Origin of the sequence: uncultured Pluralibacter sp. (assembly GCF_913775985.1) — a bacterium.
Lineage (GTDB): Bacteria > Pseudomonadota > Gammaproteobacteria > Enterobacterales > Enterobacteriaceae > Pluralibacter.
Genome location: NZ_CAJYMB010000085.1, coordinates 1 through 44,386 on the forward strand (window position 1 = coordinate 1; position 44,386 = coordinate 44,386).

The window sequence follows — 44,386 nt, forward strand, 5'->3', positions numbered from 1 at the left end:
AGGGGGCGGTGGAGCTCGGAGCGGCGGGAGGAGGGGGCAACAGAGTACAGAACTCCGAGCGGCGGAGGGAGCGCCCGTAGCCGGCAGCGCGTGGCTTGTCAAGGCAACAGAGGGGCCACCCACAACCAGTGACGCTCAGGGAAGTGGAGGGGGGCGGCGGAGCGAGCCGCGAGGACAGCTGCGGAGGAGGCACCCGCTGCCGCCGACGCGCGAGCCGCAGCCTCCGGCATCTAACGAGAGAGAGAGGGGGTGAGAGGGAAAGTGATAGATAGAAGAGATATCTGATAGGTGGGCCCTATCTTTTTTAATAAAAAAACTTGTTGACTGGCCTGCCACATAGACCAAAACCGCTTGCAAAGTTGCTTGGGGTTTTTTTATCTGGTATCGGTAGTTGAGGGTGGAAAATTACTAGTTTTCGGGTTTACGGGGTTAATTCGTACTCATCCAATAGTCCGGGGGGTAATTCGTACTTTTTCCAAGGTAAAACTCCATCGAATGCTTCGGGCACCGACCCTCCTCTGGTCTGCCAAGCTGAGTCCGGCCATTGTCACACCCTGTAGTTCTCCCCCTAAGCCTAAAATTGAATTTATAAATCACCCTAAGAAAATGCCGGTGCAAATCAAGAGAAAACCCTAAGACAGTAATACAAATAATACTCGAATCTGACATGTGGAATTTTTCTTGAGTTCTACATGTCGAAATTCACTAACAGGATTTTTAGTGGAATTTTCAGAGCCCTAGAAATAATTTTAATCAATTAAAATTGAGCACAGACAATATTTAAATCCCTAGAAATTCCTTTCTTTCTTTTTCTTTTTTCTTTTTCCTTTTCCCTTAGTGGACCGCCAGCCCATTTCCCCTCCTTTCTCCCCGTGCCTTGCTGGGCCGGCCGGAGGCCACGCCCCAGCTTGGCCCGCGCCCCCTCCTCTCTCCCGGGGTCACCGACAGGTGGGGCCCACTTGTCGGGTCCTCCCCCAACCTCCAGCCGCTCGCCGCCGCGCCCGCAACCGCCACCGTGCCTCGCGTTCGCGCCTCCCGGGCCACACCGTCCACGTCGCCCTCGCACCCGCTTCTCCCGCGCCCACTTCCCCCTCTCTCCCGCTCGCCTGCGCTCCCAAGACGGCCGGGATTCGATTTTCGAATCCCGCCTCTCTCTCCTTTCCCACTTCCCCCATGTTGGCCGGCGATTCCCGCCTCTCCCGGTCACGTCCGGCCCTCTCTCTCCCCATTTAAGCTCCGCCGCCACCCCCTCTCTCTTTTTCCCCATTTCGCCGAACTCTCCCGAGCTCTCCATCGCTCCCGCATTGTCATAGGCCTGAACACCCTATACCTGCTGCGCCAATGGAGAGACACCATGGCGCAAAACCACATTCAAAACATCCTACTCCTGACGCCGTCCGGCGCCAGCGGTTTATTCATGCCGAAATCCCAGCGGGGTGATGCATGAAGCGAACCTGGTTTCAGCATACCGACCTTACATCCGAGCAGATTGATGATCTCGAGAGACGGTACCGCAACAATAACGTTAAGACAGAGCGATCGCTTAGTAACGACTTCATTCACTGGACGCTGAGCGCATATCTGCCTGAGTCAGAAAAGGCACCGCGCCCAAACCGCCGTTTTGAGCAGAGGTTTTGGGGGTGATGATGGAAATGCTGACGCTATCACTACCATTTCCGCCAAGCGTAAACGCTTACTGGCGCGCGCCAAGCAGTGGCCGGTTGAAAGGCCGACATATGGTGAGCGCCAAAGGACGAGCTTATCAGACCGAAGCTTGCGCCGCTGTATTTAAGCAGTTGCATCAGCGACCACTAACTCTGATGGGGCCGGTTTCAGTAATCGTCACCCTGTACCCTCCTGACCGCCGACGTCGTGATCTGGATAATTTCAATAAGGCGCTATTTGACGCTCTTACCCGCGCCGGCATATGGCAGGACGACAGCCAGATTAAACGTCTGCTACTCGAATGGGGACCGGTTATTCCAAAAGGGCAGGTTACCGTCGCGGTATCAGAATTCGATCCGGAGGTCATATGCGTGCAATCCTGACGGCAGAGACCGTCCGCACTTTGGGGATTGTGCTGCTAAAGCCGGGGCGAGAACTGATGCCGCTGTTTTCTCGTGGACGCATTCTTGTTGAGTCGGTTCCCCAGAACATGACCTCTCTGACGCCGGGGCGGGTTCCGGACGCCCGCCAACCGCTGGCAGAGGATTCTGAAATTGCTGGTTTCTTTACTGACGAGCGAGTCATTCGTATCGCTGGCGGCATTTCCGGTCTTGAATACTGGCTGGAAAATCGGCGTCACGAATGTCAGTACCCACACTCTGAGTACCATCACGACGAGCTGGTCACGATGCGGCACCCGCCTGGCGCGATACGTGTTTGCTGGCACTGCGACAACAAGCTGCGCGACCAGTCGACTGAGCTTCTCACCAGAATTGCCAGGGAAAACTTAATCGAGTGGATTATTGAAATAGTTCTGCGCGATCTGGGATATAACCGGGAGCGTGTGCTATCTGTTGCGGAGCTGTGCTGGTGGGCATTAACTCACGGAGCGTCAGAGGCTATTACCGAGTCTCTGGCACGGCAGGCGCTGCGCTTAGCGAATGAGCCCATTCCTTCAGTCTGGCGTGAAAGTGACATTATTCCAACAGAGCTGGCCACCAGCATTCTGGAGCGACACATCGACAGCTATTCCCCCGCTCCCGCTCTGCAGGAACCTGTCCTGGATGCGCCCATAACACCACTTCTTGTTGATCCTGAGCCTCCAGCCTCATTTTTCAAAAAGCCAAAGCGGATCCGCTGGGAAAACCAAAGCTATCTGGCGTGGGTTAAATCGCAGCCATGCGAGTGCTGCCGTCAGCCAGCCGATGACCCTCATCACCTGATAGGTCACGGGCAAGGTGGCATGGGGACGAAGGCGCACGATGCGTTTGCGATCCCACTCTGCCGCCGTCACCACAACGAGCTACACAATGACCCGGTTAAATTTGAGCATAAATATGGCTCGCAACTCGAAATGTTAAAGAACGTACTGGACCGAGCCTTTGCGCTCGGCGTTCTCGCGTAATAAGGAGAAAAAATGACACCGCAGCAACGCCGAAAACATATTGCAGCACTTAATGAAGTGGCGAAGGCCACGCATAAGCGTTATTTGGGGAAATCCGTCTTACTGACAGGTATTCAGTCAGGATGGATTAGATCGCTGCTGACAATCTGGGGCGATAATGTCAGGGGCGGGACAGCACCGCGAATTCCAAAAGGCCATGCTTGCTGGCGAGGCATTAAAGGAGCCTCCTGGTCAGATACTGCTCTGGAACGTTTTACAGCTGCACTTTCTCAGGCTCGGGAGGAAGGATATCGAGGGCAGCAGGCGCTGAGCCGGGCGCACTCAATTTTATGGCCGAAGCCCACCATTAATATTATCGACAGCGCGCTCAATGATGATGATGCTGATTTCGTCGAGCAGTGCGTGCTGGAGTCATTCGAAACGACGGACCCGGTTTATGTCGTGGGAGTAGGGTTTTACACGACGCGCAAGAAAATCTCCGACATTAGCCGGGAACTGCAGCAGATGGCGCCGTGGCTGTCTTCAGATGAGGCGCGAAGGCGTGTTAAATGGTGTCTTGAGATATTCCAGGCAAAGGTTTTTCTGGTTGCAAGGCAAGAACTGAAAAAAGCGGAGTGAACAAAAAGTGCTTTTTTGTTTCAGCTATATTGAATTTGCGCTAAAAATTCTGATAATTAAGGCATGCTTAGCAGAGCTGCGCCACTCGGCAGCGACCAAAAGCGACAATTTGAATATAACGAGAACCCCGCTAGCGCGGGGTTTTTGCTTTCCGGCGATACGACAGGGGTATTCGCGAGGTGCATTGCATCAGTACCCCTGTCATATCGTCGTTAGATAAACCAAAAATTAATCATTGAGGCTCGCTTAGGCGGGCCTTTTTATTTCCCCTCATTCTGAGAGGATCCACAGCAACTGAGGGGGACTGATGTCCGATCCTTTATCCAGCACGGGTGTTGCTGGTGGCGCGCTAACTGGCGCTAGTGTCTACGGGCTGCTGACTGGCACAGATTATGGTGTGGTATTCGGGGCGTTCGCCGGGGCCATTTTCTATATAGCCACCGCGGCAGATTTGAGCGCGTTACGACGCCTGGGCTACTTTGTCGTTTCGTTTATCGCTGGCGTGCTCTGCGCCGGGCTCGTGGGAGCGAAGCTGGCTGACTGGACTGGCTATAACGATAAGCCACTCGACGCGTTGGGCGCAGTGTTCGTTTCCGCACTTGCAGTAAAGGTGCTGACATTCCTCAACAACCAGGACATTTCATCGCTGGTGGCAATAGTCACGCGTCGAGGAGGTTCTGATGGTCCTAAATGACCCTACTGCGACAATAAACGCGCTGCTCTGCGCTGGTGTTGTTGTTTCACTGATGTTCTATCGCCGGGGTGATGCCCGGCACAGGCCGTGGGTGTCACGGCTGGCATGGCTAATTACGGTCATATACAGCGCTGTGCCGCTGGCATACCTGTGCGGCATTTATCCCCATTCATCGTGGGCCACTATCGGGGCCAATATCATTTTTCTGTCTGTGCTGATGGTTGTCAGGGGCAACGTGGCGCGGATCGTTGACGTTCTGAGGCACTAATGAATCAACAACAATTTCAGCGGGCGGCTGGTATCAGCGCCGAGTTAGCTACGCGCTGGTTCCCGCACATTGATGCGGCAATAAGCAAGTTTGCTATTACTGCGGTAGACGATGTGGCGATGTTTATTGCTCAGGTAGGGCATGAGTCGGACGGATTTAAGTCGCTGGTGGAGAGCTTCAACTACAGCGTAGATGGCCTGAAAAAGACATTCGGCCATCGACTGACCGACTATCAGTGCGAAATGTTGGGCCGGGTGCCGGGTAAGCAGGTTGCCCACCAGCCCCAAATTGCCAACATTGTTTATGGCGGTCGCAATGGCAATAAATCCCCGGGTGATGGGTGGCGATATCGCGGGCGCGGTCTGCTGCAAATTACCGGTCGTGAAAATTACGCAAAATGTGGTGGGGCGATGGGTATCGAATTGCTCGACGCCCCTGAGTTGCTGGAGCAGGAACGTTATGCCGCCAGGTCGGCTGCATGGTTCTACACTACCCGCGGTTGCATGCTGTATTCCGGTGATATTGCCCGAGTGACCAAAATTATCAACGGCGGACTAAACGGGCTGGAGGACAGGAGAAGTCGTTATGCCGCTGCCCGAGCTGCTTTAGCGTGAGGTGATTATGAGTATTGAGACTATAGCCGGTGCTGTTGTCGCTCTCTTGGCAATGATTGTAGGCGCTTTTGGTCTTGGTCATGTTCGCGGCAGCGGCAAAGCAGATGAAAAGGCCGCCCGGCAGCGCACTGAAGAAAGCGCCGCCGCCAGAGTGGCAGTGGCAGAGCGTAGGACAGAGGTAATGAGGGGGGCAAGTGAAGTACAGCAAACTGTTAATCATATGCCTGACGGCGATGTTGATCGTGAGCTGCGCGAGCAGTGGATCCGCAAGGGTTGAGGTGACAGATACCGCATGCGATTGGGTCAAGCCTCTCTACCTCACCGACCATGATATTAGTGCGTTGGACCAGCAAACAAAGCGCGACATTCTGGCGCATAACCGAGCATGGCAGATGAATTGCCAATTACCTACATCAGGTGGGAAGTGATGGACAGTTTAAAAATTGAATATATTAATGGCGCGCTGATAGCCGTCGAACACAACGGCAGGTCATATATGGATTTGCCGCTCTCAGCGCTGCATTTTCGCCACGAAAAGAATCACAACCCCTATTTTAAAGTGGAGGTTGAAGAGGGCGGAGAACAGCACGAGCCAACATCTGCAGCTGATCCTAAAGCCACTGAGCACACTACGGAGGCAGTAGTTAAGGAGGGAGAGCTGATCCCGGCGCCGCAAAGCGAGCACCAGCCGGTGCCGCACAAACGCAAACGTAACCGCTACAGGAGCAACCGCAATGTTTAAACGCAATGATTTAACCCTGTCGATGTTCTATGCATCCAGCACCAACAACGATGGTAGTAAAACAGCCATCATCACGGTGCAGATCAACGCATCAAATGCTGATGCTGTTCAGACATCGCAGCTGCTCTGTATCACTGACACCTCGAAAAAGAAGTCCTATGCAGTCGGTGAGCAGAGCATAAAAGATGGATCAGACCCGCTGCTGGTGTCTATAGAAAGCTATTGGCGTCAGAACACCCAGGCCGTCGTAGGCCAGCTGATGAGTGATGTGCTGGAGTTTATCGCGGGCAACGTCAGTCAGGGTACCACATGGCTGGGATTCAATGGCCTGCGAGTGTTTGAGAACGAGCCGCTTGAGAACCGGATCCCGGAAGGTGTGCTCGATGCCGATGGTGGCAGCGTCGGCAGTGCTGACGTCCAGGCCGTGTGAGGGACGGGTCCTCCCGGCGGGGTGGCCTGCCACGGGGCGGCGCGCTCGCGGGAATCGGCTGGTTTTTCGGATCCATGGTCATCATCATCATGCTGGTAGGTCTTTGTTTTATATGAGGGCCATTTTTCAAAGATGTCGAATCGGTTAAAAAGCGTTCACCATCATGGACCAGGAAATTGCCTCTCTCAAGCTTAACATTAACCAGCTCGCGGCTATTACTGACGTCCACCGGCAGACGGTGGCTGCCAGGCTGAAAAATATCGAACCCGCAGCGGGCAGCAACAGCAAGCTTAAGCTCTACCTCATCACCGATATCCTCACCGAACTGATGATCCCAACGGTTTCTGCCAACATTGACGACATGCCGCCTTCCGACAGGCTGGCGCACTGGAAGGCCGAGAATGAGCGGATCAAGTTTGAGCAGGACACCGGCCAGCTTATCCCGGCTGATGAGGTGGCCAGAGAGTTTTCTGTAATGGCCAAGGCTGTTGTCATGGTGCTGGAAACGCTGCCTGATGTGCTGGAACGGGATTGCGCTCTGTCGCCGGCTGCGGTTGCCCGCGTGCAGAGCATCATTGATGATTTGCGCGACCAGATGGCAGAGAAGGTCATGGACGCCGAAGCAGAGGAGGATGAACCGGAGGAAGACTGATGGCAAAGCGGGCATCCGCCAAGGGGATCCGACAGGATGTCTCCGGAATATTACGCGCTCCACGGCGCATGCTGGTTGCCGATGCGGTAGCCGAGTATATGCGTGTGCCACTGGGCGCCGGTAACTCGGTCCGCTGGGATCCCGATCTCGCTCCGTATGTCATCGAGCCAATGAACTGCCTGGCATCACGCCAATATGATGCAGTTGTGTTTGTAGGGCCGGCGCGAACGGGTAAAACCATTGGTCTGATTGACGGCTGGATTGTTTACAGCATTGTATGTGACCCGGCAGATATGCTGGTCATTCAGGTATCAGAGGAAAAGGCGCGGGAGCACTCCAAAAAGCGTCTGGACAGAACTTTCAGATGCAGCCCGGAAGTTAAAACGAGGCTTAGCCCACGCCGTAATGACAATAACGTCCATGACCGCACTTTTCGCGCCGGAAACTACCTTAAGCTGGGCTGGCCATCGGTCAATATCATGTCCTCATCGGACTACAAATTTGTTGCACTCACCGACTATGACCGATTTCCGGAAGATATTGACGGAGAGGGGGACGGCTTCTCGCTGGCGTCCAAGCGAACCACGACATTTATGTCATCCGGCATGACGCTGGTTGAAAGCTCGCCGGGCCGCGACATTATCGACACCAAATGGCGACAAAGCTCGCCCCATGAGGCGCCGCCCACAACCGGCATTCTTTCGCTGTATAACCGCGGCGACCGGCGGCGGCTTTACTGGCCCTGTCCCCACTGCGGGGAATATTTTCAGCCTGAAGTTGCCAATATGACCGGTTACCGCGATACGACTGATCTGGTGGCCGCCAGCGAGGCGGCGTATCTGCAATGCCCTGCCTGTAAGGGAAAGGTTTTGGCGGATATGAAGCGCGAGCTGAACATGAAGGGCGTATGGCTGCGTGATGGACAGTCCATTGACCGGGACGGAAACATTACCGGCGACGGACGCCGCTCGCGCATTGCCTCCTTCTGGATGGAAGGGCCCGCAGCGGCTTATCAAACCTGGTCGCAGCTAATATACAAATATCTTGCTGCAGAGCAAGAGTACGAGAAGACCCTGAGCGAAGAGACGCTCAAAACGGTAGTAAACACCGACTTTGGGCGGCCCTATCTGCCGCGGGCAAGCACAGACCAGCGCAAAAGCGAATTACTCGAGCAGCGCGCCGAGGACGTACCCAGACGCTGCGTCCCCGATGGCGTGCGTTTCATGGTGGCCACCGTAGACGTGCAGGGAGGGCGCAATCGACGCTTCGTTGTTCAGGTTACCGGTTACGGCAGCATGGGGGAGCGCTGGCTGGTGGACCGTTACAATATTCGGCAATCCCTGCGGTGCGACGGAAACGGCGAGAGCCTGGCTATCGATCCAGCGAGCTATCCGGAGGACTGGGACCTGCTGCTGACCGACGTATACAACAAAACATGGCGAACTGCATCTGACCCTAAGCGCTGCATGCGCCTGATGGCAATGGCTGTTGACTCCGGTGGTGAGGATGGCGTCACCGATAACGCATATCGGTTCTGGCGAAAGTGCCGGCGTGAGGGAATAGGCCGCAACGTCTACCTGTTTAAGGGCGATGGCCACCGCAGGGAAAAATTAATTTCTCAGTCACTGCCCGACAATACCGGTCGCTCTACTCGTCGCGCAAAGGCCGCGGGCGACGTCCCGCTTTATCTCCTGCAAACCAACGATCTCAAGGACCGGATAAACAATGCCCTCTGGCGTGAAACTCCGGGGCCGAACTACATCCATTTCCCAAAATGGCTGGGGAGCTGGTTCTACGACGAACTTACCTATGAGGAGCGTGATATTGATGGCAAGTGGAAAAAGCCGGGACGCGGGGCCAACGAAGCTTTCGACCTGCTGGTTTACGCTGATGCGCTGGTTATCCTTCGCGGCTACGAAAAAATTAAATGGCCGGATGCGCCTGAGTGGGCGCGGCGGGAAACCTGGCTGGAGGAAGTGCCGGAGGAAGTTAGCGAAGAAGCACCCCCGACACCAGTCCAGGCCAAAAAGCGCAAACGAAAAAAGAACATAGCAGATGACGCTAACCCATGGGCTACCTCAGGAGGCTGGTTGTGAACAGAAGTAATGTAGAAGCCATGATCCAGCGTTACACGGACGCGGAAATGGCGGTGCTGGATGGGAAATCCATCAGGTTTAACGGTCAGGAAATGACGATGGAAAACCTGTCTGAAATTCGTAAGGGCCGTCAGGAATGGGAGCGGCGCCTTTCTTCCATCGATACCCAGCGCCGGGGGCGGACTGGATACAAGCTGGCGAGGTTTTCATGAGTCTGTTAGACGATGCGATCGGCGTGTTTTCTCCAGGCTGGAAGGCTGCACGCCTGAGGTCTCGCGCCATGATTCAGGCATTCGAGGCTGTTAAACCTACCCGCACACACAAGGCTCGCCGTGAGAACCGCTCGGCGGATCAGCTCAGTCAGATGGGGGCCGCCTCTCTGCGTGAGCAGGCGCGCTGGCTTGATAACAACCATGATTTGGTGATCGGCATCTTTGACAAGCTTGAGGAGCGTGTGGTTGGTAAGGGCGGGATCGTCGTCGAGCCTCATCCGAAGTTAAAGAGCGGCAAAATTGCCAAAAAGCTCGCGGCCGATATTCGTCAAAAGTGGGGGGAGTGGTCAATAAGGCCAGAGGTAACCCACCAGTTTACCCGCCCCATGCTGGAGCGTCTGATGCTGCGCAGCTGGCTGCGTGACGGTGAGGTCTTTGCACAGATTGTAAGCGGTACAGGTAATGGACTGGTCCCCACGGCCGGTATCCCTTTCTGGCTGGAAGCGCTGGAAGCCGATTTTGTTCCTCAGACCAGTGATGAGGCAAATAAGCTAAATCAGGGTGTGTATACCGATGACTGGGGTAAACCTAAGGGTTATCTGGTTTATAAGAGCCTGCCCGTTTCCGGGCGCCAGCTGGACACAAAGCGTATTGATGCAGAAAGCATGCTGCATCTGAAGTTTGTCCGCCGGCTGCACCAGATGCGCGGAACGTCCTTGTTATCCGGCGTTCTGATGCGTCTTAGCGCTCTGAAAGAGTATGAAGATTCTGAACTGACGGCAGCTCGTATCGCTGCCGCTCTCGGGATGTATATCAAGAAAGGGGATGGTCAAAGTTGGGAAGAAAGTTCAGGCAGGGATGACGACAGGGAGCTGAATATTCAGCCCGGCATTATCTACGACGACCTGCTGCCAGGCGAGGATATCGGCATGGTCAAATCCGATCGTCCGAACCCCAATCTGGAAAACTTTCGCAACGGCCAGCTGCGCGCTGTGTCCGCCGGTAGCCGGCTGAGTTTTTCCAGTACCGCTAGGAACTATAATGGCACCTACAGCGCCCAGCGGCAGGAGCTGGTGGAGTCAACTGACGGTTATCTAATCCTTCAGGACTGGTTTATTGGGCTGGTTACCCGGCCGATTTATCGTGCATGGCTGAAAATGGCCGTGGCAAGCGGGCAAATTGTTGTGCCACGCGGAATTGACATGGAGTCGCTATACAACGCGGTTTACTCCGGCCCGGTAATGCCTTGGATTGACCCGGTAAAAGAGGCCAATGCCTGGAAGGCGCAGATCCGCGGCGGTGCAGCGACCGAGTCCGACTGGGTACGGGCCAGCGGGCGACATCCGGACGATGTTAAGGCGCGCCGCAAGGCTGAAATTGATGAAAACCGAGAGCAGGGGCTGATATTTGACACGGACCCTGCCAATGATAAAGGAGGCACCAGTGCCGAAGCCAAAGATGCGGGCGCACCAGCGTCCGAAAGCCAGCGTAAAAAATAACTCATGGTTCCGCATGCGCGCCAGTGCCGGTAACGAAGCGGATATCTATATCTATGACGAAATCGGTTATTGGGGGGTAACAGCGAAGCAATTCGTAAGCGATCTCAAGGCGCTTGGCGATATCAGCCACATTAACCTTCACATTAACTCGCCCGGTGGCGATGTCTTCGATGGCATCGCCATTTTTAATGCCCTTAAGCATCACGGCGCCGCTATAACCGTACACATTGACGGTCTGGCTGCCTCAATGGCCTCTGTTATCGCAATGGTGGGAGATCCAGTGATTATGCCGGAAAACACCATGATGATGATCCATAAACCCTGGGGGTTTGCCGGCGGGGATGCCAACGACATGCGGGACTATGCTGATTTGCTGGATAAGGTCGAATCGGTGCTGATCCCTGCTTACGCCGCTAAAACTGGAAAAACTACTGATGAAATTGCGGCGATGCTCGACGATGAAACCTGGCTGGACGGCAATGACTGTCTTGCCATGGGGTTTGCTGATCAGGTAATCCCGTCCCTGCAGGCTATGGCCTGCATCCATTCGAAACGTATTGAGGAATTTGAAAAGATGCCAAACAGCATTCGCAACATGATTACCCCGCCGCGCAACACTGCCCAGCGTGAACCGCAGCAGCCCGTTCAGCAACCTCCGGTCCCGCAGCCCGTTGTTGCAGACGAAAACACTATTCGGGCGCAGGTTATTAACGAGCAGCGTGAGCGCGTAACCGGGATCAACGACCTTTTTGCCATGTTCGGCGGCAAACACCAGGATCTGCAAAATCAGTGCATCGCAGACCCTGATTGCACGGTTGATCAGGCAAAAGACGTACTCCTGGCAGCGCTGGGTAAAACGGCAACGCCGTCAAATAAAGCGCCACAGGCTCACGTTTATGCAGGCAACGGCAATTTTGTCGGTGATGGTATCCGCCAGGCGCTGATGGCCCGTGCAGGGTATGAAAGCCTGGAGCGGGAAAACGTCTATAACGGGATGACGCTGCGTGAATACGCGCGAATGGCTCTGACCGAGCGCGGCATTGGCGTTGCAAGCTATAACCCTATGCAGATGGTTGGCCTGGCGCTGACACACAGCACCTCTGATTTTGGCAATATCCTGCTCGACGTGGCGAACAAGTCGTTACTGCAGGGCTGGGATGAGGCAACTGAAACCTTTGACCTTTGGACTAAAAAAGGCCAGTTGTCAGATTTTAAAACAGCGCACCGCGTTGGGATGGGCGGTTTCAACTCGCTGCGTAAGGTCCGAGAGGGTGCCGAATATAAATACGTTACCACCGGGGACAAAGGTGAGACGATCGCACTGGCTACCTACGGCGAAATTTTCTCCATTACCCGTCAGGCTATTATCAACGACGATCTGAATGCGCTGACTGATGTTCCGGCAAAAATGGGGCGCGCTGCAAAGGCGACAATCGGCGATTTGGTGTATGCGGTGCTGGTTGATAATCCAAAGCTTTCTGACGGCAAACCCTTATTCCATGCCGATCACAAAAACATTTCTTCAGGCGCCATTTCTGTCAACAGCATCGATGATGCCCGCAAACTGATGCGCCTGCAGAAAGAAGGAGAGCGCTCTCTGAATATTCGCCCGGCATACATGCTGGTGCCGGTAGGCCTCGAAACGCTGGCTAATCAGACCATCAAATCTGCAAGCGTCAAGGGTGCCGATATCAATGCCGGGATTTTTAACCCCATCCAGAATTTCGCCGAAGTCATCGCAGAGCCCCGGCTTGATGATAAGGATCCATCAGCCTGGTATCTGGCCGCTGCAAAAGGCCGCGATACCATTGAGGTGGCTTATCTGAACGGTGTTGATACTCCCTATATCGACCAGCAGGAAGGCTTCAACACAGATGGTATTGCTACGAAGGTTCGCATTGATGCCGGCGTGGCACCGCTCGATTATCGCGGCCTGACAAAGTCAACCGGTAAATAACTTTTTACCTCTCGTTACCCATCAGCCCTTAAGGGCTTTTTTTATACCTGAAATCAGCCCTCCGGGGCTGATAGGAGATGTTATGGCTAAAAATTTTGTGCAGGAAGGTAAAACCATCCCTCTGGAGAATGCAGGAAAGGACACGCTAATCAGCGGTTCGGTGATTGTCATTGGCGATTTGGTTGCGATCGCAATTACCGATATTCAGGTTGGTGACACCGGCGATGGCTTCACTGAAGGCGTTTTCCAGCTGCCCAAGCTGGCGGCGGATGATATCAAAGCTGGTCAGAAGGTGTACCTAAAAGCGGGGCAGGTTCAGCTTGAAGCGACCGATGCGGTTCTGGCCGGTGTTGCCTGGGGCAGCGCTGGCGCGGGTATTGCTTCCGTTGACGTCAAAATCAATGCCTAACCCGTTTGACAAAATGGCGGCCCGCATGGACGCCGCGACCGTCCGGAAAATGGGCAGGCAGGCTGTCATAAACGGCACGATGTATGACGTTGTTCCTGCGGAGCTGCTTGAAGAAATGGGGCCGGTTTCCGGTAACGCCACCGTGCTGGTGGTTTTTGCAGACGGGTATCGGCCTGCCAGAAACGATGCTGTTGAGTATGACAACTCAGAATGGCAGGTCACCCGGCACCAGACGTTCAACGGAAAGCCAAAGATCTGGCTGGAGTAAATTATGTCTGTCAAAGGGCTTGAGCGCGTTATTCAGAACCTGAACAGCCTTAGCCGACTTATGGTGCCAAAGGCCGCCGCCCAGGCGTTAAACAGGGTAGCCGGGCGTGCGATAACTCAGGGAAGCAGAACCGTGGCCAAAGAGGCTGAGGTTGGTGACAACCGTAAAAAAGGGCTGCCCATAAAGCTGGTTCGGCAGCGCTCACGCCTTCGTCGTGCGAAGCCAGAGCGGCTTGTTGCGGGGATCCGAGTCAACAGGGGGAATCTCCCTGCGATTAAGCTGGGCGCGGCCCGCGCACAGCTATCAAGAAAGAAAGGGGATGCCCACGGTCGGGGGAGCGTGCTGCGTATTGGCCCGTATACCTTCAGGAATGCGTTCATCCAGCAGCTTGCAAATGGACGATGGCAGGTCATGCGGCGTTTAGGGAAAACCCGTTACCCGATAGATGTCGTGAAAGTTCCACTTGACGCTCCTTTAACCCAGGCATTTACGACCCTGTCGAAACAGCTCATCGACAGCGATATGCCGAAGGAGCTGTCTTCAGCGTTAAAAAATCAACTGAGGATATACCTGAAGCGATGAGTAAACACACTGCTATTCGTCTTGCGGTTCTGGACCAGCTGAAGGCGTCCATTCCGGATCGCGTAACCTGGTTTGACGGGAGACCGGTTTTTCTTGAAGAGCAGGATCTGCCGGCACTGGCGGTCTATTTATCCGATGCGGAATACACCGGAGATAGCCTCGACGAAGATACCTGGCAGTCAGTTCTGCATATCGAGGTATTCCTTAAATCCACTCACCCGGACAGCGCGCTGGATACCTGGATGGAAGAGAAAGTCTATCCGGCCCTGGTGACTATCCCCGCATTAGCTCCACTTATAGAAACGATGATACCCATGGGCTACGACTACCAGCGTGATGATGAAATGGCCACGTGGGGATCGGTCGATCTGACGTACAACCTCACCTATCAGAGATAAGGAATTATATGGCAACTCCAAACCCGCTGGCTCCCGTAAAGGGTGCTGGCACCACACTATGGCTGTACACCGGCACGGGTAATCCGTATGCAAATCCGCTGGCCGATTCGGACTGGCAGCGACTGGCAAAAATTAAAGAGCTGACGCCGGGCGAAATGACGGCGGAGTCCTACGATGATACCTATCTGGATGATGAAAACGCCGACTGGACGTCTACGGCTCAGGGCGCAAAATCGGCAGGAGATACGTCGCTGACGCTGGCATGGAAGCCTGGCGAGGAAGGGCAAAAATCGCTGGTTACATGGTTCAGCGATGGATCCGTTCGTGCCTACAAAATCAAATATCCCAACGGTGCCGTGGATGTATTCCGGGGCTGGTGCAGCAGCCTGGGCAAAGCCATTCCGGCGAAAGAGGTCATTACCCGTACCGCTAAAATCACAAATACCGGCAAGCCGGGCCTGGCTGAAGAAAGCGGCAATGCTGCAATCGCCGTAACAGGCGTAAAATTTGATAAAGCGACGGCGAGTGTTGCGGTCGGTGCCACCACAACGATTAACCTCTCGTTCCTGCCCGCCAGCGCATCGGATCAGTCGTTCCGTGCGGCCACATCTGATGGTAGCAAAGCGACGGTATCGCCTAGCGGGAAATCATTGATTATTACCGGCGTGGCTGCTGGCAGCGCTGACATCATCGGCATGAGCAATGACGGAAGCTTTGTAGCTACCTGCAAAATTACCGTCATAGCATCCTAAGGATAGCGAACATGTTTCTGAAAAAAGAGCAGTTTAAATTTAATGGCCAGACCACAACGCTCTCCGAGCTGTCAGCCCTGCAGCGCATCAATTACCTGGAATATCTGGCCGAAGAAGAAAAGGCGCTGGCGGCTGCCAGTGAGGAACAGAGCGAGCAGGCCATGACGACTCAGCTTATCGGCATGAGCATTCGTAACGGCGCCCGGCTGATTTCGTATTCCCTCTGGCACAATGATCCCGCAGGGCCATCGGAGGATGAGCTGTTCAGTCAGGTCATGAGTTCATGGCCCGCAGAGGCTATCGGACAGGCCGAAGTTGCCGTTAAAACCCTGTCGGGAATGATTACACCGATCGTTGATGAGCAGCAGGAGGGTGATAACGCCGGTGCCAGCGCAGCGTATGATGAGCCTGTTACGGTGGAAAAGCCCTAGCCAGCGAGCTTGATTTTGTCCTGAAGCTGGCGCGCGAGTTTGGGCGGCCCGACTGGCGCGCCATGCTGGCTGGCATGACGTCCTCCGAACTGGCGGACTGGCATCTGTTTTATCGAGAGCGTTTTTTTCAGGACGCGCAGCTCGATGCGCATTTTTCATCTCTCCTCTACACCATTTCTAACCTCATGTACCGGGATCCGGATATCACCCCTGCGGATTTCAGCCTGTTGTCACCGTCAGCCGGGGCCGGAGCGGATAATGAACAGGATGACGATGCCATGATGCTGGCTGCAGAGGGAATCACAGGAGGCACCCGGTATGGCCCAGCAGATTAGCGATCTGGTTATCAATCTTGACCTCGACAGCGCCACGTTCACTGAGCAGGTCGCCAGAATTAAAAACCAGTTCAGCGGCCTGGCTATCGAGACGGACAAGGTCCAGTCGCGCATGCGTCAGGTGGCAGATTCTCAGGCTGCAGCATTGTCAAAATCTGCGGCGAGCAGTGCTGCCGCTACGGAAAGTCAAAGCAGGCAGGCCGCAGCGGCGGCCGGATTGAGCGTACAGTTTCAGGCCGTCGGGCAGTCCGCCGATGAAACCTATCAGCGAGTTGCAGGGCTGAATAAACAGCTCAGAGAGAATGAAGCGCGGGCAGCCGCGCTGGCGCACCAGCAGGATGCGCTCGCCGAGTCTTTTTTTCGCGAAATCGATGGCGTCACCAGGCTCACCGGAGAAACATCGTCTCTGTCATCCGTTCAGGAGCGTTTCCGACTGGCGAGAGATAGGGGGAACATTTCACAGCAGGACTATCTGGCGCTGATATCCCAGACGACGGCCAGACAGAAAGATCTACAGCGGGCTGAGGAAAAAACCGCTCAGACCCGCGCTCGTTTTATTGAGCAGCTTAAATCTCAGGTTGATGCTCAGACGCTATCGCGTACTGAGTTGCTGAATTTGAAAGCCGCTCAGCTCGGCGTCTCAGAACAGGCGGCCCCTCTGATTGCTCAGCTAAAGGCGCAGGAAAACGCCTGGAAAAAAGGTGCGCTCAGCGCTGGCCAGTATCGGCAGGCTATGCGGATGTTGCCCGCTCAGTTCACGGATATTGCCACATCCATTGCCGGAGGTATGCCGCTGTGGATGGTTCTCATGCAGCAGGGCGGGCAAATCAGCGACTCGTTTGGCGGTGTGGGGAATCTCTTCCAGATCATAAAAGAAGAGCTGCTGGGTGTTAAATCTTCAGCCGATGAGTCCGAGGAATCACTGTCAGAGAATGCTAACGCGCTTTCTGAGAATGCTGAACATGCAAAGGGCCTGTTACGTTTTCTGACTCCCGGGCGGGTTATCGTTGGCGGTTTCGCCGCTGCATTGACCGCTGTTTCCGTTGCGGCGTGGCAAGCTGAGCAGGCAAACAGGGCACTGTTTCGTGCAATAACAATCACTGGTGGCACGTCAGCAACTACCACTGCCCAACTGTGGAAAATGGCTGACGAAATAGGGGAGAGCACAAACTCCAGCACGTCATCGGTGGCAGAGGTGCTGGCTCGCATTGCTGAAACCGGGAAATACAGCACAGAGCAGTTGCGCATAGCCGCCGGAGCCTCGCAGCAGTGGTCGCAGGTCATGGGGGATGACGCCTCCAAAATCGAGGCCGCGTTTGGCTCGATTGCACGGGATCCCGTCAAGGCGCTGGCAGAACTGAACACGCAGTACAACTTTCTCAGCGTCTCGCAGCTGCGACACATTGACGAGCTGGAGCGCACGAAGGGGAAGCAAGTCGCTGTTACTGAGGGAATGAAGCTGTTTGCGGACACCATGGGTGAGCGCATGCAGCAAATTGATGATGCCAGTACCCCTCTTGAGCAGATGTGGGATAACGTCAAAAAATGGTCGTCAGATGCCTGGCATTGGGTGGGCGATCACACAATTGGCGCGCTAAACCTCATCACGGATGTCGTTGCCGGGACCGTTGAACAGGTCAAGCTTTTACTTAATAACGGCGATATTGCCATTCGCGAATTTGTGCTGAGTGCTCAAAAGGCTGCACAAAAAATCCCGGGGATGGGCAATGTTGGTAAGGACGCTATTGCCCAAAACCAGGCGTTTATTGAAGCCAACAAGAAACAAAATGCGGAGTTGCTGAAGTCGATCGCGGAGCGAGATGCACGAATTCGCGCCGGCGAGATGGGGTATGTTGCGCGTGCCCGAGGTGCGCGTGTGGCCGCCGGGCCCGGACAGCAGGATGCGGTGTCTAAAGCCGCTGACGAGCTTGGGAAAAATCGGAGCAAGAAAAGCGGAACGCATACTTCCACAGGTGATAAAACACTTGATTCTGAGCGAGCAGAGCTACTGGCTTTGCAGGCTCAGCTGCGAACATTGCAGCAGCATTCTGGGCTAAACGATACCATCAGCCAGCAGCGTAAGGATCTCTGGACCACTGAGGCAAAGTTTCAGGTTTTGGAAGAAGCCTCCCGCACTCGGATACTTACGAAGCAGGAAGCGTCTCTTCTGTCGAGTAAAGAGCAAGTTCTGCAACTGGCGCGCCAAAAGGCCTTGTTAGGGGACCAGATTCTAGCCCAGGAACAGCTAAATAAGCGCATGGATACTGCTCAAAAGTACGTCACTCAGATGGCGGAAAAGCAGCAGGCAATGCAGGGCGGTGCCACTATCAGCGACCGTATGGGGCAGAGGCAGCTGGCAAAGGCCCAGCTGGCTGCAGGCTGGAAAAATGCCGGAGGTTCGCTGGAGGATGCCGGATACCGTCAGCAACTCGAGGCTGCAAATAGCTACTACGATGCTGAGGATCAGCTGCGCGGTGACTGGCTGAGTGGCGTTAAAAAGGGATGGGCGGAATATCAGGACTCGGCTACTAACGTCTATGACGCGATGAAGCAGGCGTCCCAGTCCACATTCAGCGGACTGGCAGATCAGCTAACCCAGCTGACGACGACCGGCAAAGCCAGCTTCAAGAGCTTTACATCCTCAATTCTGAAAATGATTGCCCAGGTCATCAATCAGTTGATTGTGGCCTATACCTTTCAGTCCGCCATGGGATGGCTATCAGGCAGCGCGTCAAGTGGTGGAAGTACGCCATCAGGGGCATATAACTCTGCGGCTGGAGCATTACCTCTGCACTGGAATGGCGGGTATGTGTCGGGATTTGACGGAGGTGGCTATACCGGCCACGGCGGTAAATACGAGCCGGCCGGTGTTGTTCACCGCGGAGAATTCGTCTTCACCAAAGAGGCGACCAGCCGGATCGGGATCAGCAACCTCTACCGGATGATGAGGGGCTATGCCACTGGAGGCTATGTTGGCGACGGTGCGACTGCGGGCTTCTCTGCTGGTAGCGTGAGCGTGTATGCACCCGTCAATGTGACCACGCAGGAGGCTGGTGCAGAACAGCAGCAGGGAAATCCTGACGCACTGGGTCGCGCATATCAAAAAGTCGTCGATCGGTCAGTACGTGAGGGAATAGCTAAAGAGCTACGTCCTGGTGGCATTATCTGGAGCGCAAATAAAGGCAGGTAACATGGCGATTGAAGCATTCAGCTGGCGTATTCAGGCCGCCAGCCAGTCTCCTACCAAAAGCACAGACAATATCCGTAAAGTGCAGTTTGGCGATGGTTATTCTCAGGTCTCCGGTAACGGAATAAATGAAGAATCATTAAGCTATGAGTTTTCATTTTCTGGCGATCCGCAAATAGCGTTAGATATTTATGCTTTCCTGCGAAGGCACAAAACAAAGTCATTTTCGTTTCAGCCCCCCTTTGGCGAACTGGCATTATGGCGCGTAGCTGCCAATACATTACAGAAAACCCCGCTGAATAAAAAAATCATCAACATTTCCGCAACCTTTGAACAGGCATTTGCACCATGAGCTTAAATAGTGACTATCAAAAACTGGAGCCGGGAAATGAAATTCGGCTGTATGAGGTCGATGGCACAGCGTTTGGCGTTGACGATGTTCTGCGCTTTCATTCGCATAATATCGCCCATACGCCGGAGGAAATCAGCGCTGCGGGTGGCGATGAGGCTAAACTCCCGGCAAAGTCTATTTGGTGGCAGGGGATGGAGTATTCCGCGTGGCCATGCCAGGTAGAGGGAATTGAGGCCTCAACCAGCGGTAGCGGTGCACAGCCAAAGTTGTCGGTCGCTAACCTCGACAGCTCTATCACCGCGCTGTGTCTGGCATATGACGATTTGCTGCAGGCTAAGGTGTCTATCCATGACACGCTGGCACAGTATTTGGACGCTGAGAACTTCCCGGCCGGAAACCCAACGGCAGATCCGACGCAGGAAAAGTTGAAGGTCTTTTATATTGACTCGAAAGACATTGAAACGGACGAAGCGGTTGAGTTCACGCTCTCCAGCCCGATGGATCTGCAGGGGCTGATGATCCCGACGCGCCAGCTTCACTCGCTCTGCACCTGGTGCATACGCAACAAGTACCGTTCCGGCGACGGCTGCGATTACGCCGGTAGCCGCTATTTCGACAAAAACAACCTCCCGGTTGATGACCCATCTCAGGATGTATGTAACGGCACGCTGCGGGCGTGCAAGCTGCGGTTTGGTGAAAATAATGAGTTGCCATTTGGTGGGTTCCCGGGCACTTCGTTGATCAGGAGCTGATATGCGACAAAAAACGATTGATGCCATTATGGCTCATGCGGCGGCGGAGTATCCGCGGGAGTGTTGCGGAGTTGTCTGTCAGAAGAGCCGGGTGGAGCGATATTTCCCGTGCCGAAATCTGGCGGTCGAGCCGACAGAACATTTCCACCTGTCGCCTGAGGATTACGCCGCTGCGGAGGACTGGGGAACGGTTATTGCCATTGTCCACAGCCACCCTGATGCTACCACACAGCCCAGCGAGTTGGATAAAGCACAGTGCGATGCAACGCTACTGCCCTGGCACATCGTCAGCTGGCCGGAGGGTGATTTGCGTACTATCCAGCCTCGGGGGGAATTACCGCTTCTGGAGCGCCCGTTTGTGCTGGGCCATACCGACTGCTACGGGCTCATTATGAGCTACTTCTGGCAGACGCACGGTATTGAACTACCCGATCTCCGACTTGATTATCCGTGGTGGGAGGATAGTTATCCCGAGAACCTATATCATGATCGCTGGTACGAGTGTGGCTTCAGGGAATTTTCTGGCGCACCGCGGCCCGGCGACATGGTAATCATGCAGGTTCAGGCAAACAAATGGAATCATGCCGGGATACTGCTTGAGGGAAACATGCTGTTGCACCATTTGTATGGGCATCTCAGTCAGCGCGTGCCTTATGGAGGGTACTGGCAAGAACGAACAATGAAGATCGTCCGTTACATTTCTATGTGTTAATCTCGAAGAAAATGACAATAAAGGGATAGTAATATGAAAGCATTAATTATAGCACTCTCTGTACTGAGTTTAACTGGCTGTGCTACATCAGCAACGGACCCGACTAAGGCCAAGTTAGCTCCGAAAGATAGGGTCTATTCTTATCAAGAAGCGATTGATAATGGTGCGACTCTTACTGTTATTAGAGACCACGGTTTATTAGGTGGTGGATGCTATTATGGCTTTTATATTAATAAAAAACGCGCGGCAAGTTTAAATACTAGCGAAAGGGCTGATTTTAAACTGCCAGCAGGTGAGTGGATGTTAGGATTTAAAGGTGAAGGAAAAGTTTGCATTGCAGACGATTTTCTTAATGAGCGAGAAATAGTGTTGAAGCCTGGTCAGCACAAAGGCGTACGCTTATCAGCCGATCCGAGTGGCAATTTGGACATAAGACCTATCTCGCTCTAATTCATTATCATTAAGGCCGTTAAGCGGCCTTTTTTTATGGGGGAATTTATGCAAGAGGTGATGACTACTATTGTATTAGGTGGGCAACTTGGAAAGGAATTTGGCCGAGAGCATAACAGACTAATCTCCCGGGTTTCCGATGCCGCTGTGGCTCTTGCGGCAACTATAGAAGGTTTTAAATCCTTCATGATACAAAGCAAGGAAAGAGGTTTGACTTTTGCAGTATTTAAAGGAGAAAGAAATTTAAGTAAAGAGGAATTAGATTCCAGTTCTTCCGGGAAAGTTATAAGAATAGTTCCAGTCATTATAGGAAGCAAAAAAGCAGGACTTTTACAAACTATCGCTGGAGCAGTGCTTATTACTGTCGGTGCCATCATGACTTATGTGTCGGGTGGTACAGCATCGCCATTGGCTGCCGGACTTATGACCACGGGTGTGGGAATGATGGCTGGTGGTGTCATTCAAATGCTTTCTCCTCAACCAAGCGGACTTTCCTCTAAGCAAGATAGTGATAATAAAGCTTCCTATGCTTTTGGTAGTGTGACTAACACCACTGCCCAAGGTAACCCTGTACCGCTTGGATATGGTCGGCGGCGTATAGGCGGAGCTATTATCTCTGCCGGGATATATGTTGAAGACCAACAGTAATAAATAACTTTTCCATCAGGCCACCTTCGGGGGGCCTTTTTTATGGGCGTAATATGTCAAAAGCAACCCTAATCAAAGGCCGCAAAGGCGGTAAACCTAAAACGCGTACTCCAGTTGAGCAACCTGATGATCTGCAGTCCGTCGCCAAGGCAAAAATCTTGCTTGCGCTGGGTGAGGGGGAGTTTGCTGGTGGCCTGACTGCAAAGGATATTTATCTGGATGGCACCCCGCTGGAAAATTCTGACGGATCCCAGAATTTTAGTGGCGTGGCATGGGAGTTTCGCCCGGGCACGCAGGCGCAGAGTTATATCCAGGGTATCCCGGGTTCTGAAAATGAAATTGGCGTAGGTACCGAATTAAAAAGTGCTACGGCCTGGACTCATACCTTCACGAATACCCAGCTTTCCGCGATCCGTCTGCGACTGAAATGGCCGTCACTGTTTAATCAGGAAGATGACGGGGACTTGGTCGGTAACTCAGTGAAATATGCCATCGATCTGCAAACTGATGGCGGCAGCTGGCAGACGGTAGTTGATACGGCCGTGACCGGGAAAACGACGTCGGGCTATGAGCGTAGCCATCGCATTGAGCTACCTCAGGCAGGAAGCACCTGGACAGTACGTCTGCGCAAAATTACTGCTGATGCCAATAGCGCTAAAGTCGGCGATAAAATGACCCTGGAAAGCTACACAGAGGTCATCGACGCAAAATTACGCTACCCGAACACCGCATTGCTGTATATCGAGTTTGATTCCAGTCAGTTCAATGGCTCTATTCCGCAGATTGCCTGTGAGCCGAGAATGCGAGTCATACGGGTGCCGGATACCTATAACCCGGAGACCCGGGAATATTCTGGTGTCTGGACCGGTGCATTCAAGTGGGCATGGACCGATAACCCAGCCTGGATTTTTTATGACCTGGTGGTGAGCGGTCGCTTTGGCCTGGGTAACCGCCTGACCGCTGAAAACATCAGCAAGTGGACGCTCTACGAGGTGGCTCAGTATTGCGATCAGCTGGTCCCGGATGGAAAGGGAGGAGATGGTGTAGAGCCTCGTTATACCTGTAACGTTTACGTGCAGGATCGCAATGACGCTTATACCGTCCTGCGTGATTTCGCGGCCATTTTTCGGGGTATGGTCTACTGGGGAGGTGACCAGATTGTTGCCCTGGCTGATATGCCTCGCGATGTGGATTACACATATACCCGGGCAAATGTGATTGACGGTAAGTTTACCTACTCCAGCAGTTCAGCAAAAACTCGTTACACCACTGCATTGGTGTCATGGTCAGACCCGGCCAACGCATATTCTGACGCTATGGAGCCTGTTTTCGAGCAGCCGCTTGTAGCGCGCTATGGCTTCAATCAGCTGGAAATGACGGCCATCGGATGTACCCGTCAGTCAGAGGCGAACAGGAAAGGGCGCTGGGGGATCCTCACCAATAATAAAGACCGTGTCGTTACTTTTGGCGTTGGCCTCGATGGGAATATTCCGCAGCCGGGTTACATTATCGCCGTCGCAGATGAAATGTTGGCAGGTCGTTCCAACGGCGGTCGCATCAGCGCTGTCAGCGGGCGAGTCATTACCTTTGACCGCAACGTTGATGCAAAACCCGGTGCACGCTTGCAGGTTAACCTGCCGTCAGGAATCTCCCAGAGCAGGACTATTCAGTCCGTTAACGGCGCCCGCCAGGTAACCATCACCATCCCCTTCAGCGAAGCCCCTCAGACGGAATCCGTGTGGGCTATTGAGTGGGATGAGTTGTATCTGCAGCAGTATCGTGTGGTAAGCGTGTCCGACAACAGCGATGGCACATTTACTGTATCTGGTGCTGCTCACGATCCGGATAAGTTCTCCCGTATCGATACCGGCGCCATTATTGACGACCGTCCGGTAAGCGTAGTTCCCCCAAGCCATCAGGCTGCGCCGGAGGGCGTGTCCATCACGTCATATTCAGTAGTGAACCAAGGGATCAGCGTTGAAACCATGCAGGCAACTTGGGCTGCCGTTAAAAATGCCATCTCTTATGAGGCTCAGTGGCGCCGTAACGACGGGAACTGGGTCAACGTTCCTCGCAGTTCTACCACCTCCTTCGAGGTGAGCGGCATTTATGCTGGCCGGTATCTTGTGCGCGTCCGGGCAATCAACGCTGCAGAAGTGTCGAGCGGGTGGGTGTATTCTGAAGAGAAGACGCTGACGGGAAAAATTGGCGAACCGCTGGCGCCGGTGGGGCTGGTCACCACTTCGCTCACGGCCGGCATTGAAATCTCTTGGGGGTTCCCGGCTAACTCGGGGGACACACAGCGGACCGAAGTGCAGTACAGTCCTGATGGGCTGGGGAATGGTGCGCTGCAGCTGACTGACGTTGCATACCCGGGGAATCGCTACCAACAAATGGGCCTGCAGTTCGCCCAGCAGTTCTGGTATCGCGCCCGCCTGGTAGACCGCCTGGGGAACAAATCACCCTGGACAGGCTGGGTCTACGGAATGGCCAGCGACAACATGGATGATTATTACAAAAATCTGGACGACGCTATTCGTGACACGGATACCTGGGGTGAGCTGAATAAGGGCATTCAGGATAATGCAGACGTTTCACAGTCTATATCTGATGCCGTTGATGCGGCGCGTTCAATTGCGGATGAGGCCGCCAGAGGGGTCGCGCAGCAAGCTGAGCAGTTAGCTGAGCAGGCTGGCAGCATCACGAAAAATACCAATACCATCGTTAAAGAGATCGCTGACCGCAAAGCAGCAGTGACTGCGGAAGCTGAAAAACGCGCTCAGGATGTTGCTCAGACGGCAGCTGACGCCAGGGATAATACCAGTCAGGTAGCAGCCCAGGCCGCCGCTGATTTGCTGGCGGCGAAAGATGAGGTAGAGGCGCAGATCAGCTCATCAAATACCACCATGCAGGATGGGTTTGATAGCCTGGCCCAGCAGATCGCGTCAATCAGTGCCGGTACTGGTGAGCAGTTTGATAGTCTGAAAATCTGGTATTACGACAGCGGTCCAGAAGGTTGGGCACAGGATGATGCGAACAATACCCTCTTACCAGTTACTGATGACGGGTGGATATTACCGGCGGGCTCGACCTCCACAATGCGGTCACCAAATCCGTTAGCCATCGATGGGGACTCGTATAAATATCTCCGTCTGCGAATGAAACGCGTCGGGAATCCTGTCTGGTCTGGCTATGTTTATTGGATCGGTGCCGCAGAGCAGGGCTGGCAGGATAATCGCAGATTAGCCATACCGGAACCCGCGTTTGATCCCGCTACAGGAATCAGCGTTATATCGATTGCCGATATCCCCTGGCAGGCATCAGATACCATACGGCGGCTGCGGTTTGATTTTTCAAAAAATCAGAATGCTGATAACTATTTCGCTGTTGACTGGCTGGCCGTAGGTCGTCCATCACCGGGCGCATCTCAGGCACAGATTCAGTCACTCCGCACCGCCATGACCGCCGCCGATTCAGCCGAGGCCGCTTCACGAAATTTGTTGGCTGTGCAGTTACGGGGCGGTAGCACAAGTGCCGATCCGAACCTGTTGACCAGTGGCCTGATTTTTAATGAACGCAAGGTTCGCATTACTGCTGAAAAAGCGATTGCGTCTGATGTAACCGCGTTACAGACGGATTTCAACGCGAATAAATCGGAGGTGAGCCAGCGCCTCGATACGTTGACGGATGAGCAAACCAGCCAGGCCGGCACGCTGACGCAAATCAGCACATCGCTGGGCAACACTCAGCAGGAGCTGGGGAAGGTTAGAGATGACGTGGCGCAGAAGGCAGACGCCAACGCTCTGCAGCAGCTGCAGAATGTGGTTAGCCAGAACGGTAAGACTCTGTCTTCACAGGGACAGGCAATCACGTCGCTTCAGGGTGAGTTGAATACTGCCGTCTCTACGCTCAATGGGAAAATCAATGCCAAAGCTGACTCAAGCGCACTGCAGTCGCTGACGCAGCGCGTAACGGCCACAGAGAACAGCATCACCTCTCAGGCAGACCAGTTGACAACCCTCAGCGCATCGCAAATCTCAGGCAGCGAAATATATAACGGTACGTTTTCAACGTCGACAGCCGGCTGGGTCAATTCAGGGAATGGATCCGGGTTTAAATGGAGCAGTGAAAAAGCCCTGATTTCAACGACGGCATCAATCCGAGCGGCCAACGTCACGCCAATTCCGGTTGAGCCTGGTGAAAAAATTACGTTGATGCTCGAAATGCGCGGCACTGATGGCTATGCAGGCGGTGGCCAGGACACGATGGGATTCATTTCGGATTTGGGTAATCCCGTAGGCTGGATAGGCGGGATGAATACCACCGGGTTTATGCAGAGCCTGACAACAGACTGGTCTTCGATTAATCAGGAATTTACGGTACCGGCAGCGTATACCGCGAAATTTATTTATTTCCGTATTGGGGTAGGCTCTGTTGTACCGTCCACCGCCCGGGTGATGGTTCGTAACGTTATTATCACTAAACGCAGTGGTATCGCCACCAAAGCTGACGCATCAGCAATGCAATCCCTGCAGGCTCAGGTTACTCAGCAGGGGGATACGATTTCGTCTCAGGGCAGCGCGCTGACCCGCCTGAGAAACGACCTGGAGACAGTGAATGCAGACGTGGGGACAAAAGCCAGTGCCGACAGCGTTCAGCAGCTGTCGCAGGAGGTAACGAAGCAGGGTAACACCCTGACATCCCAGGGACAGGCATTGACTCAACTTCAGGGCAGTATTGATAACCTGAGCGTAGGTGGTGCAAACCTACTGCTGAATACGGACAGGAGTGCTGCACCCGTCGCTAAAAAATCACCGACCAGCCGTTACGAACAGTGGGGGTTAACGGCGATTAAAGATCTGCGCTCTATGACAGTCAGTCAGGATACGGACTTTACATACTCGCTGTGGTTCACTGAGCTGCAGCCCAATTTTGGAACGTCAAAACCGTTCACGTCTGTAGCGTTAGGGAAGAGGCCGGGAGGTGATAACTGGTCACTGCGCCTGTTTGCAAATAGCGGTGTGATTACTCAGGAGTCAGCAACGCTGTATCGCTGGACCGGAACTATGAGAGTGCCGGCATATTCGGTGATGGCGTTAACAAACAACGCCGTGACGATGATTTTTGAGGACACGACTCAACAAACCGGTTGCAACATCGTCCGCATTCAACTGGAGAGGGGGAATAAGGGGACTGACTGGTCGCCGGCTGCTGATGATGTGCAAACGCAGCTCACCGCAACGTCAGATGCTCTGAGTGGCCTGACGCAGCGGGTGAGTAACGATGAAGGCGATATTTCGGCGCAGGCAGCGTTGATAACGAAACTCCGCAGCGATTTATCAGCAACGAACTCAGATGTGGCCACAAAGGCGTCGTCGTCAGCATTACAGTCACTGGAGCAGAAGGTTTCTCAGCAGGGGAGCGCTATCACATCCCAGGGTAGTTCGCTCACGGCGCTGGAAAATAGCCTGTCACAGACTCAAAACGACCTGGATGCCTCGGGGCAGATCATCGGTAATATGCTGCAGAATGCATCGTTTGAGCGCGAATTTGCAGGCTGGAGTAACTCTGGCTGGCAGGTATTCAATGCGCAAAATCCCCATTCTGGAAAAATAATACTGCGAGCGGGGAAAACTACCAGCTCGGCATGTATTTTAAACCAGAGCGTATTTATGCAGGCAGGGCGCACGTACGAATTTGGTGGATTCCTCCGACGGGAATCAGTCATTGAAATACGCGACCCCAGCAACACTAAAATCAGCTTGCGTAATGACAGCGGTCCCGTGAAAGATTTTTTTCTGACGCTAAACAACCTGGTGACGAGCTCGGTATGGGCGCGACTCAGCACAGAGTACACGCCTTCGAGTGACGTAACGCTTACTCTCTCTTTCAGGGCTGCTCTTAATTCTGGCTATATTTATCTTGACGATGCCTTTGTCGTCGACGTGACTGATGTAAAAAAAATAGAGGCTCAGAGCTCTGCAATAACCGGGCTGACAAATAGAGTAAGTTCTGCCGAGGGGAAAATAGACTCACAGTCTTCATTAATTACCAGTCTGAACAATACGCTGACAAACGTATCAAATAACGCTGAGGCAAAAACTGTCACTCCTGGCAATATGCTAAAAAATGCGTCATTTGAGATGAATGTGGCTGAGTGGGAGTCATCCGGTCCTTTCGATATTATAGAAGCCACTAATCCGAAAGGTGGGAAAAAGATTCTGAAAACCATGACTGGCCTCGTAACTTTTAAGCAGAAGGTATCAGTTACATCAGGAAGGGTATATCGATATGGTGTTTATTACCGGCGAAATCCTTCTGCCAAAGTGGATAATGAAGCCTATAACAAAGTCAGGATAGGAACTGAGTCAGATGACTTTTTGAAGGAGTTAAGGTTTAAGCCTGAGATGTCAACCTCATCAACATGGGCATATTTATCAGCTGACTGGTCTCCAGCTGAGGATATGGTTGCTACAGTTAGCATTTTGTCATCACTGTCTGCCGGAGAGCAGTATTTCGATGATGTATTTCTGATTGATGTGACGGCAGAGTCTCTTTCATCGGCAAATGCTGGCGCCATTTCGTCACTGACGAACAGGGTCAGTAATGCGGAGGATACGCTCTCATCTCAGGGCAAGAGCATCACCAGCCTGACAAACAGCCTGAATACTAAAGCCAGCCAGACCGATTTAAACGGCCTCACGACAAAGGTTAACGCCAAGGCGGACTCCAGCGCGCTCCAGGCTCTGCAGAGCCAGGTTACGCAGCAGGGAGGGACGCTGACGTCGCAGGGCAATGCCATCAGGCAACTCAACAACATGCTGATATTGGGTAATCAGATAGTTAACGGTGATTTATCGAGTGACGCTGACAGCTGGCGAGACTCTGGTCCTGGCTCGTCATTTACCTACAACAGCGCGGAAAAGGCTCTTCAAACCGGAAGTGATTCAATCCGCGTCGCTAACGTTACGGCGATACCCGTTGAGGCCGGGATGCAGATGATAGTGTCATTTGAAATGCGGTCCACGGTATCAGTTTCAGCGACCAGTTCGGACAGCATGGGATTTGTATCATCACCTGACTTTAAGGACGCAGAATGGATTGTCAGGCAGGAAGGTTGGATGTCAGGGATAAAAACCGGATATCAGACAAAGCAAATTAAGTTGGTTATACCAGAATCATATAAAGGGCAGTTTGTCTATTTGAGATTTGCTTCTGCTTCGGCTACTCCATCAACGACAAAATTACTCATCAGAAATATTGTCGTTACATCATCAATAGGGATAGCAAGCTCTCTGCAGGGGCTGACTACTCGAGTGACAAATGCAGAAGGGAAAATAACGTCAACCACAACGGAGGTGTCAAAGTTAACATCCCGCGTTAATGATGCAGAGTCGTCTATATCTGGGCTCAATGAAACCGTGGCTCAGAACGGTCTGGCTATGGCCAACGGTTTTAACCAGATGCGCAGTATGATCGGCGACAACAGTGCCTCTATCACGCAGACCAATAAAACGGTCACTAGCCTGGAGAAATCGACAACCGAGCAGGTCAATACGCTGAACTCGAAATACGGCGATATGTCGTCAACGGTCCAGCAGACTGCATCCACTGTTGCGGATATTAACGGCAAGCTCGGGGCGCAGTGGGGCGTTAAAGTTGCAACAGGCAACGGTGGAACGCCCGTAGTGGCCGGTATTCAGCTGGGCATCAACGGTAATGGCCAGAGCCAGTTCCTGGTGTCCGCAGATATGTTTGGGGTATACACACCCGGCGCGGGAGGCAATGCCGTAATGGCATTTGCCGTCGAGGGTGCAAATGCATATTTGCGCAGCGCGATGATTAAAGATGCAAGCATCGATTTTGCGAAAATATCAAATACAATTCAATCTTCAAACTATGTATGGCAACAGTCAGGATGGGCACTAAACAAAGATGGTGGCTTCTCTATAAATGGTTCGGGAGGCGGTGGACGTGTAACTATTGATTCATCTGGAATGAAAGTATTTGACCAGAATGGAGTGGCTCGTGTGACGATGGGATTATATTAATGAGTTATGGTCTATTAGTCAGGCATCCGGACGGAACCGTAATGTTCGACATGGGGGACTACTCTACCAGGTTTGTTACACAAATACAGGTGAGAGTGCCAGCCGGACAGGTTGCCACATGGTATGGAATGGATATAAATGATAGCGAGTACTTTGCAACAATTGTAAAAGGTCTGGATTCATGGAACAACGGATTGCTGTCAACTGAATTAATAGCTATAGCCACAAATGGTAGTGTTGAGGTTAGATATATGGATGGCTATTCGCTAGCATATGACTCAAACGTATTAGTCGATATATACAGGTTCAAATGATGCCGTATGGATTTATAGTGCGAAACGAGAACAACGCGATTGTTATCGACTCTGACCATAGACACACAGTTTTCTATGATAAAAGGACACCATCAATAAGTGATGTTGGCGCTTATGGAGGTGGTACGCCATTTGGCGACTTAAAAGAGCTTGGTTATTTATCCACTAACTTTTATCCAACAGAGGGTTTTTTACATTGGTTCCGGATGACCCCAGGATCCTGGGGCATTCCGGGTGCATGGATGTTTAAACCTGGTGGAGTTGAGATAATAAGGACAAGTAGAACTCAACCACTGCAAAAAGGATATCTCAATGTTTACAATGGTGGAGGAGAATTGATTTGGTCTGATATTAGCTCTTATGATATGCCACGCATTAAAGGATTTATTCATCCAACATTAGATGTTGATAATAACGTGCAGTCTTTCTCTCCTGGATTTAATCCGTGGATACTGTTAAATAACACCCCGGGGAATGTCTCATATGACGGAACGACATTTGGTTACAGTGGCTTGTTTATGAGATGGGATGGTTATAATCTTCAGTATAAATGGCAAAGTAGATATCAAAAGTCCTTCAGAGATACGTTTAGCGGTAGAGAGATTCTCAACATACCCTACGCAATTTTCAACTACGGTAGGTAAGCATGGCAACCATTAGCGATGAACTCGCCAGTAGCATTCAAAAGTGTTTTAATCAGACTTATACAGATATAGCTAACCAACAAAGTATCTTCTTTGGGAGTGGTGACGTTACAATAGCCAAACCTGATGGTGGGAAAAAGGTAGTACCATCGTGGGAGAAGCTAAATACCTCCATAAGTAATGTAGAAAATGGAAATTTGCAGGGGAAAGCACTCTACGCAGCTAGTATAGAGTTATCCGGTGCTACGCCATATATAGATATTCATTATGGTAATTCAACTGCTGATTACACCCATCGACTCATAGCGTGGAATAAAGACTCACTATCACTAACTAGCGGACTCAATATTGAAAAAAATCTATTCGTCACTACTTGGATAGACGCAGGGAAGACGGTGCGTTCTTATGATCCATTGGGGTTTTTAGGAATGGACGTGAATGATCCTAAAGGGGGAAACGGCTCGGTGTTAGCTGCGCCTAGATTTTTCAGTAAATTCCCTAGTCGAGGGAGTGACAATAATGGTCAAGCAGGGGCCGGATTCTGGTTTGAAGAATATGCTGGATATAATCACAAAGCTGTAATATCAGTACAGGGTTATTCAGCGCAACTTCAATATTTTCAGTTTCTGAATGATGGGCAGATTTTAGGTAATCGGGGATATGTTCAGTTTGGAGGGACGTCAGATATAAATTATAAGAGAGATGTGCGTCGTACAGATGGGAAAATATCTCTGGATAATATCTGCGCAATGGATTTAGTAACTTTCATTTATAAAGACGACGAGCAGGAGAGGGTTCGTCGCGGAGTGATTGCGCAGCAAATCAGGACCATTGACGAGGCCTATGTAAAAGAGAGTGAATTAACGTATCAGCAAGGCGACGAGGTGATTACGCAGAAGAAGCTGGTGCTTGATTCTAACCCCTTACTCATGGACGCCCTGGCCGCAATTCAGGTGCTGGCCCGGCGCGTAGAAGAGCTGGAAAAGCGCAGCTTATAGCGATGCGCCTATTTCTTTCATTTTATCCAGCACACGGGTCAATTCGCTGTCATCGAGTGCCAACTGCGCAGCCATAAAAAACAGGATGTGCGGGGACATAGCGCGTGGCTCCGCACCCCCAGTGTATTTTCTCCACTGACTGTTACTGGCCACGCCAGCCAAATCTGCCATTTGGTTTCCTGTAAAACCCAGGCATTCCTTCAATTTTTCCAAATCTTCCGGTGACGGGGGAGTGTAATCATTGATGAGTCGCATAGAGTACCTGTCAAAAAGCCCCGTTCGGGGCTTTCTGTTAAATGAATTTGAGCAGTACCGTTGTGATGGTAGCGACCGCGCCGATAAGGCCGGACGCCACAACTATCGGATACCAGGCTGATTCCCTGTTGAGTTTTGAGGTCTCGGCAATCAGCTTTGCAATTTCTGCGTTAACTTTCGCTAATTCTGCCTGGGTCATTTCGTTGCTCATTTGTTCATCCTTTCGGGCTTGGGCCGCGGCCTTTCCGCTACCTCATGTAATCAATACTAGCCCCCTTGGTGCTACCTGTCAATGACCCCTGATCCTGAAATTGAAAATTTACAAAGGTAAAAAATCAAAGCTTGGTAGTAGGTTGAAGCTGCCATGCTGAAAGGGATATTGATCTTTAAAAACAATAAAACTACTGTATGTACATTCAGTATTGTTGTGGTGATTGATATGCAGTTCATTAAACCAGCAGATTTGCGGGGAGTTGTCGCGCTCCCTCTTTTTTCCGATTTTGTGCCGTGTGGATTTCCATCCCCGGCTCAGGATTATGTTGAGCAACGCCTTGATCTCAATGAGCTGATGATACGACATCCCAGCGCAACCTACTTTGTAAAGGCCGCGGGCGATTCGATGCGCGACGCGGGGATAGGAGAGGGAGATCTGCTGGTGGTTGATAGCGCTAAAACAGCTGAGCATGGAGATATAGTCATCGCTGCCGTAGATGGAGAGTTTACTGTCAAACGCCTGCAGCTACATCCTGTCGTCATGCTGGTGCCTGAAAACCCAGCATACCGGCCGATCGAGATCGGTGCTGAGGAGGGGCTGGAGATTTTCGGCGTCGTCACGTACATCGTCAAGACTGCTGGCTGATATGTTCGCGCTCGTTGACGTTAACTCCTTTTATGCCAGTTGTGAGACGGCGTTTCGCCCTGATTTGAGGGGGCGACCCGTAGTTGTACTCAGTAATAACGATGGCTGCGTGATCGCCAGATCAGCTGAAGCCAAAAAATTTGTGACGATGGGGGAGCCATTTTTCAAACAACGGGAGCAGTTTAGGCGGCACGGAATTATCGCATTCAGTAGCAATTATGAACTTTATGCCGACATGTCGAACCGGGTTATGACCACTCTTGAGGAGATGAGCCCGCGGGTGGAGATTTACTCAATAGATGAGGCGTTTTGTGATCTTACAGGCGTTCGGAACTGCCGGGATTTAACGGATTTTGGTCGGGAAATACGCGCAACTGTTTTGCAGAGGACGCATCTCACCGTTGGCGTAGGTATTGCGCAGACCAAAACCCTGGCGAAATTAGCGAATCATGCGGCGAAAAAATGGCAAGGCCAGACGGGCGGGGTCGTAGATCTGTCTAATGTCGATCGGCAGCGGAAATTAATGGCGTATTACTCCGTCGATGAAGTTTGGGGAGTTGGGCGGCGGCTGACAAAAAAACTGCAAGCGATGGGCATCAATACAGTTCTGCAACTCGCAGACACTCCGGCATGGGTTATCAGGAAAAATTTCAACGTAGTATTGGAGCGAACTGTTCGTGAGTTGAATGGAGAACCCTGTCTTGAGCTTGAAGAGTTCGCTCCTACTAAACAAGAAATCATTAGCAGTAGATCGTTTGGTGAACGCGTCAGCGGCTATGATGACATGCGCCAGGCAATCTGCAGCCATGCGTTCCGTGCTGCTGAGAAATTGCGGGGTGAGCATCAGCATTGCAGGTTTGTCTCAGCATTTATAAAAACCAGCCCATTCGATACCAGAGCGCCATATTATGGAAATAGTGCATCTGTAAAATTGCTCACGCCAACCTGTGACACGCGTGACATCATCGGTGCGGCTACGCGCTGTCTTGATGCTGTCTGGTTGGAGGGTCGGAAATACCAAAAAGCCGGAGTGATGCTGGGAGATTTTTTTAGTAAAAGCGTTGCCCAGCTCAACCTGTTCGACGACAACGCACCTCGCGCAGGTAGTGAGAAGCTGATGGAAGTACTGGACGCATTAAACGCGAAGGATGGACGCGGAACACTCTATTTTGCGGGGCAGGGTATTCAGCAGCAATGGCAAATGAAAAGGGAGATGCTCTCACCTCGTTATACTACGCGATGGCAGGATCTGCCCGTCGTGAGATAGGCACATTGGACGGTAGTTTTCCCCCCATTTCTCCCCAGTTTCACCCCATCAAATTTTACCCATAAAAAAACCAGCCGCAAGTGGCTGGTTTTTCTGAAAAAGTTGGTCGGCACGAGAGGATTTGAACCTCCGACCCCCGACACCCCATGACGGTGCTCAACTTCGAACATATATGGTGGATAATCTGATTAAAATTGTTGGTATATTAAGTTTTAAAAAGTGGTTAACTTATTGATTTTTTGAGTGCTTAAATTTTGTGAATATACCATGCAGAAAACGTAACTCAATGATAAAAAAAGAAATTTCTCCGGTCTTGAAAACCGGCGACCCGAAAGGGTTCTAGAGTTCGAATCTCTACGCTTCCGCCAATTAAAAGAAGGGGTTACCGGAAGGTAACCCCTTTTTGCTATGGGCTCGTAGAACGTTCGTAGAATTTTTTCGTAGAGTAAAATTACTACTTTTTCTCAATTTTAGATCTGATGGGCGGCCTGTTGAGGGTAGGGGAGACCTTCGTTTTACGATCGTAAATCAGCACCTGGCTTTCCGTTTTATGGCCGCTGAAAAGTTGCTTATCACGGCTGCTGCCCTCGTAATCTGAAATTCCCTTCGCCTTTAAATCATGAAACGTGCAGTCCAGAACGTAATCCAGCTTAATGGATGCCTTATTTCTGGCGTCCTCCCAGTGGTGGCTGAGTCCTCTTTTGCCAAATCCGCAGCCGTGCTTTCCCTGGATAACGCAGGCATTCGGATTGTTTGGCGTTGAGAACGTTCTGGCCAGTTCAAAGGCTTCATGCAGCCGTTCGGTCCACTGCTTAATCTGGCGAACGCTGTTTTTGCCCTTCTGAATGAAAATGCCTTCATCAGAGACCTGACGCCATTGCAGCCCCAGTACATCTGCCAGCCTGGCTGCGCACAGGTAGGCGATTTCCATTGCAACCCGGGTGACGGCGTCAGCTTCCAGATAGATGGCTTCATATTCCGCGTCCGTGATGTACCGACCGCGGGCCACTGACTTAAATTTGCTGACGCCCTGACAGGGATTATGCTTCACCATTCCCCGCTCGTAGCCCCAGCGGAACACGCGCGACATGCTGCTCATTTCATGGTTTGCCTGGGTCTTACTCTGAACACCGCGAAGATCCATAAATCGCCTGACATCTTCCGTTTTTATTTTATCTGCAAGGAGTTTGCCGAACACGGCCAGCAGCTTTTTTTGATGCTGCAGGTAATCCTTCTGAGTTCGGGGCTTAAGTTCCAGATAATAAGCGCTGTTTAAAAATTGGTTCCACAGTTTCTTAAATGTCATGGATTCGCTTTGTTCATTAATTATTTTTTCGTAACGTATCCATACTTCTGATATTGTCAGTGATAATGGCCCAATAGAATAACTCTCCTTTGATGTGGGTTTGTAATAATAAATATACGGTGTTTTGTATATTCGAGGTGGCAACACAAGGTCGTCAGCATTTTTTCTTTTTCGGCTCATAATCAGATCGCGTCGAAATCAGGGCGCTCCTCCTCTTCGATTATCTGCGCATGAATACCACCCAGGGCAGCATTGACATGCGTCCAGGTGACGCGGGAGCGTCCATCACGGCGGCGGACGAAAGAAATACCGGCATGTTTCAATGTTTCACGCTGTTTTGACGGGATGTAATAGCCGGTCAATTCAATCAGCTCATTATCTGTAAGCAGATCGTTATTGGACATATGATTGCCTCACTGTGCAGCATAATTACGCTTGCCCGTTATTAAGGGTATACGTGGCCGAGGAAATATTATTTCCCGGGCAGAATAACCATTATTGTGAATGACAGAATAAATTGCCTAGCGCACCTGAAGTGAGCTTTCGCCGATTTCGATGTGTGCGCCTTTGACGTTATCGCCTGCTTCAATAGCCTCTTTGATTTTCAGCTTGTCCGGCGTAACGATGGTCTTAACGTTAACCAGTTCATCCGGCAGCTGGCTTTCGTCGTCGATAACGACCAGCGGAGATCCTTTACGTACGGTAAGCGTGTTGCGCTCGGTTTTAAACGTCTTCAGCTCGGCAGTCTGCATACACTTCAGGATATACTCCCTGAGGTTCCTGGCCTGGCCTTCAAAAGATTTCTTGCGGTTGCTGAGGCGGGCCGCTTCATCCCCCACTATTTTTGCCTGGCCCTCAAGATTGCGGGCCAGGGTCATGATGCCGTCGAATTTTTCACTGAGGGTCAGCTCTTCGCCCTCCCGCGTGTCGGCGATATCCTCCGGTGAGAATTCTCCCGCTTCAACGAGTGCCAGCAGTCTGGACATGTTGGCAGCGACCGCGATTGCCGTGACGTGCTGGCTCATACTGGCTGCTCCTCTTTCGTCAGTAACTGAATACGGTCATCCCGGATTTTGGTCAGGCGACGCAGGTGGCTTGAAAGATAGCGCGTGCGCTGTTCATCGCCTTTTTCCTCAGCCGATTTCCGGTGAATTTCGACCTCCCGCGCCAGCGTATCGAAAACCTTTTTCGCTTCATTTACGCTGGTGGCTTTCTCGATAGTGTTCGCCACGCGGGTCATTTTGTCGTCCAGCTCGGCATAAAGCCGGGTTGAATCTTCAGCGTTATGGATGGCATTTTTCAGTCCAAACTCGGTATGTAATTCGGCCACGTATTCAGGCAAGTCATACATGCCCAGCCATACGTCGGCGCTGAAGCCCAGCAGAGAGAGCCCTTTTTTAATGGCGTCCGTAAGGGATTTTTTTTGCGCTTCTCCGTCGCATCTGATGCCGTTCTTTGTCTTCTGGATATAGGGTGTCGCGCCGTAGGCATAAATACTGCCTTCGTCATTCTCGGTTTTGTACCAGAGGCGGATCTTCAGGCTGTGATTCTGCTCGAACAGCAGAGCACCGTCGGCGTCGCGCAGTATCCGGTTACCCACGAATTTCTTATTCTCGTAGATAGCCTCACTGAGCGGGGCCCCGGGGATCATCCGGTCCTCAATGATGTCGAAGCCCCAGCGGCTGCCGATTGGCCCGAAAAGCTCCGTAGCCTTCATAATCATGTATTCAGAGTTAATGCTGGTGCCATCAAAGCCTGTTCCGGTAAGCGGCTTCGTAAAGCGGGGGTCCGTACGCATTACGCTACGCCATATACCGAGATTGTCCTGTACGGGGGAAGGTTTATCGGCCAGCTCTTTCTCCAGAATTTCGCCCACGCTCTGATAGCTGATAACAGGCTGGGGCTGTATTTTCTCTTTTTCTCCCTCATTTGAGTCGCATTTTGTATTTGCCGGCGCTGCAGGCTGCGGTGTTTCTTCTTGTATGTCCTGCGCGCACGGCTGTTCATCCTTCCACGAGCCGTTTTTACGTGCCTGGTATTCGTCCTGACTGATTTCCTTTGCGACATCAGCAAGCGCTTTTTCAAGCCGGTAATCTTATTTGCTCGACCCACTTTTACGCTGTCGGAAAAAAGGAAATAGAACGGCCCCTGACGCTCTTGTGAGACTCCGGTCTCAGTGGAAGGGGCAGCCGCTGTATTGTTATTACCAGGCTTACCCTCATCCGCGCTTTCCCCACATGCCACCGCCACCATATGCGGATCGGGACTGGCATGATCGGTTTCGGTAAAGACCCAGTTAATGTAACCACCCAGGTTGCCCGTATCGGTTTCAATCCCTTTACCGGAAGGCCGTGCATCCCGTCTTCAGTCAGCATCTGGCGGCGTGCTGCAATACGACCCTGAAATCTACGATCGTCATGCTAAAGGGAAAAAATGCGAGGTACTGAATGATGAAAATCATACCTCCCATTGAAGCCATAGCTACCGAACTGGAGCAGTGGGCGCTGGACGACGGGTGGAAGACGGTAGCACTGGCCGTTGCTAAGCATTACCATGCTCAGGGAGGCGGTGAAATTCTGCCGGTGATCGATTCTGAGCGAGAACTGAATAACGCCATTCAGCGCCTGAAACGCATATTCCGTAAGTTTAAAGGGCCGAGATATGCACCTCTGGTCAACTCCCTGAAAGTGGTAACCATGGCAGCGTTACCCCCTGAGCGTCGCGCCAGACTTGAATCACCCGGCGACCCTGTATTCCTGGCAACTATTGCAGCCAGAGAAGGGATCCAGGCAGTCAATACTGTACATCTTGGCGCGTTACCCGCCAGTGCCCTGAAGGAAATTGACGGCGCTATCGCAGCATTCACCGCACTGAAAATGTCATTACCCGGTTGTGGTCTGGAGGTATTCTGATGAGTCTGCGTGCTTTCGACGTTATCCATGCGATGTCAGGGCAGGGGAATGTCATTACTATTCCGCGTCCCTATCTCGAGTTTTTTCCGGCGACCGACAGGCGCACTTGTTGGGCGCTATCCTGAATCAGCTGGTGTTCTGGTCGGGAAAATCAGCAAATCAGGACGGCTGGTTTTACAAAAGTCACGACACGATAGCCGAAGAGGTATGTGGAGTGACGGGAGACCAGGTACGCAAGGCGATTAACAAGCTGGTGGAGGACTATTTCCCCGGCATCATCGAAGTTGCCACCCACAAGGTTAAGGGCACGCCCGTGAAGCATTATCGTATCGACGGAGACGCCCTGATCGCCCGGATATTCCCGTCATTGCTGGATTCGGCAGAAGAGCCGAATGGAAACGGCTCAAAAGCCGAATCTATTCTCTACACAGATCTTAAAACTACAGATCTAAAAGATCTTAAAACCCCTTCGTCAGAGAATTCTGGCGAACTCTCTGACCGTGATAAAAATCACGATTTTGTTTCACGCCATCCGGAAGCGGTGGTCAGCACTCCGTCCGGGCGACGATGGGGCTCACAGGACGATCTGGACTGTGCGGTCTGGATTTACGACCGAATAAAAATCACCAATCCCACCCAGCGCGAGCCGAACTGGACAGTCTGGGCGAACGACGTGCGCCTGATGCGCCAGATTGACGGATTCACCCACAAGCAAATCTGCCAACTCTTCAAGCGCGCCAGCCAGGACAGTTTCTGGCGAACGAATATCCTCTGTCCGTCAAAGCTCCGCGATAAATGGGACATCCTGACGGCAAAATTCAATACGGGAGGCCAGCAGCATGAACACAACACCGGTGAATCCAGCGCCACAAGACAAATTCGTGAAGCCTTCGAGCGATGGGAACAGGACGACAGCGAGGAGTTTCTGGGAAGTGATGGGGAGGATATACGGCCAGCAGTGGATTGCGAAGAATGGTTCTGTACCTGACAAACTCTGGACGGCGCAGATCCGGCACCTGACCAGTGAACAACTGGAAAAAATTTGCAGCGCGCTGGTTAGCCGCTGCGCCGAAGGAAACTTCTGGCCACCCAGCCTGGCGGAATTTGTGGCTCTGGCGGCAGAGTCTGGCGGCGGGCTGCTGGGATTGACAACCTCCGATATCATCGCCGAGTACAGGCGCTGGCGTAACGAGTCATATCGCTACGACTGCGCTGAAAAATTCCCCTGGCAGCATCCGGTTTTGTACCAAATTTGCACCGAGATGCGCAGGAAGGGGATCGAGCGTCAAATGACTGAGGCGGAGTTGGAGAGGCTGGCCGGGCGACTACTGGCGAAGTGGGAGAAGCACTTGAAGTCGGGGAAGCCTATCCCCAGCGGCGCCAAGGCGTGCTTCTGGGCCGACGTCAGCTCAGGTGTTGCTGAAGAAGTATAAGTGTCTGGAGTGATTTAGGATAGTGAGCTTGAAATTGACCAAACATTCGGGAGCTGACCTGTTTTTTCAATGTTAACGATATTGAGTGAAATCAAGCCCAGGCGAAGATAATGGTTTAAAGAAAAGATATGAATCGTAGAAAAAATCTAACTTAGCTGTCTATGACGGGCACACAGCAGGTTCAGACAAAAATATTTGGTTGCTTCCATAGTGAGAGCTCCTCAGGATTACATAAAACAACCGCATGATAAGTTGTTACTCTATAACAATTAGGCATGCTAGCCAAAGATAGTTTTGCTTACATTGTAGTGATTTTGTAAAATCGTCCTTTACAACCATAAAACTGTTAAGGAACGATATGTTTGGTAAAATTACTTTGACGACAAAGGCCTTATCATCACTTCAATTAGATGTTAGTAATCCAAGGCTTTTAGGTTATAAAAAACAAGGTAAAATACAAACTGAAAAAGAAATAATTATATTGATGATGGCACGTTATAATATAAAGGAATTGATTAATTCGATATTATTTAACGGATTCTATCCTGATGAAATATTATACGCAATACCAACTGAGGAGCAGTCCAGTAAACGAATTATTGTTGAGGGCAATAGAAGGCTAACTGCCTGTAAAATAATAAAAAAACCGAATGTACTTAAAGGTACACCCTTTGCACACTTGATTTCAAAGATTGAACGTCATCCAAATTACTATTCAGCTGTTCAGACAATAAAAAAATTACACCTTGTAGAACTTAGCAGTCGTTCAGCTGCCAGAACTTACATAGCATCAAAACATACTAAAGAATCTATAAAGAGATGGAGTGTTTATACACAAGGAGCATATTATGTTGATTTGTTATCTGAATTTAATAATATAAATGCACTTAGATTATCCATTAATAATAGCGTGCCTACTTCAAGGATTCGTGGAGTTATACTATTTACTAGATTAACGGATCAAATTCTGGAGCTTCCAACTTTATCTCAAGAGCAGAAGGATCGTCTAATTAATGATATTGACAATATTAAAACTGAAGCAATTTTTAGATTAATACAAAGAGAAGACTTCAAAGCTAAGATAGCGAATATTAATTTAAATAGCGAGGGTGAACTTGTTGTAAGGAAGATTAGCCGAAATGCGTACAACCATCTCCTCGCCAAGCTTGCTATAGATGCAAATTTTACCAAGAGACTTTCAACACGACAAGAAGATGATAAAAAAATTGGTGAGTATATAAGAGAGTTAGAATTGATCATTAATCAGTTCTCCTCACCAGAGGATACTTATGATGAAGATGAAATAGAAGATGATAGCTCATTATTCGATTTGTCAGATAATGATACTGAAACAGAACATGATTTTGAACAACAAAACAATGATAATGGTATGAGTTCTGTTGTGCCTGTTACTCCTGTTAAACCTTTGAGTAAAAAAAAGCAAAATAATTATTTACTGAAAAAAACAACACATGACATATGTGGACATGCAAAAATAAGTGAGCTTATTCAAGAAAGTAAATTTCTAAATATTAATAAATATAAACACAGTGCTATTCTTTTAAGCAGGACACTCATCCAAGTTGTTTTGTCATATATTATTAAAAAATCGCCACTGCATGAAAATTATAGAATAGAAGCTAAATATCATTATCTGGAACTTGATTCTTTATTAAGTTACTTTATAGATAATATAAAAAAGATTTTTCCTAACGAACTGGATAGTAGTAGCTATAAGCTTGTTCGTTCGGATTTGATCATGTACAAAGATTCAGGAAAACTGATATCGAATTTAGTAACTCACAATGATGAACATGCTCTTACTTTACAAGAGGTTACGCATGTGCAGGTAAAGTTGCAGTCTTTAATGGATTATTTTTTACCCAGGATTTCAAGTGGCCATCAAGCTCAATAGTATGTATAATTTAAAAAGATGAGCATCTTGAGGTATTCTTTATGTTAACTTATGAATTCAATCAATTGAATTTATTGAAAAAAAAAGCTGTAAGTGTTGATTTTGGTATACCTCACATACCGCAGGATGTATCACCGATGAGATATCCGGGCGGCAAGGCCAAGCTTTCAAGATTTATGGCATTGTTTATCGTATCGAATAAGCTCGATGGCTGTACATTAGTTGAGCCTTTTTGTGGGGGCGCTGGTGGAACGTTACCCTTACTAATATCTGGGCTGATTAGTAAATTAGTTTTGAATGATTTAAATCCCTGTATTGCTTCTTTTTGGCGTACTATTGTCAAGGATCCCAGTTCGTTAATCTCAATGATTGAGTCAGAACCTGTAACTATTGATGCTTGGCATAATTGGAGAAATATATATTTTTCTCCAGAAGGATGTACTGATCTTGAAAAGGGTTTTTCTGCATTTTTTCTGAACCGAACAAATCGGTCAGGAATGTTGCACGCTGGTCCAATTGGAGGACGCAATCAATCACATGATACATATACTATTGACTGTCGATTCAATAAAGAGAATCTTATAAAACGTATTGAGTTAATAGCGAAACACTCGAAGAAAATTAAGGTAACTGAAGTTGATGCCTGCAAATCATTGAATAAAAGGACTGAGAGTGATTTTATATATGCCGATCCTCCTTATGTACAAGAAGGCAGAAATATATATAACAAATTCTGTTTCTCAGAAAACGATCATACACGCTTCGCAAAAAAAATGATGCGTAGTAAATCCCATTGGTTATTATCTTATGATGATCACCCCTTAATACATCAATTATATTCTTCTTCGGGTATGAATATTATTGAATTATCTTATGCTATAAATAAGGCTAGAATTGGACGAGAGCTTCTAATTGCATCAGCGAATTCCCGCCAGCCGAATCTACAATTATCTGAAGATACTGCAGTGCCGTCTTATAATAAAGTGTCCGGATAAGTTTTTAGCCAGCGCTCACATCGGTTAGTGTGAGCGCTGTACATATTTTTAAATGTACAATTAGTTTTGTGTAATACCTGTTGGTGGCTATTTCTATATGGTGATATTTATATTGTTAGAATACTCATCGATAGTAATAAAATTAAACAGACTTCTTTTGCCTAAAATGCTTTCGGATTTTCCAAGCTGTCTTCGTTAGTGTACTGTACAAAAAAACAGTAAACCTACTGAGAGGGATATCTTATGCGAATTCCCGACAACCTCGTTCCTGGTCTGCGAACGATCACCGGACCCGTGCTGATTTATTTCTACAAGGGCAAACCCGAGCGCGGTTTTGCGCTTCGCAAAGACGAGTTTGTCACTTCGCTACGCGCGCTTGAGGAGGCCAGGAAAAAAGCAGGTTTTGTTCAACCGCAGGATAAGTAATATGCGTATATATACAGTATCGGGTCCGAACAGCCTGACGGGTATCACTGTGCCACCGGAGAAAATCGATGGCGCAGCTTCAGTTAATAAAAACGTCTTCTACCACACTGACCGCGGCGAATGCCGGGGCCAACGAGTTTCTGCAACGCATTAAAACGGGCATTTGGCTGAACTGCACTATCACGCAGGCCAGGAACTATCTCTTCCTCAAGCGTTTCTTCGCGCTGCTTAATCTGGGATTCGAATACTGGACGCCGACAGGCGGTACCGTCACTCAGTCTGAAAGACAATATCTGAGCGGCTACATTCGCTATCTGATTTCCATCGTTGCAAACGACAGTATTTTGCTCGAATCGGAGCGGGAGTATAACTGTAAGTATCCCACCAAAACGGCCCATTCATTTTTAGAGATCTTCCGACATACTGATTATGTCACCTGAGGAGATCGCTATGCGTAAGATCCGATTCACCGAGCACCAGATCATTGCCGTTCTGAAATCAGTCGAAGCTGGCAGGACCGTCAAAGATGTGTGCCGCGAGGCTGCTATTTCCGAAGCCAGCTACTACAACTGGAAGGCGAAATATGGCGGGATGGAAGCTGCTGACATCAAAAAGATCAAAGATCTCGAAGACGAGAATCGTCGTCTGAAGCAGATGTTTGCCGATCTGAGTCTGGAATGCCGGGCGCTGAAAGACGTCATTGAAAAAAAGCTTTAAAACCAGCGATAAAGCGTGAGCTCGTCAGCTATCTGACCACGCAGTTTACGATGAGCATCCGCCAGGCATGCAGGACGTTATCGCTGAGCAGGACGGTGTTTCGTTATCAACCGGATACACGACGTGATGAACCGGCGATCCAGAGGCTGACCGAGGCAGCTGAACG

Annotated in this window: 46 protein-coding genes, 1 tRNA gene and 3 pseudogenes; 43 read left to right on the top strand and 7 right to left on the bottom strand. The window is 51.0% G+C overall.

Features of this window, described 5'->3' with window-relative positions:
* The first annotated feature begins 1,655 nt into the window (after positions 1-1,655).
* The 31 genes from QZ766_RS08830 to QZ766_RS08980 all read left to right on the top strand — a co-directional run bounded on the left by QZ766_RS08830 (position 1,656) and on the right by QZ766_RS08980 (position 32,135).
* A complete protein-coding gene (locus tag QZ766_RS08830; protein WP_297200469.1) occupies positions 1,656-2,048 on the top strand; it encodes a RusA family crossover junction endodeoxyribonuclease in 393 nt (130 codons plus the stop codon).
* A complete protein-coding gene (locus QZ766_RS08835; RefSeq protein ID WP_297200360.1) occupies positions 2,033-3,070 on the top strand; it encodes a DUF968 domain-containing protein in 1,038 nt (345 codons plus the stop codon). The genes QZ766_RS08830 and QZ766_RS08835 overlap by 16 nt, the downstream gene beginning before the upstream one ends.
* A gap of 12 nt (positions 3,071-3,082) precedes the next feature.
* Positions 3,083-3,688 (top strand): hypothetical protein, encoded by a 606-nt coding sequence (locus QZ766_RS08840; protein WP_297200363.1) that lies wholly within the window; start codon positions 3,083-3,085, stop codon positions 3,686-3,688.
* A 307-nt stretch (positions 3,689-3,995) separates the two neighbouring features.
* The gene (locus tag QZ766_RS08845) at positions 3,996-4,382 is read left to right on the top strand and encodes a phage holin family protein (RefSeq protein WP_297200366.1); all 387 of its coding nucleotides are present in this window, start codon (positions 3,996-3,998) and stop codon (positions 4,380-4,382) included.
* Complete coding sequence (locus QZ766_RS08850) at positions 4,369-4,650, top strand: phage holin family protein (RefSeq protein ID WP_297200369.1); 282 nt, start codon at positions 4,369-4,371, stop codon at positions 4,648-4,650. Before QZ766_RS08845 ends, QZ766_RS08850 begins: the two co-directional genes overlap by 14 nt.
* Positions 4,650-5,264 (top strand): glycoside hydrolase family 19 protein, encoded by a 615-nt coding sequence (locus QZ766_RS08855; RefSeq protein ID WP_297200370.1) that lies wholly within the window; start codon positions 4,650-4,652, stop codon positions 5,262-5,264. Before QZ766_RS08850 ends, QZ766_RS08855 begins: the two co-directional genes overlap by 1 nt.
* 7 nt (positions 5,265-5,271) lie before the next feature.
* Positions 5,272-5,541, top strand: coding sequence for a hypothetical protein (locus QZ766_RS08860; protein ID WP_297200373.1), 270 nt, complete (start codon positions 5,272-5,274; stop codon positions 5,539-5,541).
* Positions 5,542-5,649: 108 nt separating this feature from the next.
* Positions 5,650-6,006 carry a hypothetical protein gene (locus QZ766_RS08865; RefSeq protein ID WP_297200376.1) on the top strand — a complete coding sequence of 119 codons (357 nt, stop codon included), beginning with the start codon at positions 5,650-5,652 and terminating at the stop codon, positions 6,004-6,006.
* Positions 5,999-6,436, top strand: a complete 438-nt coding sequence (locus QZ766_RS08870) for a hypothetical protein (RefSeq protein ID WP_297200378.1) — start codon at positions 5,999-6,001, stop codon at positions 6,434-6,436. Before QZ766_RS08865 ends, QZ766_RS08870 begins: the two co-directional genes overlap by 8 nt.
* A 163-nt stretch (positions 6,437-6,599) precedes the next feature.
* On the top strand, positions 6,600-7,088 hold the full coding sequence (locus QZ766_RS08875) for a DUF1441 family protein (protein ID WP_297200380.1): 489 nt from the start codon (positions 6,600-6,602) through the stop codon (positions 7,086-7,088).
* Positions 7,088-9,184, top strand: coding sequence for a phage terminase large subunit family protein (locus QZ766_RS08880; RefSeq protein WP_297200382.1), 2,097 nt, complete (start codon positions 7,088-7,090; stop codon positions 9,182-9,184). Before QZ766_RS08875 ends, QZ766_RS08880 begins: the two co-directional genes overlap by 1 nt.
* Positions 9,181-9,396 carry a hypothetical protein gene (locus tag QZ766_RS08885; RefSeq protein ID WP_297200384.1) on the top strand — a complete coding sequence of 72 codons (216 nt, stop codon included), beginning with the start codon at positions 9,181-9,183 and terminating at the stop codon, positions 9,394-9,396. Before QZ766_RS08880 ends, QZ766_RS08885 begins: the two co-directional genes overlap by 4 nt.
* Entirely contained in the window at positions 9,321-10,895 is a 1,575-nt protein-coding gene (locus QZ766_RS08890; protein ID WP_297200386.1) for a phage portal protein, read from the top strand. Before QZ766_RS08885 ends, QZ766_RS08890 begins: the two co-directional genes overlap by 76 nt.
* Complete coding sequence (locus QZ766_RS08895) at positions 10,822-12,852, top strand: ClpP-like prohead protease/major capsid protein fusion protein (RefSeq protein WP_366509398.1); 2,031 nt, start codon at positions 10,822-10,824, stop codon at positions 12,850-12,852. The genes QZ766_RS08890 and QZ766_RS08895 overlap by 74 nt, the downstream gene beginning before the upstream one ends.
* An 82-nt stretch (positions 12,853-12,934) precedes the next feature.
* Positions 12,935-13,261: a capsid cement protein gene (locus QZ766_RS08900; RefSeq protein WP_297200389.1), complete on the top strand. Its 327-nt coding sequence runs from the start codon at positions 12,935-12,937 to the stop codon at positions 13,259-13,261.
* Positions 13,262-13,286: 25 nt separating this feature from the next.
* Entirely contained in the window at positions 13,287-13,529 is a 243-nt protein-coding gene (locus tag QZ766_RS08905; RefSeq protein ID WP_233509228.1) for a DNA breaking-rejoining protein, read from the top strand.
* A gap of 3 nt (positions 13,530-13,532) precedes the next feature.
* Positions 13,533-14,111, top strand: a complete 579-nt coding sequence (locus QZ766_RS08910) for a phage tail protein (protein WP_297200394.1) — start codon at positions 13,533-13,535, stop codon at positions 14,109-14,111.
* On the top strand, positions 14,108-14,509 hold the full coding sequence (locus QZ766_RS08915) for a phage minor tail U family protein (RefSeq protein WP_297200396.1): 402 nt from the start codon (positions 14,108-14,110) through the stop codon (positions 14,507-14,509). Before QZ766_RS08910 ends, QZ766_RS08915 begins: the two co-directional genes overlap by 4 nt.
* Before the next feature lie 8 nt (positions 14,510-14,517).
* Positions 14,518-15,261, top strand: coding sequence for a phage tail protein (locus tag QZ766_RS08920; RefSeq protein ID WP_297200398.1), 744 nt, complete (start codon positions 14,518-14,520; stop codon positions 15,259-15,261).
* Positions 15,262-15,272: 11 nt separating this feature from the next.
* Positions 15,273-15,692: a phage minor tail protein G gene (locus QZ766_RS08925; protein ID WP_297200400.1), complete on the top strand. Its 420-nt coding sequence runs from the start codon at positions 15,273-15,275 to the stop codon at positions 15,690-15,692.
* A gap of 62 nt (positions 15,693-15,754) precedes the next feature.
* On the top strand, positions 15,755-16,027 hold the full coding sequence (locus QZ766_RS08930; protein ID WP_297200403.1) for a phage tail assembly protein T: 273 nt from the start codon (positions 15,755-15,757) through the stop codon (positions 16,025-16,027).
* A complete protein-coding gene (locus tag QZ766_RS08935; protein ID WP_297200406.1) occupies positions 16,011-19,217 on the top strand; it encodes a phage tail tape measure protein in 3,207 nt (1,068 codons plus the stop codon). The genes QZ766_RS08930 and QZ766_RS08935 overlap by 17 nt, the downstream gene beginning before the upstream one ends.
* A 1-nt stretch (position 19,218) precedes the next feature.
* Positions 19,219-19,566, top strand: coding sequence for a phage tail protein (locus QZ766_RS08940; protein ID WP_297200408.1), 348 nt, complete (start codon positions 19,219-19,221; stop codon positions 19,564-19,566).
* Positions 19,563-20,318, top strand: coding sequence for a phage minor tail protein L (locus QZ766_RS08945; RefSeq protein ID WP_297200410.1), 756 nt, complete (start codon positions 19,563-19,565; stop codon positions 20,316-20,318). The genes QZ766_RS08940 and QZ766_RS08945 overlap by 4 nt, the downstream gene beginning before the upstream one ends.
* A 1-nt stretch (position 20,319) precedes the next feature.
* Positions 20,320-21,030, top strand: coding sequence for a C40 family peptidase (locus QZ766_RS08950; RefSeq protein ID WP_297200412.1), 711 nt, complete (start codon positions 20,320-20,322; stop codon positions 21,028-21,030).
* Between the two features lie 33 nt (positions 21,031-21,063).
* Complete coding sequence (locus tag QZ766_RS08955; protein ID WP_297200414.1) at positions 21,064-21,480, top strand: hypothetical protein; 417 nt, start codon at positions 21,064-21,066, stop codon at positions 21,478-21,480.
* Between the two features lie 48 nt (positions 21,481-21,528).
* Positions 21,529-22,128, top strand: a complete 600-nt coding sequence (locus QZ766_RS08960; RefSeq protein WP_297200418.1) for a tail assembly protein — start codon at positions 21,529-21,531, stop codon at positions 22,126-22,128.
* Between the two features lie 53 nt (positions 22,129-22,181).
* A complete protein-coding gene (locus tag QZ766_RS08965) occupies positions 22,182-30,179 on the top strand; it encodes a phage tail protein (RefSeq protein WP_297200420.1) in 7,998 nt (2,665 codons plus the stop codon).
* Positions 30,180-30,220: 41 nt separating this feature from the next.
* Complete coding sequence (locus QZ766_RS08970) at positions 30,221-30,493, top strand: hypothetical protein (protein ID WP_297200423.1); 273 nt, start codon at positions 30,221-30,223, stop codon at positions 30,491-30,493.
* Positions 30,494-30,510: 17 nt separating this feature from the next.
* Positions 30,511-31,137, top strand: a complete 627-nt coding sequence (locus tag QZ766_RS08975; protein ID WP_297200426.1) for a hypothetical protein — start codon at positions 30,511-30,513, stop codon at positions 31,135-31,137.
* Between the two features lie 2 nt (positions 31,138-31,139).
* Positions 31,140-32,135, top strand: a complete 996-nt coding sequence (locus QZ766_RS08980) for a tail fiber domain-containing protein (RefSeq protein ID WP_297200429.1) — start codon at positions 31,140-31,142, stop codon at positions 32,133-32,135.
* Here the strand turns inward: QZ766_RS08980 and QZ766_RS08985 are convergent.
* Together QZ766_RS08985 and QZ766_RS08990 are read right to left on the bottom strand one after the other, a co-directional pair.
* Positions 32,130-32,390 (bottom strand): XRE family transcriptional regulator, encoded by a 261-nt coding sequence (locus QZ766_RS08985; RefSeq protein WP_297200432.1) that lies wholly within the window; start codon positions 32,388-32,390, stop codon positions 32,130-32,132. The two genes, QZ766_RS08980 and QZ766_RS08985, sit on opposite strands and share 6 nt — an antisense overlap.
* 37 nt (positions 32,391-32,427) lie before the next feature.
* On the bottom strand, positions 32,428-32,601 hold the full coding sequence (locus tag QZ766_RS08990) for a hypothetical protein (protein ID WP_155409054.1): 174 nt from the start codon (positions 32,599-32,601) through the stop codon (positions 32,428-32,430).
* Positions 32,602-32,829: 228 nt separating this feature from the next.
* Between QZ766_RS08990 and QZ766_RS08995 the strand changes: the two genes are divergently transcribed.
* The 3 genes from QZ766_RS08995 to QZ766_RS09005 all read left to right on the top strand — a co-directional run bounded on the left by QZ766_RS08995 (position 32,830) and on the right by QZ766_RS09005 (position 34,884).
* A complete protein-coding gene (locus QZ766_RS08995) occupies positions 32,830-33,249 on the top strand; it encodes a translesion error-prone DNA polymerase V autoproteolytic subunit (RefSeq protein ID WP_297200475.1) in 420 nt (139 codons plus the stop codon).
* A 1-nt stretch (position 33,250) separates the two neighbouring features.
* Complete coding sequence (locus QZ766_RS09000; protein ID WP_297200439.1) at positions 33,251-34,516, top strand: Y-family DNA polymerase; 1,266 nt, start codon at positions 33,251-33,253, stop codon at positions 34,514-34,516.
* Positions 34,517-34,788: 272 nt separating this feature from the next.
* Positions 34,789-34,884: transfer RNA gene (locus QZ766_RS09005), tRNA-Ser, on the top strand.
* A gap of 86 nt (positions 34,885-34,970) precedes the next feature.
* Here the strand turns inward: QZ766_RS09005 and QZ766_RS09010 are convergent.
* The 5 genes and pseudogenes from QZ766_RS09010 to QZ766_RS09030 all read right to left on the bottom strand — a co-directional run.
* Positions 34,971-36,002, bottom strand: a complete 1,032-nt coding sequence (locus QZ766_RS09010; RefSeq protein WP_297200442.1) for a tyrosine-type recombinase/integrase — start codon at positions 36,000-36,002, stop codon at positions 34,971-34,973.
* A 2-nt stretch (positions 36,003-36,004) separates the two neighbouring features.
* Positions 36,005-36,226, bottom strand: a complete 222-nt coding sequence (locus QZ766_RS09015; RefSeq protein WP_297200445.1) for a DUF4224 domain-containing protein — start codon at positions 36,224-36,226, stop codon at positions 36,005-36,007.
* A gap of 117 nt (positions 36,227-36,343) precedes the next feature.
* Positions 36,344-36,847 carry a siphovirus Gp157 family protein gene (locus QZ766_RS09020; protein WP_297200448.1) on the bottom strand — a complete coding sequence of 168 codons (504 nt, stop codon included), beginning with the start codon at positions 36,845-36,847 and terminating at the stop codon, positions 36,344-36,346.
* Positions 36,844-37,620, bottom strand: a complete 777-nt coding sequence (locus QZ766_RS09025; RefSeq protein WP_297200479.1) for a hypothetical protein — start codon at positions 37,618-37,620, stop codon at positions 36,844-36,846. Before QZ766_RS09025 ends, QZ766_RS09020 begins: the two co-directional genes overlap by 4 nt.
* 213 nt (positions 37,621-37,833) lie before the next feature.
* Positions 37,834-37,979 (bottom strand): annotated as a pseudogene (locus tag QZ766_RS09030) (exonuclease); the annotation flags it as partial.
* A 181-nt stretch (positions 37,980-38,160) separates the two neighbouring features.
* Between QZ766_RS09030 and QZ766_RS09035 the strand changes: the two are divergent.
* The 9 genes and pseudogenes from QZ766_RS09035 to QZ766_RS09075 form a co-directional block, all read left to right on the top strand.
* Positions 38,161-38,295 (top strand): annotated as a pseudogene (locus tag QZ766_RS09035) (transcriptional regulator); the annotation flags it as partial.
* Entirely contained in the window at positions 38,270-38,734 is a 465-nt protein-coding gene (locus QZ766_RS09040; RefSeq protein WP_366509399.1) for a hypothetical protein, read from the top strand. The pseudogene QZ766_RS09035 and the gene QZ766_RS09040, both read left to right, overlap by 26 nt.
* Before the next feature lie 109 nt (positions 38,735-38,843).
* On the top strand, positions 38,844-39,722 hold the full coding sequence (locus QZ766_RS09045) for a hypothetical protein (RefSeq protein ID WP_297200451.1): 879 nt from the start codon (positions 38,844-38,846) through the stop codon (positions 39,720-39,722).
* Positions 39,670-40,167 carry a replication protein P gene (locus QZ766_RS09050; RefSeq protein WP_297200454.1) on the top strand — a complete coding sequence of 166 codons (498 nt, stop codon included), beginning with the start codon at positions 39,670-39,672 and terminating at the stop codon, positions 40,165-40,167. The genes QZ766_RS09045 and QZ766_RS09050 overlap by 53 nt, the downstream gene beginning before the upstream one ends.
* 358 nt (positions 40,168-40,525) lie before the next feature.
* A complete protein-coding gene (locus QZ766_RS09055; RefSeq protein ID WP_297200457.1) occupies positions 40,526-42,082 on the top strand; it encodes a hypothetical protein in 1,557 nt (518 codons plus the stop codon).
* Between the two features lie 41 nt (positions 42,083-42,123).
* Positions 42,124-43,077: a DNA adenine methylase gene (locus QZ766_RS09060; protein WP_297200460.1), complete on the top strand. Its 954-nt coding sequence runs from the start codon at positions 42,124-42,126 to the stop codon at positions 43,075-43,077.
* A gap of 243 nt (positions 43,078-43,320) precedes the next feature.
* Positions 43,321-43,503 carry a hypothetical protein gene (locus QZ766_RS09065; protein ID WP_297200463.1) on the top strand — a complete coding sequence of 61 codons (183 nt, stop codon included), beginning with the start codon at positions 43,321-43,323 and terminating at the stop codon, positions 43,501-43,503.
* Positions 43,504-43,571: 68 nt separating this feature from the next.
* On the top strand, positions 43,572-43,943 hold the full coding sequence (locus QZ766_RS09070) for a DUF1367 family protein (protein WP_297200466.1): 372 nt from the start codon (positions 43,572-43,574) through the stop codon (positions 43,941-43,943).
* Positions 43,944-43,953: 10 nt separating this feature from the next.
* Positions 43,954-44,386: pseudogene (locus QZ766_RS09075) on the top strand (transposase); the annotation flags it as partial.

Bases quoted from the DNA above. Each gene is read 5' to 3' on its own strand.
- QZ766_RS08835 (WP_297200360.1), top strand. From the start codon at position 2,033: ATGCGTGCAATCCTGACGGCAGAGACCGTCCGCACTTTGGGGATTGTG.
- QZ766_RS08840 (WP_297200363.1), top strand. From the start codon at position 3,083: ATGACACCGCAGCAACGCCGAAAACATATTGCAGCACTTAATGAAGTG.
- QZ766_RS08845 (WP_297200366.1), top strand. From the start codon at position 3,996: ATGTCCGATCCTTTATCCAGCACGGGTGTTGCTGGTGGCGCGCTAACT.
- QZ766_RS08850 (WP_297200369.1), top strand. From the start codon at position 4,369: ATGGTCCTAAATGACCCTACTGCGACAATAAACGCGCTGCTCTGCGCT.
- QZ766_RS08855 (WP_297200370.1), top strand. From the start codon at position 4,650: ATGAATCAACAACAATTTCAGCGGGCGGCTGGTATCAGCGCCGAGTTA.
- QZ766_RS08860 (WP_297200373.1), top strand. From the start codon at position 5,272: ATGAGTATTGAGACTATAGCCGGTGCTGTTGTCGCTCTCTTGGCAATG.
- QZ766_RS08865 (WP_297200376.1), top strand. From the start codon at position 5,650: ATGGCAGATGAATTGCCAATTACCTACATCAGGTGGGAAGTGATGGAC.
- QZ766_RS08870 (WP_297200378.1), top strand. From the start codon at position 5,999: ATGTTTAAACGCAATGATTTAACCCTGTCGATGTTCTATGCATCCAGC.
- QZ766_RS08875 (WP_297200380.1), top strand. From the start codon at position 6,600: ATGGACCAGGAAATTGCCTCTCTCAAGCTTAACATTAACCAGCTCGCG.
- QZ766_RS08880 (WP_297200382.1), top strand. From the start codon at position 7,088: ATGGCAAAGCGGGCATCCGCCAAGGGGATCCGACAGGATGTCTCCGGA.
- QZ766_RS08890 (WP_297200386.1), top strand. From the start codon at position 9,321: ATGGGAGCGGCGCCTTTCTTCCATCGATACCCAGCGCCGGGGGCGGAC.
- QZ766_RS08895 (WP_366509398.1), top strand. From the start codon at position 10,822: ATGATAAAGGAGGCACCAGTGCCGAAGCCAAAGATGCGGGCGCACCAG.
- QZ766_RS08900 (WP_297200389.1), top strand. From the start codon at position 12,935: ATGGCTAAAAATTTTGTGCAGGAAGGTAAAACCATCCCTCTGGAGAAT.
- QZ766_RS08905 (WP_233509228.1), top strand. From the start codon at position 13,287: ATGGACGCCGCGACCGTCCGGAAAATGGGCAGGCAGGCTGTCATAAAC.
- QZ766_RS08910 (WP_297200394.1), top strand. From the start codon at position 13,533: ATGTCTGTCAAAGGGCTTGAGCGCGTTATTCAGAACCTGAACAGCCTT.
- QZ766_RS08915 (WP_297200396.1), top strand. From the start codon at position 14,108: ATGAGTAAACACACTGCTATTCGTCTTGCGGTTCTGGACCAGCTGAAG.
- QZ766_RS08920 (WP_297200398.1), top strand. From the start codon at position 14,518: ATGGCAACTCCAAACCCGCTGGCTCCCGTAAAGGGTGCTGGCACCACA.
- QZ766_RS08925 (WP_297200400.1), top strand. From the start codon at position 15,273: ATGTTTCTGAAAAAAGAGCAGTTTAAATTTAATGGCCAGACCACAACG.
- QZ766_RS08930 (WP_297200403.1), top strand. From the start codon at position 15,755: ATGCTGGCTGGCATGACGTCCTCCGAACTGGCGGACTGGCATCTGTTT.
- QZ766_RS08935 (WP_297200406.1), top strand. From the start codon at position 16,011: ATGGCCCAGCAGATTAGCGATCTGGTTATCAATCTTGACCTCGACAGC.
- QZ766_RS08940 (WP_297200408.1), top strand. From the start codon at position 19,219: ATGGCGATTGAAGCATTCAGCTGGCGTATTCAGGCCGCCAGCCAGTCT.
- QZ766_RS08945 (WP_297200410.1), top strand. From the start codon at position 19,563: ATGAGCTTAAATAGTGACTATCAAAAACTGGAGCCGGGAAATGAAATT.
- QZ766_RS08950 (WP_297200412.1), top strand. From the start codon at position 20,320: ATGCGACAAAAAACGATTGATGCCATTATGGCTCATGCGGCGGCGGAG.
- QZ766_RS08955 (WP_297200414.1), top strand. From the start codon at position 21,064: ATGAAAGCATTAATTATAGCACTCTCTGTACTGAGTTTAACTGGCTGT.
- QZ766_RS08960 (WP_297200418.1), top strand. From the start codon at position 21,529: ATGCAAGAGGTGATGACTACTATTGTATTAGGTGGGCAACTTGGAAAG.
- QZ766_RS08965 (WP_297200420.1), top strand. From the start codon at position 22,182: ATGTCAAAAGCAACCCTAATCAAAGGCCGCAAAGGCGGTAAACCTAAA.
- QZ766_RS08970 (WP_297200423.1), top strand. From the start codon at position 30,221: ATGTTCGACATGGGGGACTACTCTACCAGGTTTGTTACACAAATACAG.
- QZ766_RS08980 (WP_297200429.1), top strand. From the start codon at position 31,140: ATGGCAACCATTAGCGATGAACTCGCCAGTAGCATTCAAAAGTGTTTT.
- QZ766_RS08985 (WP_297200432.1), bottom strand. From the start codon at position 32,390: ATGCGACTCATCAATGATTACACTCCCCCGTCACCGGAAGATTTGGAA.
- QZ766_RS08990 (WP_155409054.1), bottom strand. From the start codon at position 32,601: ATGAGCAACGAAATGACCCAGGCAGAATTAGCGAAAGTTAACGCAGAA.
- QZ766_RS08995 (WP_297200475.1), top strand. From the start codon at position 32,830: ATGCAGTTCATTAAACCAGCAGATTTGCGGGGAGTTGTCGCGCTCCCT.
- QZ766_RS09000 (WP_297200439.1), top strand. From the start codon at position 33,251: ATGTTCGCGCTCGTTGACGTTAACTCCTTTTATGCCAGTTGTGAGACG.
- QZ766_RS09010 (WP_297200442.1), bottom strand. From the start codon at position 36,002: ATGAGCCGAAAAAGAAAAAATGCTGACGACCTTGTGTTGCCACCTCGA.
- QZ766_RS09015 (WP_297200445.1), bottom strand. From the start codon at position 36,226: ATGTCCAATAACGATCTGCTTACAGATAATGAGCTGATTGAATTGACC.
- QZ766_RS09020 (WP_297200448.1), bottom strand. From the start codon at position 36,847: ATGAGCCAGCACGTCACGGCAATCGCGGTCGCTGCCAACATGTCCAGA.
- QZ766_RS09025 (WP_297200479.1), bottom strand. From the start codon at position 37,620: ATGCGTACGGACCCCCGCTTTACGAAGCCGCTTACCGGAACAGGCTTT.
- QZ766_RS09040 (WP_366509399.1), top strand. From the start codon at position 38,270: ATGATGAAAATCATACCTCCCATTGAAGCCATAGCTACCGAACTGGAG.
- QZ766_RS09050 (WP_297200454.1), top strand. From the start codon at position 39,670: ATGGGGAGGATATACGGCCAGCAGTGGATTGCGAAGAATGGTTCTGTA.
- QZ766_RS09055 (WP_297200457.1), top strand. From the start codon at position 40,526: ATGTTTGGTAAAATTACTTTGACGACAAAGGCCTTATCATCACTTCAA.
- QZ766_RS09060 (WP_297200460.1), top strand. From the start codon at position 42,124: ATGTTAACTTATGAATTCAATCAATTGAATTTATTGAAAAAAAAAGCT.
- QZ766_RS09065 (WP_297200463.1), top strand. From the start codon at position 43,321: ATGCGAATTCCCGACAACCTCGTTCCTGGTCTGCGAACGATCACCGGA.
- QZ766_RS09070 (WP_297200466.1), top strand. From the start codon at position 43,572: ATGGCGCAGCTTCAGTTAATAAAAACGTCTTCTACCACACTGACCGCG.